This is a genomic window from Micromonospora sp. NPDC049374 (assembly GCF_040677165.1).
Taxonomy (GTDB): Bacteria; Actinomycetota; Actinomycetes; order Mycobacteriales; family Micromonosporaceae; genus Micromonospora.
Genome location: NZ_JBFAQH010000023.1, coordinates 1 through 57,671 on the forward strand (window position 1 = coordinate 1; position 57,671 = coordinate 57,671).

Genomic DNA, 57,671 nt, shown 5'->3' on the forward strand with positions numbered 1-57,671 from the left:
TTCGGCGTTGTCCGGGGGTGTAACGCCCGGGGGCCGGGGGTCATTCCGGCCGGGCCGGGGGCGGCGCTGGGAGGCGCTCGCGGTTACGCCATGTATAACCAACCGACCGGGCCCGCGATTCCGCCGGGGGCGTGGCCCCGGTCACCACAAACCACCTGATAGCGGACATGTGGTATCAGGCCGCCATCGGCTCCCGCCCGCGTGACCCCGCAGGTGGGGCGTTTTCGGGCGGGGTGACGGGGAAAGCGGCGGCGGTCAGGAGGTCATGACCGAGGGGAGAGGTCCGTGCGGCAGCAGGACCGGTCCGTCGCCATCCGGGAGCGTCTGTCGCCGGTCGCCGGGGCGCCGCTGTGGTGCGACGCGCTTGACTTCGGACTTCGGGGCGATGGGGTCACCAACGACCAACCTGCGCTGTCTGCCCTGGTCGACCGCCTGGGTGAGGGGTACGCAGCCGACAGCCGGGCGCGGGTCATCTACTGCCCGCCGGGGATCTACTCGATCCGGGACGCGGGCACGGTCTGGCGCAGCGGGGTGTCACTGATCGGTGCGGGGCCCGGAGCCACCCGGTTCGTGCTGAGCAACGAAGGTAACCGTGCCGACCCGACACCACTGGCCTTCTGGACGACCGTGCAGCACGGCGCCGACCGGGACCGGCACATCGCCGACTGCACCTTCGCCGACTTCGAGATCGACGGCTCGGGCGTGGCCATGGCCGAGTACAGCTATCTGGCCAAAGGGCTCGGTCTCCAGTACGTCGTGCGGGGTGTTTTCCGCAATCTCTACATCCACCACACCGGTGCCACCGGACTCGGCTGCGACTTTCTCCAGGACAGCCTGATCGACGGCGTGGTGGTGGTCGGCTGCGGACGCCTGGACAACGGTGAGGAGATGGGTGGCGCGGGCATCGGCATCGGCATCGGCGGCTGGGGTCCGGTGGAGCGCTGCACCATCAGCAACTGCACCACGCTCGGCAACGGCACCAACGGGATCTTCCTGGAGTTGCAGAAGCCGTACTGGACGCCGCCGCGCGGATACCGCATCATCGGCTGCCACAGCCAGGCCAACCGGTTCGGCATCTCGGACTGGGGTGCCGACGGCCTGATCGTCTCCGCCTGCACGATCACCGGAAACCTGGAAGCCGGCTTCGACGTCTCCGCCAACGGCACGGCGGGCATCGCCGGCCGAGGCGGCATCCTCACTGACTGCGTGATCGACCGCAACGTTCGCGACGGGATCAGCATGGGCAACACCCCCGGGCCTTACACGATCCGGGGCAACCGGATCAGCGGCAACGGATGGTACGGGTACCACCAGCACAGTCTGGGCAACGGCTATGAGGGCCCGGCGTCGGACGTGGTGATCGACAGCAACGAGTTCTGGGACAACGGTCTGGACGGGATCCGGGTGGACCGGCCGATGGTGGACGCGACTGTGACGAACAACCGGATCCGGAGCAACGGGCGGCAATGCGCCCCGGCGGCCACCGGCTCCGGCGAGTCGGTGCGGTACGGCCGGCGTGCCGTGTCGGACCGGTCGGCGGTGTGGACACCCGACGGGCATCGCGGAAAGCTGCTCCGGGTGGGCTCCCGACTGGCACTGGTGGTCGGCAACACCGAGATGGAGCTGGATCTGGCCGATCTGCGCCCCGATGCGGCGATCGCCTGGAACGAGGACGTGCCACCACCCGGCACGCGCTACGAGTTGCCGGCGGCGGCACCGGTACGAGCCGGATTCACGGTGAACGCCCATTTCGAGTCGGCGATGGTGCGCGGCAACCGGATCTGGGACAACCGCGACGACCCGACGCAGAGTTACGGGATGTGGATCAGTGATCGGGGCACGTGCGTCTCCTGCCGGGTCGAGGACAACGACCTCGCCGGCAACGTCGAGGGAGCGCTGCGGCTGGACAGCCAACCGGTCGGCGGCCGTTGGGACCGCAACCACGTCGAAGTGGACTGAGGACGACTCAGCCGGCCTCGTCGGCCGGGGAGGTCGAGGTGGCCTCCGCGTGCCGGTCGCGCAGCCGGGCCCGGATCTCCTCCGGGGTGTACGCGCGCCGCCGCCGTTCCGCCCGGGCGATCACCACGCCGGAGGCCGCGACACCGGCCAGACCGGCCAACCCGAGGACCTTCCACCACCGCATCCGTCGCCGCATCCGCTTAGGGTAGTCCCCTATGAGCATCAGCCTGGACGAGGCGGTGGAGCTGACCCGTACCGGCGATCTGTGGGTCTTCCGCGGTCGCAGCGTGCCCGACCGGGCCATCCAGTTGACCACCAACAGCCCGGTCAACCATGTGGGCATGGCGGTGGTGCTGGACGACATGCCACCGCTGATGTGGCACGCCGAGCTTGGTCGGTCGCTGCCGGACCTGTGGACCGGCACCCACCAACGCGGTGTGCAGCTGCACGACCTGCGGGATGCGGTCTGCATCTGGGCCAACCGGTACGGTCAGCGTGGCTGGCTGCGCCAGCTCGAGCCGCCGGCTGACGCGGAGATGGAGCGGTCGGTGCTGCGCACCATCGCCCGGCTGGACGGCACACCGTTTCCGTCCACCGCCCAACTGGCCTGGCGATGGCTGCGCGGGCGGGTACCGTCGCCGAGGTTGCCGCTGCCGGCGTCCCGGCGGCGCGTCCCGGCCGTTGGCCCGCAGCCAGATCCGCCTGCCGGAGCGGCACGGGACCTGGACCTGGAGACCGCGTACTGCGCGGAGGTCGTCGCGGTCACCTACGAGGCGATGGGTCTGCTGCCGGTCGGACGCCGACCGAACTGGTACGACCCCGGCCGGTTCTGGAGCGGGGACGACCTGGGCCTGCACGGGGGTGCCCGGCTGGGCAGTGAGATCGAGGTGCGGATTCCACCGCGTTGAGGTTTCGCCGCGGCGCGCCCCGGCAATTGCTTGCGGCGTGACTGCTTCCACCGATCTCGACCTGCTTACCGACTTCTTCGACCGGTACGGCGTGGCGTTGACCGTCGGCGACCTACCGGCGATCGCCAGCTGTTACGCCTTGCCCGGGCTGGTGGTTGCCGACACCTACAGCTTCTCGTTCAACTCCCCGGCCGCCGTCGCGCTGTCCTTCGTGGGTGCCGCGCCGGACTACACCGAGCGTGAGCTGGTCGCGGCGCACGCCGACATCGAGCAGGTGCAGCAGGTTTCCGCCCTGCTCGTGGAGGTGGCGGTGCGCTGGGAGTTCCTGGACAGCCAGGGCCGGCAGGTGCCCGGCGAACGGTACCGCTACCTGCTGCGTAGCGCCGAGGAGGGGCCGGCCATCTGCACTGTCGTGCGGACGGGCTGAGCCACCGGTACGACCTTGGCCGCCGACCGGCCAGGTGCGCTGGGTCGACGCGTCCGGTGCGTCGGCCGGGTCGGGCGGCTTCGGCACCTGCCCGTTTCGCGCCCCGGCCCGGCGTGACTAGGCTGGCCCGTCGGCGACGACGAGTGGGGACCTCAATGTCAGTGCGGCCGTCCGGTGATGCCAACGACGATGCCACCGGTGACCAGTACGGCGACGGCAACCGTGCCGGCGCCGGTGACCGGAACGACAATGTCCCCGGTGACCGGATCGATGAGGCCGCCGGTGACCGGAACAGCGGTGCCGCCGGTGACCAGAGTGGTGATTCCACCGGTGACCGGAACGGTGACGCCACCGGTGGGATGGTCGGTGGGCACGCCCTGTCCAGGATGATCGCCTCCGCGCCCTGGGTGGTGGTGCTGGTCGGCGTCGCGGTGCTGGCGGTGCTGCTGGTGGTCGCACTGTTGTCGTTCCGCGGTCCCGAACGTCCGTCGGCATGGACGCCGGGCCCCCCGATGAGTCTGCCGACAGCCGCCGGGGAGAGCCCGGAGGCAGCGCCTACGGCAGGCTCGACCACCTCTACCGACCCCTCCGCCTCGGCAACCGCGACGGCTTCGGTCAGCCCGACCGGCTCACCCACGCCGTCCGGGTCGCCGGCAGCGCCGAACGATCCATCGCGTACCGGAACGCCCGCGCGGCCGGACGCCAGCCAGTCACCGAGCGCGTCCGCCCCGGCGGCGCCGGCCGACCGGGATGGGGCGATCACCGCCAGCTACCGGGTGCTGGACAGCGGCGACGCGGATCACTTCGAGGCCCAGTTGGTGGTCAGCAACGGCACCAGCCGGTCGGACGACTGGCAGGTGGAGTTGCGTTTCAGTGGCGGAGTCACCGGGATCCGGGCCTCCAGCGGCCCCGGGGTCTCGGTGACCATCAGAGGTAGTGGCTGGTATCTGCTCAGCGGAACCGGTCAGCTCGCCGCCGAGGCCCAGCAGTCGGTGCAACTGCGGTTCACGCGTACCGGGGGCGGGGAGTATCCGACACAGTGCACGGTCAACGGCACCGGCTGCGGGATCGGTTAGGACAGTTGGTGATTCGTCGGGCACTTTCCGGCGCGGCTGAAGATCGTTACGCTTGCCGGGCTGCCCGCTGAGGAGAGACATGTCCGGTACGCGTCGCGCTCCCCGTCAGTTTCCGCCGCACGGCTCCACCGCCGTGGCCTCCTCGCCGTGGATCCTGGTGTCGATCGGGGTCGTCATCATGGTGGTGCTGCTCGTCATCGCGGTCGGTGCGTACCGGGGGCCCGGGCCGGACTTTCAGCCGGTGCCGCCGGGACCGCCACCGGTTGCCGCGGCGCCGATACCCGAGCGTGCCTCGTCGGCGGGTCGTGAGGTGCCGGCACCGCCGTCGCAGGCGGTGCCGGGGCTGTCCCCGCGCCGGACCGACCCGCCGAGCCCGACCCCCAGCGCGTCGCCCACGACGTCGCCGCCGCCGGCCGCGCCGCCATCGGTCGCACCGTCCCGTACGCCGGCACCACCGCCCGCGCCGATCGACGCGCGCTACCAGGTCTTGCACACGTTTCAGGGCGGCTTCATCGCCGAGGTGTCGATCCGCAACACCTCCCGTCGCGGTGTGGGTTGGGTGGCGCGGGTGGACTACCCGGGCGGGCGGGTGGTGACCGCCTGGCTGGAGGGAGTTCCACAGGGGACGTTCGACGGTGCGGGTGGGACGCTCACCTACCGCAGCGGGCCGGACCTGGCCGGCGGATCGTCGGTGTACCTGCGCTTCCACATTGAGTCGGCCGATTCCCGCCCCGCGAGTTGCAGCGTTTCCGGACGCTCCTGCCGCAGCCGTTAGCGGCCAACGAGGTGCGGGTGGCGACCCGTCTTGCGCAAGTGTCTGCCTTGTTGCGGGGATGTTTGCAAGGTATTGCAGAATCTTTCGGCAAGGGCTAGCGTGCGGGCCAATCAGCGACCAGAGGAAGGCCGTCGATGAAACCCCCGCCGACACCACGCACATTCCTGCTCGCCCTTGTCTTCCTGCTCACCGTCACCCTGGTCGGCACCCCCGTCGCGGTGACCCCCGCCGCCGCGGCCGGCCGGTCGGCCGGCACCGGGGCGCCGAGCGCCACCGGCGCCGTCACCTGGCACACCGAACCCTCCGCCGCGGCCCTGCTCGCCGCCGGCCGCAGCCAGGTGGAGGCCGAGCAGTTCTACTTCGTGTTACCGGACCGGTTCGCCAACGGAGACCCGCGCAACGACCGGGGCGGCCTCACCGGGGACCGGCTGCGCACCGGGTACGACCCTACGGACAAGGGGTTCTACCAGGGCGGTGACCTCAAGGGACTTACCGAGCGACTCGACTACATCGAAGGGCTTGGCACCACCGCCATCTGGCTCGCCCCGGTCTTCAAGAACCGGCCGGTGCAGGGCGAAGGCGACGACGTGTCGGCCGGCTACCACGGCTACTGGATCACCGACTTCACCCAGGTCGACCCCCACTTCGGCAGCCCCGCCGACCTGAAGAAGCTGGTCCAGCTCGCCCACCGGCGTGGCATCAAGGTCTACCTCGACGTCATCGTCAACCACACCGCCGACGTCATCAGCTACGAAGAGGACACGTACACCTACGTCGACAAGGCGACCGCGCCCTACCGCGACGCGCAGGGTCGGCCGTTCGAGGATCGCAACTACGCCGACGGCAGCCGGGACTTTCCGAAGGTCGACGGTGGCTCCTTCCCGTACACCCCGACCTTCGAGACCCGGGCCGACGCGAAGGTCAAGGTCCCGGCCTGGTTGAACGATCCCACCATGTACCACAACCGTGGTGACTCGACATTCGTCGGGGAGAACAGCGAGTACGGCGACTTCTTCGGCCTCGACGACCTGTGGACCGAGCGGCCCGAGGTGGTCCGCGGCATGACGAAGATCTACGCCGACTGGGTGCGGTCCACCGGAGTCGACGGATTCCGGCTGGACACGGTGAAGCACGTCAACATGGACTTCTGGCCGCAGTTCAGCCAGGGCGTGCAGCAGGCGGCGGCCCGCGCCGGCAAGAAGGACTTCTTCATGTTCGGCGAGGTGTACAGCGCGGACCCGGAGATCACCTCCAGCTACGTACGGCAGGGCGGCCTGCCCGCCACGCTGGACTTCGGCTTCCAGGAGGCGGCGCGCGGCTACACCGCGAACGACGGATCAGCCAAGGCCTTGGCCGACCTCTACGCCCGCGACGACCTCTACGCCGCCCGGGACACCCACGCCGGCCGGCTGACCACCTTCCTCGGCAACCACGACATGGGCCGGATCGGCTCGTTCATCGCCAACGGATCCACCGACCCGGCCACCCACCTGCGCCGGGACCAACTCGCCCACGAGCTGATGTTCCTCACCCGCGGCCAGCCGGTGATCTACTCCGGCGACGAGCAGGGCTTCACCGGGGCCGGCGGCGACAAGGACGCCCGACAGCCGATGTTCGCCTCGCGTACCGCGGACTACCTCGACGACGACCTGCTCGGCACCGACCGCACCCACGCGGTCGACCAGTTCGACCGGACACACCCGCTCTACCGCACCATCGCCGAACTGGGCCGATTGCGGCAGGCTCATCCGGCCCTGCGCGACGGTGTGCAGGTCACCCGGCACGCCGCCGACGGGCCCGGCGTTTTCGCCTTCTCCCGGTTCGACCCGGACAACCGCACCGAGTACCTGGTGGCGGTCAACAACGCCACCACCGCGCAGACTGTCACCGTGGACACCTGGTCGGCCGGCGCCACCTTCACCGGCATTCACGGCGCCACCACCCGACCGGTGGCAGCCGGCGACGGCAAGCTGACCCTGACCGTGCCGCCACTGTCGGCGGTGGTGCACCGGGCCGGTAAGGCGGTCGCGCTGCCCGACGCCAAGCCGGGCATCACCATCACCGCCCCCGACGGGTCGCCGGCCACCCGAGCCGAGGTGACCGCCCAGGTCACCGGCGACCCGCTGGCCCGGGTGACGATGGCGGCTCGGGTGGCCGGCGGGAAGTGGACGCTGCTCGGCTCCGCCCACCGCGCGCCGTACACCGTGCACCACGACCTGACCGGTCTGGCCGCCGGGACGAAGGTCGAGTACAAGGCGGTGGTCCGCGACGGTCGGGGCCGTACCGCGTCCGCCCGCTCCACCGCCGCCGTCGGTACCCCGGAAGAGTCCGGCTCGTCGCGGGACTGGCTGGTGGTCCACCACCAGCGCCCCGACGGCGACTACGACGACTGGGGGCTGTACGCCTGGGGTGACATCGACCCGGAGTACGCCACCGAGTGGCCGCAGGGGCAGCCGTTCGCGGGCACCGACGCGTACGGACGGTTTGCCTGGGTGAAACTCAAGCCCGGAGCGAAGACCGTTGGTTTCCTGGTGGTCGACGCCGACGGCAACAAGGACGTCGACAACGACCGGACCGTCGACGTGACGCAGACCGGCGAGGTCTGGGTCAAGCAGGGCGACCCGGCGACGTACCTGACCCGGGAGGAGGCCGCGGGCGAACCCGCCCCGCCGGTCGAGGAGGGTACGGCGGTCATCCACTACCACCGGCCCGACGGCGACTACGACGGCTGGGGCCTGCACCTGTGGGACGGCGCGGCCACCCCAACCGACTGGGCGAAGCCGATGCCGCCGACCCGCGTCGACTCCTTCGGTGCCGAGTTCCGGGTGCCGCTTGCCGAGGGCGCGACCGGCCTCAGCTACATCATCCACCGTGGCGACGAGAAGGATCTGCCGCAGGACCAGCGGCTCGACTTCGCCGACGCCGGCCGGGAGGTCTGGTTGCTCGCCGCCACACCGGGCCGGCTGCTGCCGGCGACGGCCACCGGCACCGGCAGGGACACCGACATCGGCAAGCAGCGGGCGCACTGGATCGACCGGTCCACCGTGGCCTGGCGCACCGGCCCCACCGACGGTCGGGCGTACGCCCTGGTGACCGCGCCGGCCGGCGGGGTACGCGTGGTCGACGGCGAACTGGTCGGGACGTACACCTCGCTGCCATTGACCGCGCAGCGCAACGGGCTCACCGAGGCCCAGCGCGCGGCCTTCCCGCACCTGTGGGACCACCGCGCGTTCACCCTCAACCGGCGGGACCTGGCCAAGGTGCCGGCCGCGCTGCGCGGGCAGCTGCTGGTGACCGAGCGGGCCGCCGACGGCACCCTGCTCGGTGCCACCGGCGTGCAGATCCCGGGTGTGCTGGACGACGTGTACGCGCCGGCCACCTCCGTCCGACTCGGTGCCACGTTCACCGGTGGCGTACCGACCCTGTCGGTCTGGGCGCCGACCGCCCGGACGGTGTCGCTGGAGCTGTACGACTCGCCGACGGCCACCGCGCGACCGGTGGCGATGCGCCGCGACGACCGCACCGGCGTGTGGTCGGTACGCGGGCAGCGGTCCTGGAGCGGCAAGTACTACCGCTACCGGGTGCAGGCGTGGCAGCCGGCGACGCAGCAACTGGTCACCGCGTCGGTCACCGACCCGTACTCGGTGGCGCTGGCGGCGGACTCCACGCACAGCCAGATCGTCGACCTGACCGACCCGAAGCTCGCTCCGGCCGGTTGGGCGCGGCTGCGCAAGCCGGCCGCGGTGCCCCCGGCCAAGGTGCAGATCTCCGAGCTGTCGGTGCGGGACTTCTCCATCGCCGACGACACCGTGCCGGCGCAGCGACGGGGCACCTTCCTCGCCTTCACCGACCCGGCCACCGCCGGCATGCGGCACCTGAAGTCGATAAGCGACGCCGGGGTGACCCACCTGCACCTGTTGCCGGCGTTCGACTTCGCCACCATCCCCGAGCGCCGGGCCGACCAGCGGCAGCCGGACTGTGACCTGGCGGCCCTGCCGCCGGACTCGGAGCGGCAGCAGGACTGCGTGGCCGCGGTGAAGGAGACCGACGGCTACAACTGGGGGTACGACCCGCTGCACTACACCGTCCCCGAGGGTGGGTACGCGGTCGACCCGGAGGGTGCCCGGTGCACCACCGAGTTCCGGCAGATGGTGGCCGGGGTCAACGACGCGGGCCTGCGGGTGGTCATGGACGTGGTCTACAACCACACCTCGGCCGCCGGCACCGACCCGAAGTCGGTGCTGGACCAGATCGTGCCCGGCTACTACCACCGGCTGCTCGACGACGGCACCGTGGCCACCTCAACCTGCTGCGCGAACAGCGCACCCGAGCACGCCATGATGGGCAAGCTGGTGGTCGACTCGCTTGTCACCTGGGCGAAGGCGTACAAGGTCGACGGTTTCCGGTTCGACCTGATGGGTCACCACCCGAAGGCGAACATCCTGGCCGTACGCAAGGCGCTGGACAAGCTGACGGTGGCCCGCGACGGCGTGGACGGAAAGAACGTCCTGCTCTACGGCGAGGGCTGGAACTTCGGCGAGGTGGCCGACGACGCCCGCTTCGTGCAGGCCACGCAGGCCAACATGGCCGGCACCGGGATCGGCACGTTCAACGACCGGCTGCGCGACGCGGTACGCGGCGGCGGCCCGTTCGACGAGAACCCGCGCCAGCAGGGCTTCGCCTCCGGGCTCTTCACCGACCCCAACGGCGACCCGATCAACGGGTCGGCCGACGAGCAGCGGGCGCGGCTGCTGCTCCAGCACGACCTGATCAAGGTGGGGCTGACCGGCAACCTGCGCGGCTACCGGTTCGTCGACTCGTCGGGGCGGGCGGTCACCGGGGCAGACGTGGACTACAACGGCTCACCGGCCGGCTACACCGACGCGCCGGGGGAGGCGGTCACCTACGTCGACGCGCACGACAACGAGATCCTGTACGACGCGCTGGCCTACAAGCTGCCGCAGGCCACCGCCGCCACCGACCGGTCCCGGATGCAGGTGCTGGCCCTGAGCACCGTGGTGATGAGCCAGGGGGCCGGGTTCGTCACCACCGGCACCGAGCGGCTGCGGTCCAAGTCGCTGGACCGCAACTCGTACAACTCGGGGGACTGGTTCAACCAGATCCGCTGGGACTGCGCCCAGGGCAACGGCTTCGGCATCGGGCTACCGCCGGCCGAGGACAACCGGGACAAGTGGCCGTACGCGAAGCCGCTGCTGGGAGATCCGAAGCTGGTGCCGGACTGCGCGGCGGTCGAGCTGACCGACGCCCGGTACGCCGAACTGCTGCGGATCCGGGCCTCGTCGCCGGTCTTCGGGCTGCCCACCGCGAAGCAGGTGCAGCAGCGGGTCGCCTTCCCGCTCTCCGGTGCGGACGAGACCCCGGGGGTGCTCACCATGACCCTCGACGCCCGTGGGCTCGGTGGGGCGTGGAAGTCGGTGACGGTGGTCTTCAACGCCACTCCGAAGACCGCCACCCAGCGGGTGACCGGGTTGCGTGGGGCCGACGTGGCGCTGCACCCGGTGCTGCGTTCCTCGGCCGACCCGGTGCTGCGTACGGCCGCCTTCGACAGGCCCAGCGGCACGTTCACCGTGCCGGCGCGCAGCGTGGCGGTGTTCGTCCAGCGGTAGGTGCGCGCGAACCGGCCCCCTCCCGCGGCTGCGGAAGGGGGCCGGTCTGCGTTGCCCACGGGTGCGGCCGGTGGCCGCCCGTCAGGCGATCAGCCGAAGCAGTTCGGGACCGGTGTGAAGGTGCCCTCGCAGTTGGTCGGCTTGTTGGCCGTGATGGCCGACTTGTCGTCCACCTCGACATCGGTGCCGAGGCTGAACACACCACCCGGACGGTTGGTGGAGAAGTTGTACGCCACCTTGGTCTTCTCGAGGTCGATCTCGCCCCCGATGGTGAAGATGCCGCCGCCGGCGGCGAACGGACCGACGGCCCGGTTGCCGTTGATGGTGCTGTTGCGGAAGGTGGCCTGGCCGAGGAAGTTGAACACCCCGCCGCCGAAGAAGCCGGCCTTGTTCTCGTCGATCTTGCTGTCGTGAACGTTGGCGATGGCGTCGAAGGCCAGTGCGATGCCGCCGCCCACACCGACCGTGGTGTTCTTGACGACCTCGACGTGCTTCAGTTCGACAGTGCTGTCGTCACCCGCCACGGCCAGCCCACCACCGGCGAGGACGGCAGTGTTGTTGGCGATCTTCGACTGCTGGACGGTGGTGTTGCCCTCGATGTCGAGCAGGCCACCGCCGAAGCCGAGGACCTCGTTGCTGACGATCTCGCTCTTCTCGACCCAGACGGTGCCACCATCGATGTCCTCGCGGAAGATGAACGCCGCGCCGTTGGCGATGCCGCCACCACCGATGATCGCGTCGTTGTTCTTCACCGTCGAGGCGGCCACCCGCAGGACGCCGGCGTTGAAGATGCCACCGCCGTAGAAGAAGGCCGTGTTGTCGGCGACCGTGGTGTGGTAGAGGCTGGCCTTGCCGAAGTTGGCCAGACCGCCGCCGACGCCACCGGCCTGGTTGGCCAGGATGTGGGTCTTCTCGAACTCGGCGGTGCCGCCCGGCTGCACGAGCACGCCCGCGCCGTCGCTCGGCTCCGGCTGTGCCAGCACCGACGCCTCACCCTTGGCCTGCGCGGCCTTGAGCGCGGCACCCTTCGGCTTGGCCTGCAACAGCGGCAGGTACGGCTTGCCCGCCTGCGCCGCCTTTGTCGCCTCGACCGAGTTGGAGAACCGTGACCATACCGCCTCCGGCGTGTCCCCGTTGGCCGGCACCTCGACGGTCTGGCCCCCCTTGATCGTCAGGCCCTTGACGGTCAAGTGTCCGCCTCGGCCGACGTTGAGGATCCGGAACTGTTCGGCCGTGGCGTCCCGAACGATCTTGGTGTCGTGGCCCTTGAGCACCACGTGCTCCTCGATCACAGGCAGGCCGTTGCCGAGGCTGTCGGAGCGGGTCAGCTTGTAGGTGCACCCCTTGGCCAACTCCAGTACGCCGCCGTGGTTCTCGTTGGCGAAAATGATCGACTGGATCAGCTTGTCGGTGTCGCAGGGCACCTCCTTCCCGTGGTCCTTTCTCTCGCCGTCCTTCTTCTGGTCGTACCGGGCGCGCTCGTCGGCGGCGTTGTCGGCCCGGTCCTCCTTCTTGCCCTTGTGTCCCTCGGGCGCGACCGCGTTCTGGTCGCCGTCCCTGCTGACCTGCTGGGCGGTGGACCAGCGCAGACCATCGGTACCAACCGCCCCGGCACCGGTGGCGACGCCTACGGCGGCAATGCTGACCACGCCGGTGAGCCCGGCGACGCCACTGGCGAGCCAGAGCTTGCGACGCCGCTTGGGCGTCGCCTCCGACTCGCTGGCGTTGTTCTTAGCTACGTAGTTGGACATCGGAGCTCTCTGCCCTCTCGTCGTACCAGACAGGGTCGTCACGCACAGGCGAGCGTCCCCTGCTACAAATCGGTTGTAGCTCCCAGAACCACCGTATGAGAAGGTTCCTCGCCTCAGGGCCTTATCCGAAATAACCCCACATTAGGTACGTCGGCGGCCAGCGACGCCCAGCCCCATGTTGATCGGCACGCCGGGGTGGCTTCCGCCCGGATCCGCTCTGACCTGCTCGGACGGCACTTGATGGGGGAGAAGCGGGAAGAAGGTGGGGCTCCTCCGTGGCGCCGAGCGGCACGGAGGAGCCCCTCTATGTGGTGGTGCTGTCCTGTTGCCTGTCGCTCGCCTCGGCGAAGGTTCAGCCGAAGCAGCGTTCGGGGATGACCGGGCTGCCGACGCAGTTGGTCGGCCGGTTACCGGTGACCGCGGACTTGTCGTCGATCTCCACCTGGTTATTGTCGGTGTAGATGCCGCCGGGCTGGTTGGTGGCCACGTTGTCGGCGACCTTGGTCCGGATCAGCGTGGTGACGCCGTCCTGGTTGGCGATGCCGCCCGCGAAGCCACCCGTACCCGACGCCTGGTTGGCCCAGAGTTCGGAATCCCGGAGGGTCACCGAAGCGCCGTCGTTGAACAGGCCGCCGGCGGCTCCGTTGGCGGCCACGTTCTCCTTGAGAGCGCTGTGGGCGATGACCGCGGTGGAGTCTTCGGCGATCCCGACACCGCCGGCGTCGTCGCTCGCGAAGTTGCGGGCGACCACCGTGTGTTCCAGGCTCAACCGGCTGTCGCCGAGGGCGACCAGGCCGCCGCCGTCGAGGCTGCTGGTGTTGTCGGCGAGCTCGCTCTGGACGGCGGTGGTGTCGCCGCCGTTGAGGAAGACGCCGCCACCGAGCACACCGGTCCGGTTGTGGCTGATCGTGCTCTTCCAGATCCAGACGGTGCCACCCGTGCCGGCGAAGCCGTTGGGCGTGGAACCGTTGGCGATGCCACCGCCCCCGGCACCCGAGTTGTTGTACACGATCTTCGACTCCTCCACCCGCAAACTGCCCGTGCTGAACACGCCGCCGCCGAAGCTGCCGGCATTGTTCTGTTCCACGGTGCTGTAGCGGATCGTGGTGGTGCCGTAGTTCGCGATGCCACCGCCGTTGCGGGTCGCCTGGTTCTGCACGATCCGGCTGTGCTCCAGGTCTGCGGTGCCGCCCCGCTGCACCAGAATTCCACCCCCGTCGACGCCGTCGGCGGCGATGCTCGGCGGAGCAACGTCCGCTCCGGCGGCCCCGGTCTTGGCCGCCGGCGACGGCTTCGCCGCCGGTGCCGCTTTGGCCCCGGCCGCTTTGGCCCCGGCAACCTTGGCTCCGGCTGCCTTGGCCGCGTCGGCCGTGGGCTTCGCCGCGGCTGCCTTGGCCTTGGCTCCGGCCGCCGGGGCGGCCCCGGCGGGCTTCACGGTGCCGACTTCCAGTCCCTTGACCGGCGCCGCGATCGTCATGCCCGGAGCGGTCTGGCCGCCCTTGACCGTCACGCCCTTCAGGGTCAGGTGACCACCTCGACCGACGTTCAGGATGCGGAACCGCTCGACGTTCGCGGCCCGAACGATCTTGCTGTCGTCGCCCTTCAAGGTGATCGGCTTGGTGATCACCGGAAGCCCGTTGCCTTCGTCGCTGCGGGTCAACTCGTACGTGCAGTGCCGGGCCAGGGCGAGTACGGCGCCGTGGTTCTGGTTGGCGTGCACGATGGCCTGGATCAGCTTGTCGGTGTCACAGGGCACCTCGTGGGCCCCGTCCTTGTCGCCAGCGCCGCCGTCCTTTCGGCCGGCGTGGTCGCCGGCCGAATCTTCCATGGCGCCGCCGTTCTCGGTCGCGTCGGCCTTCCCGGCGTCACTGACGTTCTGCCGGGCGTTGGACTGCGCGTCCGTCCTGCTCGACGGGCCGGAGCCGTCGTCGCGGGCGGCCACCCCGCCCAGGGCGGCCAGACCGACGACGCCGGTCAGACCGGCGACGCCCGCTGTCAGCCATAGTTTTCGTCGTCGAAGTCCCGGCGGTGCCGGGGGTGGTGGTGCCGGGGGCGGCCCACCGTAGGAAGTGGTCACGTCATCAGACATCAGAGCCTTCCGCCCTTTCCTGCTACCAGACTGGTCCGCACCGAGCGAATGGGTGCGAGCAGCTACAAATGGGTTGCAGCCTCTGATGACCACCGTATGAGAATGTTCCTCGCGAGAAGGATGAACCCGAAATAACTCCACATCGGCACCTGATCGGGCATCACCGGGCCAACACGCAAGATCTGGTTGAAAGCGGTTGACCAGGACAAACGCTTGATCCGCAGGACAGACGAGGGCGGACCCCGCGCCATGGAGCGATGGTCTGGTCGCTCCGGCGGGGGCCCGCCCTCCTGAAGCCGGTTTCCACAGCTCCGGGGAACTTGGGAAACGCGGCCTACGCGTGCCGCCCGATCAGTCGGGCGCTCCGGTCAGCCAGGCAGCCGTGGCCCGGCTTCGCGCTGCTCGGCCAGCCAGATTTCCACCTCGTCGGCCCGGCGCGGCAGACCCGCCGACAGGTTCACCGCGCCGGCGGTGGTGACCAGCACGTCGTCCTCGATCCGGATGCCGATGCCGCGCAGCTCCTCCGGCACCAGCTCGTCCTCCGGCTGGAAGTACAGCCCCGGCTCGACGGTGAGCACGTACCCCTCGCCCAGGGTGCCGTCGCGGTACATCTCCTTGCGGGCGTTCGAGCAGTCGTGCACGTCGATGCCGAGCATGTGCCCGAAGCCGTGCAACGTCCAGCGGCGGTAGACCATCGAGTTCTCGTCCATCGCCTCGTCCACGCTCACCGGCAGCAGCCCCAGGTCGGCCAGCCCCTCGGCGAGCACCCGCATACAGGTCAGGTGGACGTCCTTGAAGGTCACGCCCGGTTTGATGAAGTCGATGCCGGCCTGCTGCGAGGCGTACACGACGTCGTAGACCTGGCGCTGCAACGGGGTGAACCGCCCGTCGACCGGCAGCACCCGCGTCACGTCCGCCGTGTAGAGGTTGCGGCCCTCCACGCCCATGTCCATCAGCAGCAGCTCACCCGGTCGGGTGACGCCGTGGTTGTGCACCCAGTGCAGGATCGTGGCGTGCTCGCCGGCGCCGACGATGGAGCCGTAGCCGACGTCGTTGCCGTCGTGCCGGGCCCGCAGCGCGAAGATGCCCTCCAATAGCCGCTCGGAGACACCCCGGTCGGCCGGCAGCGCCCGGGCCACGTCCTCGAAGCCGCGTACGGTGGCGTCGATTGCCTCCTGGAGCTGGGCGATCTCCCACTCGTCCTTGACCAGCTTCAGCTCCGCCACGGCGATCGCCAGCTCACGGTCGCGGGCCGGCTGCCCCTCCTCACGCGGGCCGTCCCAGGGCCGCACCGCGGTGTCCACCCGGGCGTCGAAGCCGCGCAGCACCCGGGTACGCGCAGGTGCCAGCTCCGCCAGCGCCGCGTCCAGCTCGGTCAGGTCGGCGGTGGGCAGGCCCAGCTCGGTCGACTTCTCGGTCAGGGTGTGTCGCCGGCCCACCCACAGCTCGCCGTGACGGCTGCGGAAGAACTCGTCGTTCTCGCGCGAGGAGCGGGGCCGCATGTACAGCGTGGCGTCGTGACCGGAGCCGGTCGGCCGCAGCACCAGCACGCTGTCCGGGTCATGGTCCCCGGTCAGGTAGGCGAAGTCGCTACCCGGCCGGAACCGGTACTCGGTGTCGTTGGCGCGTACCTTCTCGCCGCCGGTGGGAATCACCAACGTCTCACCCGGGAAGGCCGCCGAGAGGGCGGCCCGGCGCTTGGCGTAGTTGGGTACCTCCGGCCGTGGGCCGACCGGCAGGGTGGTGTCCCGCCAGCCCTGCCGCATGAACGACAGGAACGCCTGTGGGAAATCCGGGTCGTGTGACTCGGTGCCGTCGGTCGACTCGCCGTCGGTGCGTTCCTGTTCCTCGGTCATGCCCCGCTCCCTTCGCCTCATTGCTGGTCCGACGGTACCGCGAACCCGGTCGCGGGCCGAGCCGCCGGTGGCCGTCGCGGTGAGCCCGGCAGTGCCGCGACGGCCGATCAGCACGCGTGGAAAGATGACGGACATGTGCGGACTCCTGGCTTTCTTCAGTGCGCGCGGCGATGCCGCCGCCCACCGCGACAACATCGCTGGGGCGTTGGAATGCCTGCACCACCGCGGCCCGGACGAGACCGGGGTCGAGGTGGTCGGCGACGCCTCCGGCCGGTACGCGGACGGGGTCTTCGCCCACAAGCGGTTGGCGATCATCGACGTCGCGCTCAGCCATGAGCCGCTGCCCTACGCCGACGGGCGTTACCTGCTGACCTTCAACGGCGAGATCTACAACTACATCGAGCTGCGCGAGGAACTGATCCGCGACTTCGGTGCCCGGTTCGCCACCAACGGCGACGGGGAGGTCATCGTCGCCGGTTACCACTACTGGGGTGAGCAGGTGCTCACCCGACTGCGGGGCATGTTCGCCTTCGTCATCTGGGACCGGCAGGAGCGTCGCGCGTTCGGTGCCCGCGACTACTACGGCATCAAGCCGCTGCACTACCTGGAGACCGCCGATGGGCTCTACCTCGCCTCGGAGAAGAAGGCCCTGCTGCCGTTCGCCCAGTCGGCGTACGCCGGGGACGCCGGGGTGGATCCGGCCAACCTCAGCCACTACCTGACCCTGCAGTACGTGCCGGAGCCCGGCACCCTGCACCGGGGGATCAGCCGGATCGGCTCGGGGGAGTACCTCACCTGGACCCCGGGCGGCCGGATCGACGTGCGGCGCTGGTACCGGCCGGTGTTCCGGCCCGCTCCGGTCTCCGACGAGCAGAAGCTCTACCAGGAGATCCGCGAGACGCTGCGCGAGAGCGTACGCATGCACATGCGCTCCGACGTGCCGGTCGGCTCGTTCCTGTCCAGCGGGATCGACTCCACCGCGGTGGTCGCCCTGGCGCGCGAGTTCAACCCGAACATCCTCACCTTCACCGTCGGCTACGACGTGCCGGGCTACTCCGAGATCGACGTCGCCCAGGACTCGGCCCGTCATCTCGACGTGACCACCATCCCGACCAAGATCGGTCCGCAGGACATGATCGAGGCGCTGCCGAAGATCGTGTGGCACCTGGACGACCCAGTCGCCGACCCGGCGCTGGTGCCGCTCTACTTCGTCGCGAAGAAGGCCGCCGAGCACGTCACCGTGGTGCTCTCCGGCGAGGGCGCCGACGAGTTCTTCGGCGGGTACACGATCTACCGGGAGCCGCTCTCGCTGAGCAGCGTCAACGGGCTGCCCGACGGGGTGCAGAAGGGCCTGCGGGCGGTCTCCAAGGCGATTCCGCAAGGGGTGAAGGGCAAGAGCTTCCTGGAGCGTGGCACCACGCCGATCGAGGAGCGCTACTACGGCAACGCCCGGATGTTCACCGAGGAGGAGAAGCAGCACCTGCTGCGCCGCTACGACCCGTCGGTGCGCTACACCGACGTGACCGCGCCGATCTACGCCGAGTGCACCGAGCTGGACGACGTCACCAAGATGCAGTACGTCGACCTCTACACCTGGCTGCGCGGCGACATCCTGGTCAAGGCGGACCGGATCTCCATGGCGCACTCGCTTGAGGTGCGGGTGCCCTTCCTGGACCGGGCGGTGTTCGAGGTGGCGGCGAAGATCCCGGTCGAGCTGAAGCTGCCGCCGCGCTCGGACGCCACCAAGTACGCCATGCGCCAGGCATTGCAGGGTGTGGTGCCGCCGGCCATCGTCAACCGCAAGAAGCTGGGCTTCCCGACTCCGACCCGGGTCTGGCTGCGCGGCGAGATGTACGAGTGGGCCCGGCACGTGCTCTCCACCTCCGGCGCCGGCGACCTGCTCGACCTGTCGTACGCGCTGCGCCTGCTGGAGGAGCACAAGCGGGAGGAGTTCGACCACTCCCGCAAGGTGTGGACCGTGCTGATCTTCTGCATCTGGCACGCGATCTTCGTGGCGAAGACCCTCGACCCGGGCATCCAACGCAACCAGTCGGCCCTGCTGACCAAGCCCGTCGTCGGCTCCATGGTGCGCTGACCGACAGACACGCGGACAAGCGGAAGGGGGCCCCAGCTGGGGCCCCCTTCGTGGTGCTGGTGGTTAGCTGCTGGCGCAGGTCGCCGTCGGCGTCGCGCCGCTGCCGCTGGCGAGGAAGCCGAAGCTCGTAGTGCCGTTGGCCGCGACGGAGCCGTTGTACGACACGTTGCGGGCCGTCACCGACGATCCGGACGTGGTCTGGGTCGCGTTCCACACCTGGCTGATCTGCTGGCCGCCGGGCCAGCTCCAGTTCGCGGTCCACCCGCTCAATGCCGAGCTGCCGGTGTTCCTGATCTCGACCTCACCCTGGAACCCACCGGACCAGCTGCTGGTCACCTTGACGGTGGCCGTGCAGCCACCCGGACCCGGCGGTGGGGTGGTCGGGTTCGGCGGCGGGGTGGTGGGGTTCGGCGGCGGGGTGGTCGGGTTCGGCGGCGGCGTGGTGGGGTTCGGCGGCGGCGTGGTCTGGTTGCCGCCGATGCCGGTCACCTCACCGTTGCCGCCGTCGAAGACGACGTCGGAGCAGCCGAAGAAGTTCTCCTGGCTGTCCGAGCGGACCCACCGGGAGTAGATGATGTGCCGGCCACTCTTGTTCGACGGCAGGTTGCCGGTGAAGTAGTAGTGGCCGTCGTTGGTGCCGACCGCGCCGCGCTGCGGCGGGTTGGTCACCGTCAGGAACGGCTGGGCCTCCAGGTCGCTCCAGGCCAGCGCCCGGGTCGGGCTCCAGCTGTCGCGGGTCACGTAGAAGTAGAACGTGCCCGGGTGGTGGGCCCAGTTGCTGTACTTGAACTCGATCGACCGGCCGGCGGTCAGGTGCGTCAGCGGCCAGTCGTTGCGGGCCAGGTCGTAGCCACGGAAGCCGGTGGCCCCGCCGCTGCACAGCTGGCCGTCCGGGATGAAGCCGGTGGTCCGACCGCCGGCGTCCGAACGCAGCACGCTGAACCAGTTGTAGAGCGAGTTCGTCCCGCTCTGCGCGACGGCGGCGGCGCAGGCCGGGTTGTTCGGCCTGATCTCACCGGTCTGGGTGAGGCCGTCGCGCCAGCAGAGGAAGGTACGGGCGCCCGGCGTCATCGCCGCGCCGTGCGCGGCGGCCGGGTTCGGGGTGGCGATCACGACGACCGCCCCCGCGAGAAGAGTGAAAGCCGCAGTGACGAGCGCGGCCAAACGTGGACGTTGCACGGGTTCTCCTGACTCGCGGGGCGCATTACGTGGGTGCGCCCCGCCGAACGCGCGGGGTGGCGGATTGATGCCGCCCCCGCTGTTGGGGCGGATGCGACTACGCGGCGAGCGTGCGGATGGGGACGGATGGCCCAGCCGGCACGCTGTCGCCAGCGGAGTGTCGACGCGTGAATGCCCTCGCGCGATGTGAAGCCCGGCGCCGGTGGACGCGCAGCCCCGCGCCACCCGGCATCATCATCCCACCACGCCGGGTCGCGGGATGCAATAGCCACCTCTCGATGTGTGAAACGGACCCGGTGCGCAGTGCCCAGGTCGCGCCAATACCGTGGCTTCCACGCCCCGGCACACACCCGCTGTGCCAGCCTGGGCATCACGTACGGCCAAGGGAAGGACCTGACGATGGGATACGCGGTGGTGCTCGGCGAGGCGCTCGTCGACCTGCTGGACACCGAGTGCGACGGTGCGCCGGTCTACCGGCAGGCGATCGGCGGTGGACCGCTGAACGTCGCCGTCGGGGTCGCCCGGCTCGGTGGCGCGGTGCAGTTCGTCGGGTCGCTCGGCGACGATGTGCTCGCCGACCGGATCCGTGACTTCCTCACCACCGAACAGGTGGGACTGGCCGGCGCGGTCACCGCCGCGGTACCGACCACGCTGGCGGTGGCCACCTTCTCCGGCGCAGAGCCGGACTTCCGCTTCTACGGCGAGCCGCCCTCGTACGCGCTGCTCGGTCCCGACGAACTCGACGTCGCGCTGGTCGAGGGCGCCGACGTGCTCTACTGCGGCTCGATCGTGCTGCTGGCACCGACGACGCTTGCCGCCGCCCGCCGGGCCTGGGCGGCGGCCCCGGGGCTGCGGGTGTTCGATCCGAACGTCCGTCCCCGGCTGCTGGCCGGCCCGCAGGCGCTGGCCGGGCTGCGCGAGGTGGTCGCCGAGTTCGCCGCCGGAGCGCACCTGGTCAAGCTCAGCGCCGCCGACGCGGAACTGCTCTATCCAGGTGAGCCGGTCGAGTCGGTAGCGGTCTACCTTCGCGAACTCGGCGCGGCCACGGTCGTGGTCACCCTCGGCGCCGCCGGCGCGGTGGTCGCCGCCGCAGATGCCGATCCGGTACGCGTACCCGCCCCGAAGGTCGACGCCATCGACGCCACCGGCGGAGGTGACTCGGTGATGGCCGCCCTCGTCGCCGACCTGCTGACCGACGGCGAGCCGGTCGGGCCGTCCGGCTGGCACGAGCGGGTCGGCTACGCCCTGCGCGTCGCCGGCCTGGTCTGCGAACGTCCCGGCGGCGCGGTCGCCATGCCCACCCGCGCCGAGGTGCGCCAGCGCTTCGGCGACTGACGGCCAGCGCCGGCTGGCCGGGGAATCCACCGACCGGCTGGCCGGCGGCGTCGATCGCGGGGACGAGGTCAGGCGGTGCCGTCGAGTTCGGCGTACCCACGCCGGGCGGCGCTCAGCGCGTGGCGGGCCGGGAACGGGGCGTCGGCGGCCACCCGCTCCGGCGGTGCGCCGCCGGTGTGTCCGGCCCGGATCAGCCAGGCCAGCTCCACCAGTTGGGCGTGCTGGGCCCGGACGAACTCCGCGTCGACCGGTTCGCCGTGCCCGGGCACGACCACCGTCGCCGGTGAGATCGACCGCGACAGCTCGGCCAGCGCGTCGGGCCACTGCAACGGGTACGAGTCCTCGAACGCCGGGGGACCGGCCTGCTCGACCAGATCACCGGCCACCAGCAGGTCGGCGTCGGGTACCTGCACGACGAGGTCGGCGTCGGTGTGACCCCGCCCCGGATGGCGCAGCACCACCGGTCGGCCACCGACATCGAGGACCGCCTCGGTGCGCACGGTGTGGGTGGGCGCCAGCAGCGCGGTGTCGGCCAGCTCGGCGGCGAGTTCCGGATGCCCGGGGTGCAACTCCGCGTACGCCTCCCGGCGCAGCCGGTCCGGCTCGTCGCGGATCGCCGCGGCGGCCAACTCGTGCGCCCAGACCGGGCGGGGCGGATCACCGGCGAGCGTGGCGTTACCGAAGCAGTGGTCGAAGTGGTGGTGGGTGTTCACAAGCGTCAGCGGGTCGGTGGTGACCGCGCGTACGGCGGCGGCCAGTTCGGCCGCCTGCCCGACGGTGGAGAGGGTGTCGACAAGCAGCGCCGCGCCGTCGCCAAGCACCAACGTGACGTTGACCGCGAGCACCGGCTCACGCAGCACGAGCACCCGGTCGGCGACCTCGACGAACCGACCCGTGGTCGTCATGCTGCCCCGCCGGCGCGTTGCATGAACCGGAGCCGGTCGACCAGGACCCGCTCCACGCGTCCCTCGGCGACGGTCTGCCCGCCTTCGGTGACGTCGACCTCGAACACCAGCCGACGCCTGTCGACCTCGGTCAGCCGGGCCTGCGCCGCGACCGTGCGACCTACCGGTGTCGCGGCCCGGTGCTCCAGCTCCACCCGGGTGCCCACGGTGGTCGAGCCGCTCGGCAGGTGGCGGGCGGTCGCGGCCACGGTCGCCGCCTCGGCCAGGGCGAGTACCCGTGGCGTACCGAGCACCGGAACGTCGCCGGAGCCGACCGCCTGGGCGGTGTCGGCGTCGGTGACGGTCAACTCGACCCGGGCGGTCAGACCCGGGGCCAGGGCTTGATCCGGTAGCTCCCGCATGGCCACAGCGTAGGTGCTCGGCGGAGCCCGGGCCACGCGGCCGGGCAGATGCGCCATGTCCGCCACGACGTCGCAGGTGCTCCTGCCGCCGGTCGGGCGCGGGTCGCCGCTAACCTTGTCCGCGATGTCTGCCGTGACCGACCCCCAGCCCCCAGCCTCGACCGAGCCGCCCACCCCGCGCGACGGCGGGCGCCGCCGCGTGATCGCGATGTCGGTCTGGGGCGTCGCCTTCGTGGTGGGCTGGCTCGTCATCGGCCTGCCCACCGACCCGGTGTACGCGTTCTTCTGGATCTGGGCCGGCACCATCGCCTGGTACTCCGCCCGTCCGTGGCGCAGCCACCTGCGCTTCGCCCGGGACTGGGTGCCGGTGGTCCTGCTGCTGGTGGCCTACAACCTGTCCCGTGGGTTCGCCTACCACGACGGGACCGTGCCGCACGCCTACGAGTTGATCCTGGCCGACCGGCTGATGTTCGGCTGGGCCATGGACGGTCAGGTGCCGACCGTCTGGTTGCAGCAGCACCTGTACCAGCCGGAGGTGCGCTGGTGGGACGTGCTGGTCAGCTGGGTGTACTTCTCCCACTTCGTGGCGGCGCTGGCCGCCGCGGCGGTGCTCTGGATGGTCGAGCGCAGCCGGTGGGCGGCGTTCATGCGTCGCTGGTTCTTCCTCTGCGCCACCGGCCTGATCACCTACTTCCTCTACCCGGCCGCGCCGCCGTGGTGGGCGGCGCAGAACGGGCTGATCGAGGAGGTCGCCCGGATCTCCACGCGGGGTTGGAAGGCGTTCGGCATGCACGGGGCGGGCAACCTGCTCAACGCCGGGCAGTTGGCCTCCAACCCGGTGGCCGCGATGCCGTCGCTGCACACCGCCTTCGCCCTGTTCGTGGTGCTGTTCTTCCTGCGTAACGTCCGGCGTCGCTGGTGGCCGCTGCTGCTGGCGTACCCGCTGGCGATGACCTTCACGCTGGTCTACAGCGGCGAGCACTACGTGATCGACGTGCTGGTCGGCTGGGCGTACGTCGGGATGACCTTCCTGGCGGTCGGATGGGCCGAACGCTGGTGGGCCCGCCGAAAGGCCCGTACCACCCCACCAACCCGCGCTACCCCACCAACCCGCGCCACCCCGACCAACCCCGCCACCCCACCGACCCCCGCCACCGACCCCGACCCCGCCACCCCACCGGCACCCCCCATCCCCTCCCCCCGCTGACCGCGCCCACGCCTCGCCCTTCCTCCCACGCCTCGCCGATCTTGCGGTTTCGGTCGCCGACACGACCCTTTTGTCGGGCTTGTCGAGACGAAAAGCGCAAGATCGCGGGGAGTGGGGTGGGGTGGGGGTGGGGGTGGGGTGGTCAGGCGGGGCGGCGGGCGGCCTGGCCGCGGGCGGTCAACTCCGCCGCCAACGCCCAGGCGTCGGCGAGGTCCCGGTCTGCCGCCGCCGCACCGGCCCCACCGGCGGTGTCGGCGTGTACGGTGGCCAGCCCGAGCAGCCGCTGCACCGGACCCTGCACCACCCGGACGCTCTGCAACCGGGCGTACGGCACGATCGTCAGCCGGCGGGTGAGTAGGCCGGAACGGACGACGAGCACCTGCTCGGTCAGGCCGGCACCGAGCACCTGGCGGCTCAGCGGGTTCACCCAGCGGGCCCGGGCCGGTGGCGGCCGCAGCGGCAACGACGACAACGCCACCCCGGGCAGCACCTCGGCAACGATCATCTCGCCCGTCGGCTGGTCACCGACGGGCAGCAGCCGGTCCGGCCGGTTGCGCTCGTCGGCCTCGCCGGCGGCGTAACCGGCCACCTCCAGCCGCAGCCGCAGCCAGCCCTTCATCCGCCAGAGCAACGGCCAGGTCACCCGTACGGTCTGCACCCGGTGCAACGGGACGGTCTGCGACCTGGTCTCCAGCAGGCCGTTGCGGATGCGCAGCCGGTCGTCGTCGCGGGCCAGCTGGAACCGCCAGTCGTCGAGGACCCGGCGGACGGGTTGCAGCAGGACACCGGCCATCGCGGTGAGCGTGCTCGCCACCGCGATGAAGGACCAGGACCCCTCGGACAGGAACTGCGTCGCCACGAAGGCCACCCCGAAGGGCAGCAGGAACGCCTGCGGGGTCAGCAGCTGACTGATCAGCAGGTCCCGGTTGTTCACCGCGTGCAGCGGCCGGCCGGCTGGCGGGGGTGGCTCGGCGCCCGCAGGCACCGGCTGCGCCGGGGTCGCCGGCACCGCGCCGGAGGGGTAACCGGCCAGGGCCAGTAGGCGCTGCCGCAGCGCTGCGGCCTCGGCCACACTGAGGTACGCCAGCGGTGCCTCGGTCTTGCCGCCGCCGACCACCTCCAATCGAAGCTCGGCCAGCCCGGTGAGCTGGGCGAGCAGCGGCCGGACCACCTCGACGGCCTGGAGCCGTTCCAGCGGAATCGCTCGGGTACGCCGCCAGAGCAGCCCCTCGTGAATGCGCAGTTCCCGGCCCACCACCTGGTAGCCGGTGTTGTACCAACTGACCACGGCCAGCACGCTCGCGCCGAGCGCGAGCACGATCACCATCGCGACGAACCAGCCGAACCCGACCCGGGACAGGGTCGACCAGGACAGCCCGGCGATGACCACGACCAGCGACTTGGCGCCGTGCAGCGCGGGACTCAACGGATGCAGCCGTTGCCGTGCCGACGGATCCTGCGGCGGCGGACCGGCCCACCCGGTGGGCGGCTGCGGCGGACCGGACGGCGATGACGGCCCGGCTACCTGGTACGGACCCAGCGGCGGGCCCGCCCCCGGCGGTGGTACCTCGGCGGGCACCGCTGGCACGGCGTGGCCGGGCAATGGTGTTTCGCCTGGCACGGCGTGGCCGAGTGGAGGTGTCTCGCCTGGCACGGCGTGGCCGGGTGCAGGTGTTTCGGCGGGCACCGTCGGCTCGGCGTGGTCGGCGGGCTGGCCGGAAGCTTGGCCGCCGATCGCGTCCCCGACCTGATCCCGCTCGTTCGCGGTGGGTGGGGTCCGGTCCGGACCCGGTCCGGCCGACCCGCTCACAGCCCTTCCGCCCGGTCCTCGCCGAGCGCGGTCAGGCGGTCCCGCAGCCGGGAGGCCTCCGCCGGACGCAAACCCGGCACCCGGGCATCGCTCGCCGCGGCCGCGGTGTGCAACTGCACGGTCGCCAGCTCGAATGCCCGCTCCAGCGGGCCGGCGCTCACGTCGACGAACTGCATCCGCGAGTACGGGACGATGGACAGCCGACGGACCAGCAGACCGTGCCGGACCAGCAGGTCGTCCTCACGTTCGGCGTAGCCCCAGGCCCGTACCGCCCGGACGATGGTCACCACCCGCCAGAGAGCGAACAGCCCGACGGCACCGAGCGCCAAACCGAACGGCCAGGAACCGGTAAGCGCCCAACCGACACCGAGCACCGCCGAGACGACGGCCACCCCGGCCGCCAGGCGCAGCAGTTCCACCCAGATCAGGTCCGTCGATATCGACTGCCACTGGACGGTGTCCGGCCACGGTTCGAGCGGGCTGGTCGGCGCAGCCGGCGGCCGGACCTCAGACGCGTCATCGCTCACGGTGCCGACCTTTCGTTCGCGACTGCGGGGCTCGCAAGCTCACTCCTCGCGCTCACGGTGCCGACCTTTCGTTCGCGACTGCGGGGCTCGCAAGCTCACTCCTCGCGCTCACCGGGCCGGCTTTTCGTTGTACGCGTCCACTCTTCGAGCGTAGGCGATCCCGGCAGCGGGGTGACCTCACGCAGAAAGCCTCGCGCGCCGAGGAAATCGCCGAGCGACGACCGGTGCACGTCACAGGCGAGCCAGGTCTTGCGCCGTTCCGGCGTGTGCAGGCGGGGATTGTTCCAGCGCAGTGCCCATTGGGCCGCGGCACGACATCCACGGGCCGAACAGGGCAGCGCTTCGGCGGGGCTGTCGGGGTGGGTCATCCCGCTCAGTCTAGGACGGCGGGGAAGATTGAGCGCCGGGCGGCCACGGGGGAAGCCGCCCGGCGACGGATGAATGGTACACACGCCGGGGCGGCTTTTGTCCACTGGCGATCGGCGATTCCTCCGTCCCGGAACGGCGTGGCGGAAATCGGTCGCTCCCTCCGTCGGTACTCAGTCGGGCATGCGAGGCTTGGTACCGCACACGCCGCGACGACCGATCACGCTGTGGAGGACCAGTGGCCCAGCCGACCACGCCCGACGCCCCGCCGCCGAATGGGGCGCAACCGCAGGCGACCACACCGCCGACCACCCCGGCGCAGGACGCCACCCTGCTGGAACGGGCGCTGTTCGAGATCAAGCGCGTGATCGTCGGGCAGGATCGGATGGTCGAGCGGATGTTCGTCGCGCTGCTCGCCCGCGGGCACTGTCTGCTGGAGGGCGTACCGGGGGTGGCCAAGACCCTCGCGGTGGAGACCCTCGCCAAGGTGGTCGGCGGCTCGTTCGCCCGGGTGCAGTTCACCCCGGATCTGGTGCCGGCCGACATCATGGGCACCCGGATCTACCGGCAGTCCAGCGAGAAGTTCGACGTCGAGCTGGGTCCGGTCTTCGTCAACTTCCTGCTCGCCGACGAAATCAACCGGGCGCCGGCGAAGGTCCAGTCCGCGCTGCTGGAGGTGATGAGTGAGCGGCAGGTGTCGATCGGCGGCGAGAGCCACCGGGTGCCGAACCCGTTCCTGGTGATGGCGACGCAGAACCCGATCGAGCAGGAAGGGGTGTATCCGCTGCCGGAGGCGCAGCGGGACCGCTTCCTCATGAAGATCATCGTGGGGTATCCGACCGACGCCGAGGAGCGGGAGATCGTCTACCGGATGGGCGTGGCGCCGCCCGAGCCCACCGCCGTGTTCGACACCGAGGACCTGATCGCCCTGCAACACAAGGCCGACCAGGTATTCGTGCACAACGCCCTGGTCGACTACGCGGTCCGGCTGGTGCTGGCCACTCGCACGCCGGCGGAACACGGCATGCCCGACGTCGCGCAACTGATCCAGTACGGTGCCAGCCCCCGGGCCTCGCTCGGGCTGGTCCGGGCCACCCGGGCGTTGTCCCTGCTCCGCGGCCGCGACTACGCCCTGCCGCAGGACGTACAGGACATCGCACCGGACATTCTGCGGCACCGGCTGGTGCTCAGCTACGACGCGCTCGCCGATGACGTACCGGCCGACCACGTGGTGCACCGGGTGATGTCGACCATCCCGCTGCCGTCGGTGGCACCCCGGCAGCAGGCCACCCCGCCCGCCGGAGCGGTGGCACCTACCTCAGGGTGGCCCGGGCAGCGGCCGTGACCTCAACCACCCCTCGACCCGGTGAGCCGGACCGCCTGGCGGCCACCAACCGTTCCGGTGCCGTGCTGTCCCGGCTGCAACTGCTGGTGACCCGCAAACTCGACGGCCTCCTTCAGGGTGACTACGCCGGCCTGCTGCCGGGGCCGGGCAGCGAGGCCGGCGAGTCGCGCGAGTACCGCCCCGGCGACGACGTGCGCCGGATGGACTGGCCGGTGACCGCCCGAACCACCACCCCGCACGTGCGGCGTACCGTGGCCGACCGTGAACTGGAGACGTGGCTGGCGGTGGACCTGTCGGCGAGCCTGGACTTCGGCACCGGCCGGTGGCTCAAGCGGGACGTGGTGATCGCGGCGGCCGCCGCGATCACGCACCTGACCGTGCGGGGCGGCAACCGGATCGGTGCGGTGGTCGGCAGCGGCGGCGACGTCCCGGTGCCCCGCCGTGGCCGGCGGGAGCCGCCCCCGACCGGCCCGGGGAGACTGGTCCGGTTGCCCGCCCGGTCCGGACGCAAGGAGGCCCAGGGCATGCTGCGGGCCATCGCCGGCACCGAGATCCGGCCCGGCCGCGGTGACCTCGGGGCGCTCATCGACATGCTCAACCGCCCGCCCAGGCGGCGCGGTGTCGCCGTGGTCATCTCCGATTTCCTCGCCCCGCCGGCCCAGTGGGCTCGTCCGCTGCGCAAGCTGCGGGTCCGACAGGACCTGCTCGCGATCGAGGTGGTCGATCCGCGGGAGCTGGAACTACCGGACGTCGGGGTGCTCCCGGTGATCGACCCGGAGACCGGCGAACTGCACGAGGTGCAGACCGCCGACCCGAGCCTGCGGCACCGTTACGCGGCAGCCGCCGCGGCCCAGCGGGCGGAGATTTCCGCCGCGTTGCGCGCCGCCGGCGCCGCCCACCTGCGACTGCGTACCGACCGAGACTGGCTGCTGGACATGGTGCGCTTCGTGGCCGCCCAGCGGCACGCCCGCACCCGAGGAACGACACGATGATTCGACTGCTGCAACCCTGGTGGCTGCTGGCCGTGCTGCCGGTGCTCGCCCTCGCCGCGCTCTACGTCTGGCGGCAGCTGCGCCGGCGCGACTACGCGCTGCGGTTCACCAACGTGGACCTGCTGCGTACCGTGGCGCCGAAGGGTCTCGGCTGGCGCCGGCACCTGCCGGCCACCGCGTTCCTGCTGGCCCTGCTGGTGCTGGCCGGTGCGTTGGCCCGGCCCGCGGTCGACACCCGGGAGCCGCTGGAGCGGGCCACCATCATGCTGGCCATCGACGTGTCGTTGTCCATGCAGGCGGACGACGTGCCACCGAACCGGCTGGAGGCGGCTCAGGAGGCGGCCATGCAGTTCGTGGCGGAACTGCCCGAGACGTACAACCTGGGGTTGGTCTCGTTCGCCAAGTCGGCAAACGTGCTGGTGCCGCCGACGAAGGACCGCCCGGCGGTGACCAGTGCCATCGAGGGGTTGGTGCTGGCTGAGGCGACGGCCACCGGCGAGGCGGTCTTCACCTGTCTGGAGGCGATCCGGTCGGTGCCGGCCGACGGGGCGGCCGGTATCCCGCCGGCCCGGATCGTGCTGCTCTCCGACGGCTTCCGCACGGCCGGGCGGTCGGTGGAGGAGGCGGCCGCCGCGGCGCAGGCGGCGAACGTACCGGTCTCCACCATCGCCTTCGGCACCGACTCCGGGCATGTCGACATCGGTGGTCAGTTGCAGCGGGTGCCGGTGGACCGGCTCGCCCTGGCCGAGCTGGCCGAGACCACCGAGGGCTTCTTCTACGAGGCGGCCACGGTCAACGAGCTGAAGCAGGTCTACCAGGACATGGGCAGCTCGATCGGCTTCCGCACCGAGCCGAGAGAGATCACCCAGTGGTACGCCGGCATCGCCCTGCTGCTCGCCCTCTGCGCCGGCGCATTCAGCCTCCTCTGGTCCTCCCGCATGATCTGACCACCGCCAGAGCCTAGTTGATCATGAGGTTGGCGGCACTTTTGAAGATCGAACCGACCGCTAACCTCATGATCAACGGAGGCGGTCGGGTGGGTGGGCGGTCGGGTGGGGGTGGGGTGGGGGTTAGTGGTTGGCGCTGGCCAGGACGAAGAGGACGGCCACCCAGACGGCGGCGAGGGTGAAGCCCAGCGGGGCGACGTAGCGGCTCATGACAGCTCCGACGTGGCGGCTTGGCGGCCCGGGCAGGGCGGACCGCGAGAGGGGTGGATCAGGACGCGCGCACGCGAAGTCGTGACCGGGCTGCTTTCCGGCGGCACCCGTCCGGTCGGCCGCCACGACAGCGATGCCGGGCGGTGGGACGGGTGTGCGGGGGGAGCGGGCCAGCTCAGGCGGAGCGGGGCTCAGCGTGGCTGGCTGTCGGCCCGGCCACGACTGGGAGGATCGCTATCTGGCACAGCGATCACCTCCTGGGGTCGGGTTCCGGGGCGACGCGGGCCGCCGAGCGACCCGCAAACGCGGATCATCGTACACCCGGGTTGTGCGCCCGGCCCACTCGGTCGACCGGCCGACGGACCGGGGCCGTTCATCTGTCGACGGCGGGCCGGCCGGCGTTGACGGACGCCGAGGTCAGCCGGGAATCGCGGCGCCGGACGAGGAGCATCAGCACGGCGGTGAGCACCGGCAGCCAACCGATCCGGGCCAGCAGCCAGGTCGGGTCGTCCGGGGCGGTGTGCAGCCCCGGCAGCGAGGCACCGCCGTGCGCGGCCGACACCACCACCGCGACCAGCACCGGCTGGTGCCAGAGGTAGATGCGTACCGCGTGCCGGTTGATCTCGCCGATCATCCGGCGGGGCAGCGGTCGGCACAGCAGTCGGACCAGCGCCGGTCGGGCGATCAGGCCGAGACCTGTCTGGGTGACCGCGAGCGCCACCACGAGCAGCGACGGGGGATCGAGGTTGGATCGGCCGTCGCCGGGGACCCCGACCGCGCTGACCGGGTAGCCGAAGGCGAGTACGGCGGCCAGGCCGACCGCCCCGGTGGCGGCCAGCCACCGGGCGTCACGTCGTCGGCTCAGCAGGCCGTCGGCGTGGGCCAGTCCCAGCAGATACGGCACCGCCCAGGCCGCCAGCACCGTCACCGGTGGCAACCAGGTGCCGGCCGGGAGCAGCCGCACAGCCAGGTCGGCGCCGGCCACCACGGCCGCCGCGGTGACCGCGCAGCGCGGAGCGCCCCAGCGGCGTACGGCCGCGCGCAGCGGACCGCTGAGCACCACCAGGGCCAGCAGGGGTGCCAGGAACCACAGGGGACTGATCGCCAGGGTCAGCGCCACCGACAGGGTGCCGTCGGGGACACCGGCGACGGCAGCGGCCAGCAGTACGGCTGACCCGGTGCCGAGCAGGGCGATCGCCGGCAGGAGCAGCCGCCGCAGCCGGTGCGCCAGCCAACCGGGTCCGGGATGCCGGTCAGCCGACCGGGCGGAGGCGTGGCCGGCGGTGAAGAAGAACAGCCCGAGGGTCTGCAACACCCAGCTGACCGGTGCCAGGGTCGGCATCGTGGTGAGCGGGCTGGCCAGGTCCAGCGCGCCTTCCGCGTCGAGTATCAGGCCGGTGACGAGCCAGTGACCGAGCACCACTCCGGCGACGGCGAATGCGCGCAGCCCGTCGACGAGGGGATCCCGAGCCGACCGGTGGGCGGTGTGCTGGCCGCTCATCGGGCCGGTCCCGCCGCGTGTGTATCCACGGAGTCCGAATCTCCGCCGGATGGTGGCCACGTGCACCCGGGTGAGGCTGTCGAGCTGATGGCGTCAGCGGATCGTGATTCGCTGCCCGCTACGCCGGTGCCGGAGCGGCGACCGTCGCTGGCGGTGACCGTGACGTCCGGACGGGCGTGGCCCGTGCCGGTCGCACCACACAGCACCACCTCGGCGACTGCCGCGAGGGTCGGCCCGCCGGGCAGCAGGTAACCGTCGTGGCCGGTCGAGGCGGCCGGCAGCGGCCGCGCACCGAAGGAGTCGTCGGCCGGCCGGACCCCGTGTCCCAACCCGGGCAGGCGAAGCTGGGGCACGCGTCGGATCCAGTCGTCCGGTGCCTCGGCCGCCCAGACGCGGACCGGGCCGAACTGGTCGGCGTGCTCCGCGCCGACACCCACTCCGCCGAGGGTGACCACGTCGGTGACCTGCGGCGGGGCGTCCATGGCGGCCAGCCCGACGACAAGCGCGCCGTAGCTGTGCCCCACCACGGTGATGCGGGCGGCCGGTAGCCGCCCGGCCAGTGTTCGCAGGTGGTCACCGAGCTGGTCGGCGCCCCGGCGGCCGGCGGCCGGGGTGGCTGCCGTGGTGACGCCGTCGGGCGGGTCGTAGCCGAGCCAGGCCAGCACGGCCACGCGGGCGTGCGGATCAGCGGCGCGCAGCGCGGCGTGCAGGGCTCGGGCCTGCTCGGCCGGGGCGCGCTGGGGCACGCCGCCAAGCCCTCGGTCGAAGTCGGCGAGCCGGGTACCGACGCCTGGAACCAGCACCGCGATCCGATCGGCGGTGGCCAGGTCACCGAGGACCTCGACGGCCCGGCCGTCACCGTGGGAATCGAAGGCCAGGAACTGCCGACCCTGCGCGGCCCAGCGGGCGTACGGCGCTCCGGCGGACTCCATCGCGGCGGCAGTCGACGGGTACGCCTCGACGAAGCCGGCCGGGGCGGGGTCGGGCGGGACCGTCGGTGGCCGTACCAGTCCGGTCGCCAGCATCGCCGCGAGGCACAGCCGGACCACTTCCCTGCCCACCATCACGCGCTCCCTCCACCCGGTCGTGGGGTGCAGGATGTGTCGGCGGTGTGGTGCCGGTCGTCAACCCGGGGAGCCGTTGATGACCTGGCACCGGAGGGCTACTCCCCGGCGGCGACCAGTCCGGTCTCGTACGCGAGCACGACGGCCTGGGCGCGGTCGCGCAACTGGAGCTTGGCCAGGATCCGGCCGACGTGGGTCTTGACGGTCTGCTCCGCGACGACCAGTTCGGCGGCGATCTCGGCGTTGGAGCGTCCCTGGGCGATCAGCCGCAGCACTTCGGTCTCGCGTGGGGTGAGCGCGGCGAGGACCGTGGGTCGGGGCCGCTGTCGGTGTGGCCGGGCCGCGAATTCGGCGATCAGGCGGCGGGTGACCGTCGGGGCGAGCAGCGCGTCGCCGCCGGCGACGACGCGTACCGCGTGGATCAGGTCGGCGGCGGGGGCGTCCTTGAGCAGGAAGCCGCTGGCCCCGGCGCGCAGCGCCTCGTAGACGTAGTCGTCCAGGTCGAAGGTGGTGAGGATGAGCACGCGTGGCCGGTCGCTCGGCCGGTCGCCGAGGAGTTTGCGGGTCGCGGCGAGGCCGTCGAGCACCGGCATCCGCACGTCCATCAGCACCACGTCGGGGTCGAGTCGGCGGGCCTGCGCGACCGCCTGGGCGCCGTCGGCGGCGTCGCCGACCACCAGCAGGTCCGGCTGAGCGGCCAGCAGGGCGCCGAAGCCCTGCCGGACCATCGCCTGGTCGTCGGCGATCAGCACCCGGATCGTCATGTTGGGTCCTTCGGCTCGTCGGATGGCGGCGGGTCGGCCGGCAGCAGCGCGTCGATCGTGTAGCCGTCGTCGGCGGTGGGGCAGGCGGTGAAGCTGCCGCCGAGGGCGAGGACCCGCTCGCGCATGCCGGTCAGTCCCTGTCCGCCACCGCGTGTGTCCGGGCCGGCCGGGGTCCCGCCGGCGGCGTTCTGGACGCGTACCGTCAGGGCACCGGGGCGATCGCGGACGGTGACGCGCACCTCGGCGCCGGCCGCGTGGCGGGCCGCGTTGGCCAGCCCTTCCTGAACGATCCGGTAGGCGGCCAGCCCGACCGGTGCTGGTGGCTCGGCGGCGATGTCGCTGTCCAGTTCCACGGTCATGCCGGCCCGCTGCGCGGCAGCGACCAGCGCGGGTAGTTCAGCCAGCGTCGGCTGTGGGGCGGTCCGGAGGTCCTCCGACTCGCTGCGCAGTACGCGCAGCAGCCGCCGCATGTCGGTGAGCGCCGCCCGGGCGGCCTCGGCGATGGCGCTGAATTCGGCCCGGGCCGGCTCGGGCACGGCGAGTCGGTACGGCGCGGTCTCCGCCTGCACCGCGATCAGTGACATGTGGTGCGCGACCACGTCGTGCAGTTCCCGCGCGATGCGGGTGCGCTCCTCCAGTACCGCCCGCCGGGCCTTCTCCAACTCGCTCACCTCGGCCTGCTCGGCCAGCGCCCGTCGGGTGAGCAGGTTGTGCCGCAGCAGGTCGCCGACGATGAGCAGCACCACGAACAGCAGGGTGACGCCCACCTGGTTGCCCGGCGGCACGAATATCCAGACCGGGAGCAGGCTGAACAGTCCCGTCCAGGCGAGCACGACCCGGTCGACCCGGGCCGCCACGGTGGTCAGAACGACGATGATGACCAGGATCTGTGTCGGGTTCCACGGCCAGAACTCGTACGTGGCGGGGCCGAGCACCAGGGCGTCGTCCGTCGTGCGCCGGTTGAAGGTGCCGAACAACTGCCCGATGAACATGATCCGCCAGGCCAGCAGTGGTCGGGTGGGCAGCAGGGGCAGCGGTGCGACGGTGAGCAGGGCGATGACCCATGCGGTGGCGATGGGCAGGCGCCGGGTGTCCAGCAGGAACTGCGCGGTGATCAGGGCCAGCCCGAGGAGCACCAGAAGCCCGGTCGTCCGCAGGACGGCGGCGGTGCGGGGCCGGTGTCGCAACCGGTCCAGCGGTCGGCGTCGTGCCGGATAGTCCGGTCCCACCACGGTGCGGCGCAGCCCCGCCAGGGCGGCACGGACGGTACTGCGGTCCATATCCCGGCAGGGTAGTTCGAGTGGCCGGCTCCGTCGTGCGACCAGGGAGTGATCCATCCAGTGGTACCGCGGTATGACGTGCGGCGGTTAGTGATTACCGTGCGGTAGCGCCTAGTCTCCAAGCCGCAGCGATCTTTGGGAGGGGACGCACCGTGTCGCGAACTGTGCTGGTTACCGGGGGCAACCGGGGGATCGGTCTGGCCATCGCCCAGGCCTTCGCCAAGCAGGGTGACCGGGTGGCGATCACCCACCGGGGCAGCGGGGCGCCGGAGGGATTGTTCGGCGTGCGCTGCGACATCACCGACGCCGACTCGGTGGACGCGGCCTTCGCGGCGGTCGAGGCGGAACTGGGGCCGGTGGAGGTGCTTGTCGCCAACGCGGGCATCACCGACGACACGCTGCTGCTGCGCATGTCGGAGGAGCAGTTCACCCGGGTGCTGGACACCAACCTGACCGGCGCGTACCGCTGCGCCAAGCGGGCCTCCGGGAAGATGCTGCGGGCCAGGTGGGGGCGCATGATCTTCGTCTCCTCGGTGGTCGGCCTCTCCGGTGGCGCCGGTCAGGTCAACTACGCGGCCAGCAAGGCCGGTCTGGTCGGGGTGGCCCGTTCGATCACCCGGGAGCTGGGCGGCCGGAACATCACCGCGAACGTGGTCGCGCCGGGCTTCATCGAGACCGACATGACCGCCGGGCTGACCGACCAGCGCAAGGCCGAGATCCTCAAGTCGATCCCGGCGGGTCGGATGGCCAGCCCGGACGAGGTGGCGGCGGTGGTCACCTGGCTGGCGGGCGAGGGTGCCGGGTACGTCTCCGGCGCGGTCATCCCGGTCGACGGTGGCCTGGGCATGGGTCACTGAATCCTGAGCACGGAGGAATGAGCGTAATGTCCGGACTGCTGGCCGGTAAGCGGCTGCTCGTCACCGGCGTCATCACCGACGCCTCGATCGCCTTTTCGGTGGCCAAGCTCGCCCAGGAGAACGGCGCCCAGGTCGTGCTCACCGGCTACGGCCGACTGTCACTTGTGGAGCGGATCGCCAAGCGGCTGCCCGAGCCGGCACCCGTGATCGAGCTGGACGTGACCGACCCCGAGCATCTCGCCGGACTGGCCGACAAGGTCCGCGAGCACGTCGACGGTCTCGACGGGTTGGTCCACTCGATCGGGTTCGCCCCGCAGAGCTGCCTCGGTGGCGGGTTCCTCGACGCCTCCTGGGAGGACGTGGCGACGGCGTTGCACGTCTCGACGTACTCCTACAAGTCCCTGGCCGTCGCGGCGCTGCCGTTGATGTCGCCGGGCGGCTCGGTGGTCGGCCTGACCTTCGACGCCAGCCAGGCGTGGCCGGTGTACGACTGGATGGGCGTGGCGAAGGCCGGGCTGGAGTCCGCCTCCCGCTACCTCGCCCTGCACCTGGGCAAGCAGGGTATTCGCAGCAACCTGGTGGCCGCCGGGCCGCTGCGCACCATGGCCGCGAAGTCCATCCCCGGCTTCGAGCAGTTCGAGGACGCCTGGGCCGGACGTGCCCCGCTGGGCTGGGACCTCACCGACCAGGAACCGGCCGCCCGGGCCTGTCTCGCCCTGCTGTCGGACTGGTTCCCGGCGACCACCGGCGAGATCGTGCACGTCGATGGCGGCTACCACGCGGTCGGCGCCTGACGCGGGCGGTCGCCCGGTCTGTTTACGACCGGGACCCGGGGGCGTTGCCGGGACGCCGCAGGCCACCGGCAAGAATGGGCCCATGGCGTACGACGCGGTGGTGCTGGTGTCCTTCGGTGGCCCGGAAGGGCCCGACGACGTGCTGCCGTTCCTGCAGAACGTGACCCGGGGGCGGGGCGTCCCGCCGGAGCGGCTGGCCGAGGTCGCCGAGCACTACCAGCACTTCGGCGGGGTCTCCCCGATCAACCAGCAGTGCCGGGACCTGCTGGCGGCGGTCCGCGCCGACTTCGCCGCCAACGGGCTCGACCTGCCGGTGTACTGGGGCAACCGGAACTGGGATCCGATGCTCGCCGACACGGTGGCCCAGATGCGCGACGACGGCGTACGACGGGCGTTGGCGTTCGTCACCAGCGCCTTCGGTGGGTACTCCTCGTGCCGGCAGTACCAGGAGGACATCACCGCCGCGCGGGCGGCGGTCGGCCCGGACGCGCCGGTGATCGAGAAGCTGCGCCAGTTCTGGGATCATCCCGGGTTCATCGAGCCGCACGTCGACGCGGTGCGCTCCGCGCTCGCCCAGCTCGACCCGGCGCGGCGGGACAGCACCCGACTCGTCTTCACCGCACACTCGGTGCCGATCTCGGCGGCCGACAGCGCCGGCCCGCACGGCGGTCGGTACACCGCCCAACTCGCCGAGACGGCCCGGCTGGTGCACGCGGCAGCGGCCCCGGACCTGCCGTACGACCTGGTCTGGCAGAGCCGGTCCGGCCCGCCCCACGTGCCGTGGCTGGAGCCGGACATCAACGACCACCTGGAGACGCTCGCCGAACAGGGCGTGACCGGCGTGGTGGTCAGCCCGATCGGTTTCGTCTCCGACCACCTCGAGGTGGTGTGGGACCTGGACACCGAGGCGTCGGACACGGCCAAGCGGCTCGGGGTGGACTTCGTCCGCGCCGGTACCCCCGGCACCGACCAGCGCTACGTGACCATGGTTCAGGAACTGGTGCGGGAACGGATCCACCCGGACGGCGCCGAGCTGCGCCGTCGTCTGGGTGAGCTGCCGATGTGGGACACCTGTCCCACGGTCTGCTGCGTCCCGTCCCGCCGTCCGTCCTGACCGCCGCGGCGAACCCGACGACACCCCTGGGGATGATGATCATGCAGGATCGTAAGCCCGTCGAGAGCTGGCTCAGCGACATGGACGGGGTGCTGGTGCACGAGGGCCAGCCGGTGCCGGGCGCGCCGGAGTTCGTCAAGCGGCTGCGTGCCTCCGGCAAGCCCTTCCTGGTGCTGACCAACAACTCCATCTACACCCCGCGCGACCTCCAGGCCCGGTTGGCCCGGATGGGGCTGGACGTGCCGGAGCAGGCGATCTGGTCGTCCGCTTTGGCCACCGCCCAGTTCCTGGCCGATCAGCGGCCGGGCGGCACCGCGTACGTCATCGGGGAGGCCGGGCTGACGACCGCCCTGCACGCGGTGGGCTACGTGCTCAGCGACTTCGCCCCCGACTACGTGGTGCTGGGGGAGACCCGCACCTACAGCTTCGAGGCGATCACCAAGGCGGTCCGACTGATCAACGACGGGGCTCGGTTCATCTGCACCAACCCCGACGCCACCGGGCCCTCGGTGGAGGGCGCTCTGCCGGCCGCCGGCTCGGTCGCCGCGATGATCTCCAAGGCCACCGGGGTGGAGCCGTACTTCGTCGGCAAGCCCAACCCGATGATGATGCGGTCGGCCCTGAACACGATAAACGCACACTCGGAGAGCACCGCGATGATCGGTGACCGGATGGACACCGACATCCTCTGTGGCCTGGAAGCCGGGCTGGAGACCATCCTGGTGCTGACCGGGATCAGCTCCCGGGCGGAAGCGGAGCGTTACCCGTACCGCCCCTCCCGCATCGTCAACTCGGTCGCCGACCTGATCGACGAGGTCTGAGCCGGCGCCTGGTCACTGGCGTGCCGCGTCGCGGCGAAGGAAGTCGGTGAGCACCGGGGCGAGGGTGGTGGCCGGCACACCGTGCCACTCGCCGGGCAGGCTGCGCTGCTCGGCGGCGGGCAGCAGGCCAGCCGTGGCGGCGGCCATCTCGGTCAGGTCGTCGGTGCTGCCGGCGCTGTGCAGGACGAGCGTCGGGGTGCTCACCCGGGCGAGCACCGTCGGCCCGGTGGCCTCACTGAGCAGGCTGTCGTACGCCAGAGTGTGCGCCACCGAGACCATGGCGTTCCAGTGTGGCGTGTCGCGCATCCCGGCGAGCAACTGCTCGGGTACGCCGATGGAGGTCAGGAAGAACGTCACCGCCTCGGTGCCGGTCAGTCGGCGCAGTTCGGCGGTGAAGGCCCGTTGGTCGGCTTCGTCGCCGTCGACGTTCAGCGGTGGCTCCAACAGGACCAGCCGTCGCACGTCGAGGCCGGCGGCGGCAGCGTGCAACGCGAGCAGGCAGCCCGAGGAGTACCCGTACAGCGCGGTGGGTGCGCCGGCCTCGGCGATCAGCGCGGCGAGGTCCTCGACCTCGCGCTCGGGGGCGTAGGGCGGCGTGTCGTCGCTGCCCCCACGCCCACGACGGTCGTAGCGGTAGACGGTGAAGTCGGTCGTGAGCAGGTCGGCGAGTTCACCGAGTGGGCTGTTGGCGCGGAAGTGCCCGGCGGCGTCGATGAGGATCAGCGGAGGGCCGGCACCCTCGCGCTGGTACGCGATGCGCGTGCCGTCCTGTGCGATGACCGTGGGCATGAACTGAACCGTACAGTACAGTTGCGGGGTGCGAAAGGACGTCAACCGGCGCGGGATCCTCGACGCCGCCCTGGCCGAGTTCCTCGAACACGGCTACGTGGCCGCCGGAATGGACCGGATCGCCGCCCGCGCCGGTGTGTCCAAGGTGACCGTGTATGCGCACTTCGCCGGCAAACACGGCCTCTTCGAGGCGGTGTTCACCGGCGCGATCGCCGAGGCCGAGCGGGCCGGCTCGGCGTACGTCGAAGCCCTGGCCGAATCCGACGACCTGCCGCACGACCTGCGGGCCTTCGCCCGCGAGCACATCGCCACGGTCACCGCCCCGCACCTGCTCCAGTTGCGTCGGATGCTGATCGGCGAGGCGGGCCGCTTTCCTGAACTGGCCCGGGCGTGGCACCGCGCCGCGCCGGAACGTGGCCACGCCACCCTCGCCAGGGCCATCACCCGTCTCGCCGAGCGGGGCCGGTTACGCGTGTCAGACCCGATGCTCGCGGCGCAGTACCTGAACTACCTGATCCTGTCGATCCCGCTCAACGAGGCGATGTTCGCCGTCCGCACGTCGTTCCCCGAGGCGGCGCTGCACCGCTGGGCCGACGAGGCAGTCCGGATCTTCCTCACCGCCCACACCCCCTGAACACCACCCCACCCCCACCCCCGCAGCCCCGCGATCTTGCACTTCTGGTCGCCGCAATGCGGCATTCACCCGCTCTTGTCCTGACGAAAAGTGCAAGATCGCGCGGGTGCTGGGGTGCTGGGGTGCTGGGGTGCTGGGGTGCTGGGGTGTCAGGGGCGGAGGGGGGCGTTGCAGGCGGCGACGAGGGCCTGGCGGCAGGCGGCGGTGAGCGGGCGCAGGGCGGCGTCACGCTGCTGGGCCTCGTAGTTGTTGACCGCGCCGCCGGGTGCCGCGTGCCCGGCCAGGGCGAGCACCCGGTCTAGCACGGCGGCGCGGGCGAACAGCCGGCGCGAGCGCGGGTCGAACCCGGGGGGCAGGTCGGTGGTGCCGTCGGGGCGACGCAACGCCTCCAGGGCGCCGGCCAGCTCCGGGCGCCACTGGGCCACGTCGAGGCGGGTGAGCGCGGCGGTGGTGTCGGCCAGCGCGGCGGCCAGCTCCGCCTCCGCTTCGGCGGCGCCGGGCAGGGTGAGGCAGGCTGCGGGAGCGTTCGCCGGCAGCGGATGCACCCGCCAGAGCACCGTCTCGAAGGTGTCGCCGGAGCCGGAGGTGTGTACGCGTACCTCGGGGATCAGCCCCAGTGGGCCGGCTATCACGGCTTCGCCGGCGAGCAGCGCGGCACCGGCGAAGTCACCCGGGCCGGGCAGGCCGCGCGGGTCACCCGGCGCCGGCAGCACCAGGCGGATCTCGTCCGGCGAGAGCTTGGCCAGGGTGGGTAGCGCCTCCCGCAGCGGTACGTCGGTCCAGGTGCCGGGCGCGTCGGCGACCAGGTGCTCCTCGGTGCCGGCGACGGCGTCGGCGACCTCGTCGAAGGGCACCAGCCCGGCGCGCCACGCGCGCACCCAGGCAACGAACCGGCTCGACCGGCGCGGCGCGAGGATGGCCGCACCCGCAGCGGGGGTGGACATGCCGAAAGAGTACGTGGTGACGCCCGTCCGTGTCTCGACTGCCGCGCCGCCGCCTCCCCGTCGCGCCGATCATGCAGTTGTGGTGGGTGATTGGCCGATGTTCACGGCTTTTGTCAGGTGCCACAACTGCATGATCGCGATCGGGAGGGTAGGGCGAGGTGTGTCGGGGTTGGGGCGTGGTGGTCGCGGGCTTAGCGTGACGGGATGGGGCGGCGGTACGGCGAGGACCTGTTGGCGGGGGACTGGCGGCGGCGGAAGGTGACCCCGGAGGTCGACGCCGAACCGGACCTCGTGGTCGAGGACGCCGAATCCGGCTTCTGCGGGGCGGTCGTCGGATTCGAGACCGGTGCGGTCGTGCTGGAAGACCGGCACGGCCGACGGCGCAACTTCCCGCTGTTGCCGGCGGCGTTCCTGCTCGACGGCCGCCCGGTCACCCTGCGCCGGCCAACCCGGCCGTCGGTGCCGGCGGCGCGGCGGCGTACCGCGTCGGGCTCGGTCGCGGTGGACGGGGTACGCGCCCGGGTCGCCCGGGCCAGCCGGATCTGGGTCGAGGGCGTGCACGACGCCGCCCTCGTCGAGCGGATCTGGGGTGACGACCTGCGCATCGAGGGTGTGGTGGTGCAACCGCTGTCCGGCATCGACGCCCTCGACGCCGAGGTACGCGACTTCGGCCCCGGCCCGGGCCGCCGGCTCGGTGTGCTGGTCGACCACCTCGTGCCCGGCTCCAAGGAGAGCCGCATCGTGGCCCGGGTCAACTCGCCGCACGTCCTGGTCACCGGTCACCCCTACGTCGACGTCTGGCAGGCGGTGAAACCCGCCGCGCTGGGCATCGCGGCGTGGCCGGTGGTGCCACCGGGACGGCCCTGGAAGGAAGGCGTCTGCACCGCGCTCGGTGTCGCCGAACCGGCCGACATGTGGCGGCGCATCCTGTCCCGGGTGAACAGCTTCGCCGACGTGGAAACGCCGCTGATCAACGCGATGGAGCGGCTGATCGACTTCGTGACCGAACCGGACTGACCCGCCGGCCCCACCGGCGCGGTCGTCGACCGCTACCGTGAACGGCCTGGTCCCTACCACCCCGGGGGTACGCACGTGAGCCGGTTAGGGCAGCTGCGACAGCGGTTGCGTCAGGCGTACGCGACGGGACGCGAGTCGGTGCGTGCGGCCCGTGAGCGGGAGAACGCGCGGCGCGCCGAGCGGGCGGCCGAGCGGGATCGGCTGATTCCGGAACTGGTTGTGCCGGCGGACGACGCGGCGGTGTCCACGACGAGCCGCGACGACGCGGACGTGCCGAGGGGTCTGCGCATCGCCGCCGCCTGGTCGTGGCGGCTCATCGTCATCGGGATCGTCGGCTGGGCGTTGCTGCGGGTCTTCGGCGCCATCCGCGTCGTCATCGTCCCGTTGCTTGTGGCGTTGCTGCTCGCCGCCCTGCTGGCGCCGGCCGTCGGCTGGCTGCTGCGCGCCCGGTTCCCGCGTACGCTGGCCACCGCCGTGGTGCTCATCGGCGGGTTGGCCGCGGTGGTCGGCACGCTGACCCTGGTGGTCAACGAGTTCATCGCGGGCCTGCCGGAGTTGAGCGCCAGCGCCGCGGCCGGCATCGGGCAGATCCAGGACTGGCTGCGCGACGGCCCGCTGAATCTCTCCGACGGGCAGCTCGACCGGTACATCGAGGCCGGGCAGAACTGGATCAATGAGAACTCGCAGGCGTTGACCAGCAATGCGATCGCGACCGCCGGCACCGTGGTCGAGGTGTTCACCGGCGCGCTGCTGGTGCTGTTCGCCACCTTCTTCTTCCTCCGGGACGGCGACCGGATCTGGCGGTTCCTGGTCGGGATGTTCCCGGTCGCCGCGCGCTGGCGGGTCAACGAAGCCGGGCGTGCCTCCTGGCGGACCCTGGTCGCCTACGTACGCGCCACGGTGCTGGTGGCGTTCATCGACGCGGTGGGCATCGGGATCGCCCTGGTGCTGTTCGACGTGCCGTTCGCCTTCCCGCTGACGGCGTTGGTGTTCCTCGGCGCGTTCATTCCGATCGTCGGCGCGACGCTGTCCGGCGCGGTCGCGGTCCTGGTGGCCCTGGTCGACGCCGGCTGGGTCACCGCACTGATCATTTTCGGTGCGGTGATCGTGGTGCAGCAGGTGGAGGGCAACGTCCTGCAACCGTGGATCATGGGTCGGGCGGTGGCGCTGCATCCGTTGCCCGTGGTGCTGGCGGTGACCGCCGGAGTGGTGCTGGAGGGCATCGTCGGCGCGCTCGTCGCCGTGCCGCTGATCGCGGTGCTCAACACCGCGGTGCGTCGGCTGTCCCGGCAGCGGCCGACGCCGCCGCCACCGGCGCCGGAGGCGGTGGTGGTCCGCTCCACCCCGGCGTGACGGTCTCGACGCCAGCGTGGCCACCCGCTCGCCCGCCTTCAGCCCCGGCCGGTCCGGGCGCGGCGGGACGCTCAGGGTTCGTCGTCCGGGGTACGGGTGAAGACGAAGGTGGCGATGTCCAGTGCGACCGGGCGGCCCGCCTCGTCGCGCCGCACCGTCAGCACCTCGCCGTGCTCGACGCCGCTGACGCCGCGCCACCGGTCAGGGCCCTCCCGGGCGTAGCGGCTGATCCGGTCGCCGCGCAGCTCGCCGACCAGTTCCCCGGTCGCCCGGTCCCAGCTGACGTCGAGCGCGGTTCCCATCCACCACCAGCGGCCGGTCAGCGGGGCCAGGTCGGCCGGCGGTGGGGCCTCGGCCGGCGTCCACGGCCGGACCGGTACCGGCTCGACATCGAGCACGTGGGTGAGGACCCGGTGACCGAGTGGCCCGATCGCGCCGGTGCGGAAGCCGTACGAGTTGGCGAAGCCGACGACGCCGGTGCGGCTGGGGCGGTGCACGGCCAGCGTGGCGACGTAACCGGGCATCGAGCCGCCGTGCCCGACGTGGACCCGGTCGCCGTCGCGGGTGAGCTGGATGCCGAGGCCGTATCCGCCGCGCCAGGCGTCCAGGTCGCTGAGGATCACCGGTGCGCACATCTCGTCGAGAGTGGCGGGGCTGAGCACGGCCGGATCCGGGTCGGCGAGGAAGGCCGCCCAGCGGGCGAGATCGGTGACGGTGGACCAGAGCTGACCGGCCGGTGCCATCGCCCGACTGTCGGTTCGTGGCTCCTCCCGCAGCGTGTGGTGCCAGGGATGCAGCACGTAGCCCCGGGCGAACGGTTCGGTGGCCGCGTAGGTGGTGCGGTGTAGTCCGAGCGGCTCCAGGATCCGCTCCTGCGCCAGTTGCGCCCAGGGCGTACCGGTGATCCGCTCCAGCACCCCGCCGAGCAGCCCGTACGCCAGGTTGGAGTAGTGCCAGACGCGGTGCGGCGGGTGCGCGACCTTCGCGGCGGTGAACCCGGACAGCAGGGCGCTCAGGTCGACGCCTTCGCGGCGTTCCCACCACGGACCGTCGGGTTCGCGTTGCAGACCGCCGGCATGCCCGAGCAACTGCCGTAGGGTGACCGCGTCGGCTGCGGCGGCCTCGGGCAGGTGCCGGCGCAGCGGGTCGTCCAGGGCCAGCCGGCCGGCGTCGCGTTCCTGCATGACCAGCACGGCGGTCATGGTCTTGGTGATCGAGCCGATGCGGTATTGGAGATCGACGTCGGGGTGCGGCTGTGTGCCGGCGGTGGCCAGATGGGCCAGCGTGCCGTCGCGGACCACGCCGATGATCAGCGAAGGTACGTGGCCGGCGGACTGCGCGTCGGCCACCAGAGCGTCGACGTGCCGGGCGGTTTCGGGACGCAGGGGCACGAAGTCTCCCTCGGTGTCGGGTGGAATCGCTCTAAGATCATGACAGTTCGATGACACGTGCACGGACATGTCACGATCGTTACGTGGATGCCGTGCTGTGGATCGTGCTGGGTGTGGTGCTGGCGGTCGCTGAGATCTTCACGGCGACCCTGTTCTTGATCATGTTCGCGGTCGGCGCGTTCGCCGCTGCGGGTGCCGCCGCGCTGGGTGCGCCGGTGGCCGTGCAGGCGGTGGTCTTCGCGGTGGTCTCCGCGCTGACCGTGTTCGCCGCGCGACCGGTCATCCAACGACACAAACAGACCAGCTCCGACAGCGGCGACGCGACCTTCGGGGTCGAGGCCATCGAGGGCTCCACCGCCCTGGTACTTGAGCACGTGGACGCTGACCGGGGCATGGTGAAGATCGACGGCGAGGTGTGGAGCGCTCGCGCCTACGACGCCACCCAGGTTTTCGCACCCGGCGAGCGGGTGCAGGTTATCCAGGTCAAGGGAGCGGTAGCCCTGGTCTGGCGGGACGTCACCACTCCCGGTGAGCTACCCGAAGCGGAAAGGTGAACGGATGGAGTTCGTAGTTCCCGCCCTATTGATAGCAGTGGCGCTGATCGCGGTGGTCACCCTGGCCAAGTCGGTGCGGATCGTGCCGCAGCAGCGTCAGGACGTCGTCGAGCGGCTCGGCCGGTACAAGCGCACGCTGAACCCTGGCCTCAACATCCTCGTGCCGTTCGTCGACGCGGTGCGTACCAAGGTCGACATGCGCGAGCAGGTGGTCAGCTTCCCGCCGCAGCCGGTGATCACCTCGGACAACCTGGTCGTGTCGATCGACACCGTCCTCTACTTCAAGGTGGTGGACTCCGTCCGGGCCACCTACGAGATCTCCAACTTCCTCCAGGCGATCGAGCAGCTGACCGTCACCACGCTGCGTAACGTGATCGGCTCGCTGGACCTGGAGCGGGCGCTGACCAGCCGGGAGGAGATCAACCGGCACCTCTCCGGTGTGCTGGACGAGACCACCGGCCGTTGGGGCATCAAGGTGACCCGGGTGGAGATCAAGGCGATCGAGCCGCCGCCGAGCATCCGCGACTCCATGGAGAAGCAGATGCGCGCCGAGCGGGACCGCCGGGCCGCCATCCTGAACGCCGAGGGTCACAAGCAGTCGCAGATCCTCTCGGCCGAGGGTGAGAAGCAGGCGGCGGTGCTGCGCGCCGACGGTGACCGGCAGGCCCGGATCCTGCAGGCCGAAGGTCAGGCGAAGGCGATCCGTACCGTGTTCGACGCCATCCACCAGGCCAACCCGAGCCAGAAGGTGCTCGCCTACCAGTACCTCCAGGCCCTGCCGCAGATCGCCAACGGCACGGCCAACAAGGTGTGGATCGTGCCGACCGAGCTGACCAAGGCCCTGGAGGGCATGGGCGGCGCACTCGGCGGCCTGGGCCAGATGGTTGGTGACGCGCCGAGCAAGGAGGCCTCCGACGACGCCAGCGCCGTCGAGCGGGAGGCGGCGGAGGCCGCCCAGGCCGCCGCCGCGGCGGCCCAGGAGATCCACAACGAGGTACGCGTGGCCGAGGCGCAGGCCACCGGCGGCAACAGCCCGCAGGGGCTGCCCGCGCCGGAGCCGGTCTCTCCGGCCGCTCTGCTCAACGACACCTCGGATCAGCGCGAGCGCGGCTGACCCGATCCGGTGCCCGGCCCGAACCGCTCCGGCGGTTCGGGCCGGTTTGCGTCCTGACTCCGGGTTCGCGGTCTCCGCCGCCGCCAGCCAGCCCGGGATGCGGCAAGGTGCGGTCTGCGCGTGGCTGGTGGGCGCGGGATGCCGCAGCTCGCGGTCTTCGCGTGGCTGATCGGCCCGGGATGCCGCAACTCGGGCACCCTGCCGGCGGGGCCCCGGCGGGATGTCTGACCGGTGGTCTCGCGCGGTGTCGGGACCGGGTTCCGCCGGCCGGGCTCGAACCTGACGACAAATGCGAGAAAGGCTCATGAGGCGACCCGGTGCCTGCCACCATCGGTCCTAGTGCGGGTGGTGACCAGGCATCGGGGCGCCTCGGCGTGTCCCGGCACCGTCCGCAGGTGAGCGAGGTGACGCATGGAGCCGGTGCGGCGGCTGTGGTCCACGCCGGAGGTGCCCGGAGCCCACGACCCGAAGGGGCCGGTCGGCACCCGGCGTACCGGCGGCGGGTTCGGCGTCCTTCCCTTCATCGACGAGCCGGCACCACCCGGACCCGCCACCAACGCCAGCTGGGCCTGGTCGCTGCGGCGGCTGGCCCGGGCCGCGGTCTGGCTGCTGCCGGCGTACGCGATCCTCTACGGCGCGGTGGCGATGGCCAGCGACGGCGGGGTGGGCAACGACCCGTACCCGGCCGACGGCCGGGCGCTGTACCTGATCGGTTGGGTGGCCGCGGTCTGGCTCGGCCTGCTGGCCCTGCTCGGGCTGACCGGGCTGCTCGCCGCCACCCGCAGCCGGCACGCCGCGGTGGCCGGCCTGCTGGTCAGCATCGCCGGGACGGTGCTCATGCTGCCCTTCGCGGGGTTGTCCGAGCAGACCCCGGTCTTCGGCGCCACCGCCCGGTCGCTGGTGCTGGTCGGCGCCACCTGCTACAGCGCCGGCTGGCTGCTCACCGGATGGGCGGTGGCCCGCTCGGGGATGTTCAGTATCGGAGACGGGGTGATGCTGATGATCGCGAGCCCGCTGCTCGGCCTCGGTGGTGCGTTGATCGGCTCGTTGCAGACCTTCGGGGCGATCTTCGTGTTGATCTCCGGCATCGGCATCTGCTACCGCTCGGGTCGGCTGCTGCCTCGGGAGATTCTCCGGGACGCCACCAGCGCCAGCGTCGCCACCGTCGGTCCGTCCGGCCCGCTCGGCCCGGGCGGCACCGGCCCGCTCGGCGCGGCCTGACCGCGTCGACCGGAGAGGAAATGACGGTGGCCGGGGACTGGATTCGACGGTAACCCGACGCGCAAAACTGTCGGATTCCGGACCCACGGCTATTCGTATCGGCGGGCGTCGCCCTTCTTCGGGCGGGAACGGAAACGTTTGATCGGGCTACCGGGCAGTTCGGTGGTCGCAGGGGCCGTTCGGCTGTTGTCGACGGACATTTCCCCGAGGTGTTCCCGTTCATCGCCATGGCACCATGGGTGCTCATTTCCCGCTGGTGAGATATTCATGGAGCCGATGCTGTGCCTGCGTTGTCTCGACTGACCGTGCTGTTGTGCGACTCCGTTCCCGCCGTCCGGCAGCTCTACCAGGAGTTGACCAACAGCCCCCTGGTGGAGCGGGTGGTGGTGGAGGAGAGCCTCGACGAGGCCGAACGCGCCGTCGCGAACGACAGCTTCGACGTGGTGATCGTCGATCCGCTGGCGACCGGGCTGACCCGTACCGGCGACCTGGCGCTCGGCTGGTCGGCGGCCGGTATCGCCGTCGTGCTGCACGTCGACCTGGCGACGGTGGAGGACCACGCGGCCACGTTCTACCGGGGGGCGCGGAGCGGGCTGAAGGAGATGTACGCCCTGGACAAGCGGACCCCGGCGCAGATGCTGGCGGCGGAGACCGAGGCGATGCTGGTCAAGTGCCGGGATTTTCGGCTACTGGCCACCGGCACCTCGCGCACCGGTCGGTTGCTCGACCGGGTCAGGGACATCGCGGCCGACACCGGCGACGACACTCTGGAACAACTGATCGAGGACGTCGACGAGACCCGCAGCCTGGAGGCAGCGCGCTCGGACCTGGTGCGGCCGACCAGCACACCCGCGAGCGTCTTTCTGTCGTACCGCTTCGCCGAGGAGGACGGCTACGTGCGAGGGCTGTCCGGCCTGCTGGAAGATCGGGGATTCACCGTTGTCACCGGCCGCCGGGCCGACGGGTACGTGGGAGCGGCGGTGCTCAACCGGATCCGCGAGTGCGAGTTCTTCGTGTCGCTGATGACGAGGGCCCGGCGGTTCGCCGGAGACGAGGAGAAGTACGCCACGAGCGCCTGGCTGATCGAGGAGAAGGGTGCCGCGCTCGCGTACCGCAAGTACATGGTGCTGCTGGTGGAGGAGGGTGTCGACGACATCGGTGGGCTCCAGGGGGACTGGCAGCGACACGTGTTCACGCCGACCACCTTCACGGCTGCGGCTCGTGACGCGGTCGCCCAGCTGCTCGAACGCTGTGGGCGCGGAGATGCGCCGGAAGGCGCGGGCCAACCGCGGTGATATCAACCATCCTCCGTTCGGCCGAAAACCGCTCAACCGATCGATGGATCTCATTGCAGCATTATCGTGTTAGATAGTTCCTTGGTCGGCGTACGGATTGCAGATTGCGAAATGAGGCGCCAGAAAGGGTGCGTGAGGTTGCGGCTCACGCTTATTGTCGGGTAATCGGCGGTTGGCTCTGACCTCGTCGGAGGACGTTGTGGCAGAGGCGAGATGCGCGCATGGTGTGACCGGTGACGCCGGGACGCTTCGTTCATCGTCGTTCGCGGGACGCCGGCTCTTTTCTCCGACCCGCTCCGCGCCGCCCTATTTCGAGCGCGAGCCGCATCGCGTGGCCGTGGTGCGGGCCATTCGGGTCGGCCAGGTGCCACTCAAGTTCGCCTACGCCGGCAGCGCCGCACACACCCACGACGCGTACGCCCGATCCGCCGACTACCTCAGCATGCTGACCTCGGCCCGGCACGAGGCGGACGCCCTGGTCGCCACCGGCGTGGTGGCTGCCGGGGCGCTCGCGCTGGCCGAGATCGGGCCGGGCAACGGCGGCCGCAGCCGGGCCTTCCTCGACCGGCTGGCCGACCGGGGACTGCCCTGCCAGCGATATCTGGCACTCGACTTCAGCGAGACCCTGCTCGGGCTCGCCTGCGCCCGGCTCGCCCGCTTCGCGGGCGACCGGATGAGCGTTGACTCACACGTGTGGGACATTGAGCACGGCACCTCCGGCAGCGTGGAGCGGTGGCGAGTCGGACCGGGCCCCGTGGTGGGCTGCCTGCTGGGGCACACCCTCGGCAACGTCGAGAGCCCCGTCGAGGTACTCGCGAACATCCACGACGCGTTGCGTACCGGTGACGTGTTGCTGCTCAGCGTCGCTCTCGGTGCGGCGGGCTGTCCGGCGCCGGACACGGCCCTCGCCCCGTACCGGTCTCCGGAGTTCCGCGACGCCGCACTGCAACCGCTGCTGGCCGCCGGCCTCGCCGAGGCCGATCTGGAGTTCGCGCTGAGCTGGCGTGACGACGTGGTGGTGGGCGAGGCGGTGCTACGTCGGTCGGTGTGTCTGGACGGCGTGCCGCTGCCCGCCGGGCACCGCATTCGCTGTTTCCAGTCCCGCAGGTTCCGTACCCGTGACGTCATCGTTGCCGTCGGGGAGGCAGGTTGGCAGGTCCGCGACGCTGTCCAGGCACCGGGTGGGACCCACCTGGTCGTGACAGCGTCGTGGCGGTGAGGGAGGGGCCGGGATGACCGAGCCTGGAAATGCCACGGCACAGGTGTCGCCCGCCGATCTGATCGAGCGGGCCCGTCGAGCGAACGTGTTCTTCCGGGCGTCCTACGAGGGCACCGACCCGCAGAGCGTACGGCTGCCCGGCGCCGCGGTCGACGAACTGATCCAGGGCCTGGCTTCCGGCGTGCACCGGGAGCTGTGCCAGATCGTGCCCTACTCCGCGGTCGGTCGGCCGGCCGACCTGTTCTCCCGGGCGGTGTTCGGGCAGCTGGCGCGGCGCGCCACGATCCGCCGGATGTACCTCGTGCCCGGCGAGGACGTGGGTAGCGCCGAGGTCGACCGCCAGGTGGACGAGGACCGCCAGCATCACCTGCACCCGGTGAAGGTCGCGGTGCGCATCGGTGGTGAGGCCACCCAGGTCCCGATGACCGGCATGTGGCTGATCGACCGCCAGGTGGTGGTGCGTCAGGAACTGGGCCGCGACGGTATGACGTCCTGGGTGGTCAGCCGGCACTCCGAGGACGTGGAACGGGCCAGCCTGCTCTGGGAGGCCCTGATGCGCCGGGTTCCGGCGAACCGGGAGGAGCAGCCCGCGCCCGGACCGGAACTCACCGGCTCCCTGCTCCAGTCGGCCAAGATGCTCTACGCGATGGCACCAATGTCGTGCGGCCCCTCGCACCAGGACAGCGCCAACTGTTCCTGGTACCACTCGGCCTGGCAGTATCTGCGGCTCTTCGACATGGTGAGCAGCCCGCAGTGGCACGCGGAGTTCTACAGCCGACGGCTGATCGAGGCCGTACGCGGTGGTGCCCGGCGGGTGCTGATCAGCGGCACGGCCGACTACACGACGCTCGCCTTCGTGCTGGACGCGATCCGGTCGGCGACCGGTGCGCTGCCGGGCCAGTTGGACGTACACGTGGTGGACAAGTGCCAGACTCCGCTGCTGGCCTGCCAGTGGTACGCCAGACAACTGGGTACCGAGATCCACGGACACAAGGCCGACATCACCTGCCCGGAGGCGGTGCGTCAGCTGACGGCGGACGGAAAGTACGATCTGGTGGTCGCCGACGCCTTTCTGACCCGCTTCGACCGGACCACGGCGGCTACCGTGATCGACAGTTGGTCGGCGTTGCTGCGCCCCGGGGGCACGGTGGTCACCACTGTGCGGCTGCACCCCGGCAACGAGTGGCCCAGCGCCGACGAGCTGGACAACCGGCACCAGGTGACCGACCTGGTCGATGACTTCGAGTTGCGGTTCCGTGAGCGTGCCGCCAGTTGGCGCGGGCTGCTCCAGGTGCAGTTGGAGGAGTTGTCCGTGGCGGTGCGTCGGTACGCCACCCGGATGGTGAGTCACGATCTGGGCGACGCCGACGACGTTCGTGCGGCGTTCGGCCATCGGGGCTTCACCCTCGCCGAGACCGACGTCGGCGAGGTCGACGGCGAGTTGGTACGCACCAAGTACCTCCGGCTCTGCGCCGCGCTGTCCCATGACGACAGTGCCCGACTCGGCGGTTAGCATCGAAAGTGTCCCGGTGACCGCCGGTTGACCGAGGGTGAGCCGCCGGAGGAGGGGGTACGCCGGTGACGACGGTCGAACCACCCGCCGGCTGGAAAGCGGTGAGCGCCCTCGGCTCGGACGCCACCATCCTCGAACTTCTCGATGCCGCGCGGCTGGATCTGCTCGCGCAGACGGCGCTGCCGAACGGCAGGCGCGCGGCGCTGCACGTCTCCACTGAGGTGACCAGGCAGTTCGTCAACGGTGTGCATGGCCTGATGGTGCGGGTCGAGACTCCGGGTGAGCCGTTGCAGGTGTGGCTTCCCGAAGCGGCGGTCCGGGTCGCCGCCGTGTCGGTCGGCGTCTCCCCGCTGGTGCTGCTGAGCTACGCCCTGGTCGAGTGGGGAGAGACGCTCGGCGACTGGTGGCAGCCCAAGCGGGTCGGGCACGCACAGCTTCCGAACCAGACCACAATGGACTATTATGCCCGTCTGCATCGGATCACCCCCAGCTCGATCAAGGTCGACGAGATGCTGGAGGCGGGGCAGGACGTGGTCGTGGTCGGTGACCACGGTTGTGGCAAGTCGGCGCTGGTGGCCAATGTCGTCGAGCAGCGGTTGGCCCAGGGCGACGGGGTGGTGTGGCTGAATCTCAGCGACCCGGCGGACGGGCCGGCGTCGATCGTGCTGGCGATGCTGGAGCAGGAGCGCAGCAGGACCGGCACGTACCTCGTGGTGATGGAAAATCTGCACGCGAACCTGCCGGTGCGCAACGAGCTGTTCGACTGCGTGGAGCGGCTGCGCAGCGATTTCGGTCTGCGCCTGCAGGTGCTGGCCACGAGCTGGAAATCCGCCGCCGAGATCCTGCGTCGGGGCGAGCCGGCCCGAGCCCTCACACCGGTGCTGGCGGAGGGACGGCAACTGGTCAACCAACTCCTGGTGGACAGCGGCATCGATGAACAGCGCTGGCCGAGGATCCGTTCCCTGGCCCGCGAGGACGCCCACATCGCGCTCACCGCGATCGAGTTGTCCGACGCTCTGGGCCGGGTACCGACGGAATCGGACCTGGAGGAGTACTACACCCGCGAGGTGACCGGGACGGGACGGCAGGAGGCGCTGTACCGGTTGGCCTGCCTGGGCATGCTGGAGTTGCAGATGGCGGTCCGCGAGGCGGGGCACCTGCGGGAGCCGTTGCAGCAGCTGCGGGACGCCGGGCTGGTGTTCCAGATCGACGGCGCGTACCAGATCGGTTCGCGGCGACGAGCACAACTGGTCATGAACCGGGCCCGCAACCAGTGGGACGCCGACCGGCGGTGGAGTCGTCCGGAGCGGATCGTCTGGCTGCACCTGCAACGCGGCGGCGACCGGCTGATGAAGGCCACGTTGAGTCGGCTGGACAGTCTCATCTCGCCCGACGAGGTCCGCCGGGACAGCCTCTACCTGGTGACCACCTGGGACACGCTGACCCGGCTCGGCCGTTCGTTGAGCCAGCGCAGCGCCGAGGACTCGACCTGGAGCGACAACCTGGGGGCTGGGGTCTTCGCCGCCAGCGCCCTGCATCAGCTCAGTCACGACGAGGCGTGGCAGGCGATCGCCGACTGGGTGCGGGAGCGGTGGAGCTACCACGACCCGGGCTGTGCGCTTCCCGAACCGGTGGGGGCGGTGACTGCCGACTTCGCCGACTTCGAGGAGATCCAGCGGTCGATGGCCCAGGAGGACGCGCTGCTGGGCGGGGCGCCGCACCTGGCCGGCATGACCGCTGACGAGCTGGACCCCGACCGGATGTACCGCAACTGGGTGCTCGGTCTGCTGCTCGGCTTCGAGGGCTCCGCGCCGGCCCGCTTTCGCAAGCAGGACCGGATCGACCAACTCGTGGAGGTGGCGGCCCGGGCGCAGGAGGCCGACGGCAACTTCTACCCGGCCCGGGTGCCCTGGGTGACTGCCCGCGTGGTCCTCGGTCTGTGCCAGGCCAACCTGCGCGTCGACCATCCGGTGGTGCGCGACGCCTGCAACTGGCTGCTGCGCCGGGTGGCCGAGGGCGGGCCGTTCGACAACTGGTGGCGCAGCGGCACGGGCACCTGGAACCGCGACGAGGCCACCACCGCGATGTGCCTCAGCGCCCTGGTCCGCGCGGGCACGCCGATGCACCAGGCGATGGAGACCGCACACACCTGGCTGATGGGTCGGGAGCAGGAGTGGACCGTGGCCGGTCGCGAGATCGACCTGTCGCAGGTGCTGGAGGCGAACCTGCTCTGCACGGAAGCCGCCGCCGGCACCCGCGACCACCTCCAGACCCTGTTCCAGCGGGTGCTGCGGGCGATGCGGACCCCGACCCTGCTGCCGACCGCCCCGGAGGAGCGGCTGCGGATCCCGTTCGTGGCCGCGCAACTGGCCGACATCGTCTGGCGGATCGTGCAGATGGAGAGCCTCAAGCTCATCGGCGAGGTGCTCAACCACGGGCGGCCCGACCCGGCTGAGCCCCGGACGCAACCCGTCCTGCCCGAGACTGTCCTGACGCCGACCGGTGTACCGCTGACCACCCAGCAACTGCGTGCCTGGCGGCGTGGCGTCGAACAGATCGAAGGCACCATCCGCGAGCAGATCGCCAAGCGGGACGGGACGGTGCAGACGCCGGCGGTACAGGAGAAGCTCCGTGAACTGCTGGGTTACCGGGCAGAGCTAACCGCCCTCGCCACCGAGCTCGACAACAACGTCAGCGTGGACCTCCTGGAACGCATCGAGGCACTGGGCAAGCGGATCTGCGGCACGGCCTGGCCCGACCTGCCCTGGCCCGAAGCGCCGTCGGAGGCGGGCCGGTGAGCGTCGCGATCCCGGCCCCGTCGACCCTGAACTTCCTCGCCGGGCTCTTCGCCGGAGCGGGGATCAACATGCTGACGTCGGTGTCGACGGGGCCACCGGACCCGCAGGTGTCCACCGCGAAGGTGGCGCTGGACGCGGCGCTCTGGGTGGTTGCCGCGGCCTTCACCACCTGGGCGGCGCACCTGTTCCAGGCGGCGGAGCGGGAGGCGGACCTCTACATCGACCGTGACTTCAGTGAGGCAGAGAAACAGGAGATTCGGCAGGAGTATCTGAGCCGCGCGTTGCGTCGTGCCCGGTTGCCGCTGGTCTCGACCGTGCTGTCCCTGGTGGGCGCGGTGCTCCTGCTGCCGGGTTTGATCAGCTGGCATCGGGTCTTCGGGGGCTGAGCAGCACAGCGGTGGCTGGCAAATAGCGGTGAATTGCCTGACAACTGGCCGATTGTGGTGGCCGGAAGGTGGCTTTCGCGGCAATCCTGGGGACCATGGCCACCCCTACGCCGCTGTCGCGGCTGTTCACCGTCGTGCTGGCCGGCGTGCTCGCCGGCCTGGTCCTGGCGGTCGCCGCGCTGCCGGGCAACCTGCTGCTCGGGTTCGCCGCGAAGGCGGCACTCGGCAACTACGCCGCGTTGCCCGACGCGTTGCGGACCCCGGCCACCCCGCAGCGGTCCTACCTCTACGCCAACGACGGCAAGACGTTGATCACCACGTTCTACGACGTCAACCGGACCGACGTGGCGCTGACGGAGATCGCGCCGGTGATGCGCCAGGCGATCGTGGCCGCCGAGGACCGGCGGTTCTACGACCACGGCGGGGTCGACCTGCGCGGCATGCTCCGGGCGGTGGTCAGCAACGTCACCGAGGGCACCGGGCAGGGCGGCTCGACGCTGACCATGCAGTACGTCCGCAACGTGCTCAAGACCGACCCGAGCCGCACCGCGGAAGAGCGGGCCGCGGCCACCGAACCGACCATCGGGCGCAAGCTCCAGGAGATCCGGTACGCCAACGCGTTGGAGCAGCGCCTCGGCAAGGACGAGATCCTCAACCGCTACCTCAACATCGCGTACTTCGGCTCCGGGGCGTACGGGGTGGCCGCCGCGAGCCAGCGCTACTTCTCCAAGGCACCGGCCGACCTGACCCTCGCCGAGGCGGCCCTGCTCGCCGGCCTGGTGCAGTCGCCGGAGGCGTACAGCCCGATCGACGGCGACGTCGACGCGGCGTTGGAGCGTCGGGGGTACGTGCTGGACTCCATGGTCGAGACCGGGGCGATCACCGCCGATCAGGCCGCCGAGGCCCGGGCCGAGAAGTTGACGCTGGACCCGAGCGAGCAGGCCAACGGCTGCGCCGCCACCACCAGCGGGCGTGACGGCTGGGGCTTCTTCTGCGACTACCTGCGCCGCTGGTGGGTCGCCCAGCCGGAGTTCGGCGACACCGTGGAGGAGCGGGAGCAGGCACTACGACGCGGCGGCTACCGCGTGGTCACCACGCTGGACCCGCAGACCCAGGCCACCGCGCAGCGCCAGGCCACCGGCATCTACGGCTACGACAACCCGCGGGCCGTGCCGATCGCCGCCGTCGAGCCGGGCACCGGTCGCGTCCTGGCGATGGCGGTCAACCGGCACTACAGCCTCGACAGCAACCCTGACGGGCAGGTCAACTACCCGAACACCGTCAACCCGTTGATCTCCGGTGGTGCTGGTGTCGCCGGCTACCAGGCCGGCTCCACGTTCAAGTTGTTCACCATGCTCGCCGCGCTGGAGTCCGGCCGGACCCTGTCCACCGGCTTCGACGCGCCCAGCCGGCTGCCCACCCGGTACGCCGCCGAGGGGGAGGGCAGCTGCGACGGCCGCTGGTGCCCGGCCAACGCCAACCCGGAGTGGATGGACGGCTACCGGATGATGTGGGACGGCTTCGGCCGTTCGGTCAACACCTACTTCGTCTGGCTGGCCGAGCAGGTCGGACCGGAGAAGGTGGTCGAGATGGCCCAGCGGCTGGGCATCACCTTCCGCGCCGAGTCCGACGCCGACTTCGCCGAGAACGACGCGGCCGACTGGGGCGCGTTCACCCTAGGAGTGGCCGCCACCACCCCACTCGACCTGGCCAACGCGTACGCCACGGTGGCGGCCGAGGGGACGTACTGCTCGCCGCTGCCGGTGGTGTCGGTGACCGCGCCGGACGGTCAGCGGCTGCCCGTCGGCGAGCCGAACTGTCGCGAGGTGCTCGACCCCGACGTGGCCCGCGCCGCCACCGATGCGGCGCGCTGCCCGGTGGGTCAGCAGTCCGCCTTCGGGCAGTGCAACGGCGGCACGGCAACCGCCGTGAACCGGATCCTCGACGGCCGCCCGGTGGCCGGCAAGACCGGCAGCTCCGACCAGGCCGCCACGGAGAGCTTCGTCGGCTACACCCCGCAGGTCGCGATCGCCGGTATCGCCGCCAACCCGGACGATCCGACCGACTCCGTCGGCGCCGCCGTGCAGGCCCGGGTGATCGACGCGGTAGCCCGGATCATCGGCACGGCGGTCGAGGGCCAGCCGGCACAGGCGTTCACCCCGCCCAGCCGCGAACTCGTCGGCACCCCGCGCCGCCCGGTCGAACGCGACCCGCTCCCCGACCCCCGCCGCACCCCCGACAACCCCCTCTCCGACTTCCGCCGCTGGCTCCAAAACCGCGGCTAACCCACCCACCCCGATGACCCCACCCCGATGACCCCACCCCGATGACCCCACCCCGATGACCCCACCCCGATGACCCCACCCCGATGACCCCCCGTTGATCATGAGGTTGGCGGCAAGTTCGATCTCTGTGAGTGCCGCTAACCTCATGATCAACGGAGCGAAGTGGGCGGGGTGGGGGGTCAGGGGCGGCGGGGGCGGTAGGTGGTGACGACGCTGGGGATGCCGCGGCGGATGATGCCGGCCCAGTCGGTGTCGCCGCGCAGCATCGCGGCGGCGGTCTTGCGGGCCTGTTCGGCGGTGAAGTGTGGGGGCATCATCAGCTCGGCGGGGTCGACCAGCGCGTTGATCACCGTGGGGCGATCGGCGCGCAGGGCCCGGTCCCAGACGTCGGCCACCTGGTCCGGGTGGTCGACCAACTCGCCGCGCAGCCCCAGCACCTCACCCCAGCGGTGGTACGCGATGTCGGGCAGTTGCTGACTGTCCGGGAACATCGGGGTGCCCTCGGTGGAGCGCTGCTCCCAGCTGACGAAGGCCAGATCCCGGTTGTTGAGCACCAGCACCACGAACCGGGGATCGGCCCAACCCTGCCAGTACTTCGCCACCGTGATCAGCTCGTTGACCCCGTTCATCTGCATTGCGCCGTCGCCGATCAGGGCCACCAGCGGGCGGTCCGGGTGGGCGAACTTGGCCGCCAGGGCGTACGGCATGGCACCGCCCATGGACAGCAGGGTGCCCGACAGGCTGGCCAGCATTCCCGGACGCACCTTGATGTGCCGGGCGTACCAGGCGGTGGTCGTGCCGCAGTCGACGGCGATCATCACGTCGTCGGGCAGGCGTTCGCTGAGCCTGGCGAAGAGCAACTGCGGGTTGACCGGTTGGGCGTCCTGCTCGGCCAGTTCCCGCTGTGACTGCCGCCATGCGGCGGTGGCCCCGGCGATGGTCTCCCGCCAGCGGGTTGGCCCCGGTCCCGGGCCGAGTGCGGCCAGCAGCGCCCGCAGAGTCGGTGCGGCATCACCGGTGAGGTTCACCTCCGTCGGGTAGCGAAGACCGAGCTGGGTGCCGTCATGGTCGATCTGCACCGCCCGCGCCTGCCCGGGTGGCGGGTAGAACTCCGAGTACGGCATGTTGCTGCCGACGATGAGCAGCCGGTCGCACTGGTTCATCAACTGCCAACTG

Annotated in this window: 47 protein-coding genes (1 of these 47 running past the window's edge); 28 read left to right on the forward strand and 19 right to left on the reverse strand. The window is 71.1% G+C overall.

The annotated features are described in order from the left end of the window. Window positions 1–285: 285 nt before the first annotated feature. The gene (locus AB0J93_RS27505) at window positions 286–1,959 is read left to right on the forward strand and encodes a right-handed parallel beta-helix repeat-containing protein (protein ID WP_363925216.1); all 1,674 of its coding nucleotides are present in this window, start codon (window positions 286–288) and stop codon (window positions 1,957–1,959) included. Window positions 1,960–1,966: 7 nt separating this feature from the next. On the opposite strand, the gene AB0J93_RS27510 is transcribed toward AB0J93_RS27505, so the two are convergent. Then, a complete protein-coding gene (locus AB0J93_RS27510) occupies window positions 1,967–2,155 on the reverse strand; it encodes a hypothetical protein (protein ID WP_363925269.1) in 189 nt (62 codons plus the stop codon). A 19-nt stretch (window positions 2,156–2,174) separates the two neighbouring features. On the opposite strand from AB0J93_RS27510, the gene AB0J93_RS27515 reads away from it, so the two are divergent. The 5 genes from AB0J93_RS27515 to pulA all read left to right on the forward strand — a co-directional run bounded on the left by AB0J93_RS27515 (window position 2,175) and on the right by pulA (window position 10,772). Beyond that, window positions 2,175–2,867, forward strand: a complete 693-nt coding sequence (locus AB0J93_RS27515) for a hypothetical protein (RefSeq protein WP_363925217.1) — start codon at window positions 2,175–2,177, stop codon at window positions 2,865–2,867. A 37-nt stretch (window positions 2,868–2,904) separates the two neighbouring features. Beyond that, window positions 2,905–3,294: a hypothetical protein gene (locus AB0J93_RS27520; RefSeq protein WP_363925218.1), complete on the forward strand. Its 390-nt coding sequence runs from the start codon at window positions 2,905–2,907 to the stop codon at window positions 3,292–3,294. 155 nt (window positions 3,295–3,449) lie between these two features. Next, window positions 3,450–4,370, forward strand: coding sequence for a hypothetical protein (locus AB0J93_RS27525; RefSeq protein ID WP_363925219.1), 921 nt, complete (start codon window positions 3,450–3,452; stop codon window positions 4,368–4,370). Window positions 4,371–4,449: 79 nt separating this feature from the next. Beyond that, a complete protein-coding gene (locus tag AB0J93_RS27530; RefSeq protein ID WP_363925220.1) occupies window positions 4,450–5,145 on the forward strand; it encodes a cellulose binding domain-containing protein in 696 nt (231 codons plus the stop codon). Window positions 5,146–5,279: 134 nt separating this feature from the next. After that, window positions 5,280–10,772, forward strand: coding sequence for a pullulanase-type alpha-1,6-glucosidase (gene pulA, locus AB0J93_RS27535; RefSeq protein ID WP_363925221.1), 5,493 nt, complete (start codon window positions 5,280–5,282; stop codon window positions 10,770–10,772). An 89-nt stretch (window positions 10,773–10,861) separates the two neighbouring features. Here the strand turns inward: pulA and AB0J93_RS27540 are convergent, their stop codons facing one another. From AB0J93_RS27540 to AB0J93_RS27550, 3 genes are all read right to left on the reverse strand, one after another. Continuing rightward, complete coding sequence (locus AB0J93_RS27540) at window positions 10,862–12,523, reverse strand: hypothetical protein (RefSeq protein ID WP_363925222.1); 1,662 nt, start codon at window positions 12,521–12,523, stop codon at window positions 10,862–10,864. 352 nt (window positions 12,524–12,875) lie between these two features. Continuing rightward, complete coding sequence (locus AB0J93_RS27545) at window positions 12,876–14,612, reverse strand: right-handed parallel beta-helix repeat-containing protein (RefSeq protein WP_363925223.1); 1,737 nt, start codon at window positions 14,610–14,612, stop codon at window positions 12,876–12,878. A 368-nt stretch (window positions 14,613–14,980) separates the two neighbouring features. Then, on the reverse strand, window positions 14,981–16,468 hold the full coding sequence (locus AB0J93_RS27550; RefSeq protein ID WP_363925224.1) for an aminopeptidase P family protein: 1,488 nt from the start codon (window positions 16,466–16,468) through the stop codon (window positions 14,981–14,983). A 133-nt stretch (window positions 16,469–16,601) separates the two neighbouring features. Here AB0J93_RS27550 and asnB point away from each other — a divergent pair, with 133 nt between their 5' ends. After that, window positions 16,602–18,563: an asparagine synthase (glutamine-hydrolyzing) gene (gene asnB / locus AB0J93_RS27555; RefSeq protein WP_363925225.1), complete on the forward strand. Its 1,962-nt coding sequence runs from the start codon at window positions 16,602–16,604 to the stop codon at window positions 18,561–18,563. Window positions 18,564–18,626: 63 nt separating this feature from the next. On the opposite strand, the gene AB0J93_RS27560 is transcribed toward asnB, so the two are convergent. Continuing rightward, on the reverse strand, window positions 18,627–19,742 hold the full coding sequence (locus tag AB0J93_RS27560) for a lytic polysaccharide monooxygenase (protein ID WP_363925226.1): 1,116 nt from the start codon (window positions 19,740–19,742) through the stop codon (window positions 18,627–18,629). 399 nt (window positions 19,743–20,141) lie between these two features. On the opposite strand from AB0J93_RS27560, the gene AB0J93_RS27565 reads away from it, so the two are divergent. Continuing rightward, window positions 20,142–21,077 carry a PfkB family carbohydrate kinase gene (locus AB0J93_RS27565; protein ID WP_363925227.1) on the forward strand — a complete coding sequence of 312 codons (936 nt, stop codon included), beginning with the start codon at window positions 20,142–20,144 and terminating at the stop codon, window positions 21,075–21,077. Between the two features lie 68 nt (window positions 21,078–21,145). Here AB0J93_RS27565 and AB0J93_RS27570 read toward each other — a convergent pair whose 3' ends face one another. Both AB0J93_RS27570 and AB0J93_RS27575 read right to left on the reverse strand, forming a co-directional pair. Then, window positions 21,146–21,982, reverse strand: coding sequence for an MBL fold metallo-hydrolase (locus tag AB0J93_RS27570; protein WP_363925228.1), 837 nt, complete (start codon window positions 21,980–21,982; stop codon window positions 21,146–21,148). Then, on the reverse strand, window positions 21,979–22,383 hold the full coding sequence (locus AB0J93_RS27575) for a hotdog domain-containing protein (RefSeq protein ID WP_363925229.1): 405 nt from the start codon (window positions 22,381–22,383) through the stop codon (window positions 21,979–21,981). Before AB0J93_RS27575 ends, AB0J93_RS27570 begins: the two co-directional genes overlap by 4 nt. 124 nt (window positions 22,384–22,507) lie before the next feature. On the opposite strand from AB0J93_RS27575, the gene AB0J93_RS27580 reads away from it, so the two are divergent. Then, on the forward strand, window positions 22,508–23,590 hold the full coding sequence (locus tag AB0J93_RS27580) for a phosphatase PAP2 family protein (protein ID WP_363925230.1): 1,083 nt from the start codon (window positions 22,508–22,510) through the stop codon (window positions 23,588–23,590). A 142-nt stretch (window positions 23,591–23,732) separates the two neighbouring features. On the opposite strand, the gene AB0J93_RS27585 is transcribed toward AB0J93_RS27580, so the two are convergent. The 3 genes from AB0J93_RS27585 to AB0J93_RS27595 all read right to left on the reverse strand — a co-directional run bounded on the left by AB0J93_RS27585 (window position 23,733) and on the right by AB0J93_RS27595 (window position 26,295). Then, the gene (locus AB0J93_RS27585; protein WP_363925266.1) at window positions 23,733–25,025 is read right to left on the reverse strand and encodes a PH domain-containing protein; all 1,293 of its coding nucleotides are present in this window, start codon (window positions 25,023–25,025) and stop codon (window positions 23,733–23,735) included. A 371-nt stretch (window positions 25,026–25,396) separates the two neighbouring features. Further along, on the reverse strand, window positions 25,397–25,927 hold the full coding sequence (locus AB0J93_RS27590) for a PH domain-containing protein (RefSeq protein ID WP_363925231.1): 531 nt from the start codon (window positions 25,925–25,927) through the stop codon (window positions 25,397–25,399). Window positions 25,928–26,022: 95 nt separating this feature from the next. Beyond that, complete coding sequence (locus AB0J93_RS27595; protein ID WP_363925232.1) at window positions 26,023–26,295, reverse strand: hypothetical protein; 273 nt, start codon at window positions 26,293–26,295, stop codon at window positions 26,023–26,025. A 236-nt stretch (window positions 26,296–26,531) separates the two neighbouring features. Between AB0J93_RS27595 and AB0J93_RS27600 the strand changes: the two genes are divergently transcribed. The 3 genes from AB0J93_RS27600 to AB0J93_RS27610 are packed head-to-tail and all read left to right on the forward strand — an operon-like array spanning window position 26,532 to window position 29,577. After that, window positions 26,532–27,638, forward strand: coding sequence for a MoxR family ATPase (locus AB0J93_RS27600; protein ID WP_363925233.1), 1,107 nt, complete (start codon window positions 26,532–26,534; stop codon window positions 27,636–27,638). Further along, window positions 27,617–28,630, forward strand: coding sequence for a DUF58 domain-containing protein (locus tag AB0J93_RS27605; RefSeq protein WP_363925234.1), 1,014 nt, complete (start codon window positions 27,617–27,619; stop codon window positions 28,628–28,630). Before AB0J93_RS27600 ends, AB0J93_RS27605 begins: the two co-directional genes overlap by 22 nt. Beyond that, entirely contained in the window at window positions 28,627–29,577 is a 951-nt protein-coding gene (locus AB0J93_RS27610) for a VWA domain-containing protein (RefSeq protein WP_093407400.1), read from the forward strand. Before AB0J93_RS27605 ends, AB0J93_RS27610 begins: the two co-directional genes overlap by 4 nt. Window positions 29,578–29,700: 123 nt before the next feature. Here AB0J93_RS27610 and AB0J93_RS27615 read toward each other — a convergent pair whose 3' ends face one another. From AB0J93_RS27615 to AB0J93_RS27635, 5 genes are all read right to left on the reverse strand, one after another. Then, window positions 29,701–29,913, reverse strand: a complete 213-nt coding sequence (locus AB0J93_RS27615; protein ID WP_363925235.1) for a hypothetical protein — start codon at window positions 29,911–29,913, stop codon at window positions 29,701–29,703. 247 nt (window positions 29,914–30,160) lie between these two features. Next, window positions 30,161–31,288: an acyltransferase family protein gene (locus AB0J93_RS27620; protein ID WP_363925236.1), complete on the reverse strand. Its 1,128-nt coding sequence runs from the start codon at window positions 31,286–31,288 to the stop codon at window positions 30,161–30,163. Further along, window positions 31,285–32,352: an alpha/beta hydrolase gene (locus AB0J93_RS27625; RefSeq protein ID WP_363925237.1), complete on the reverse strand. Its 1,068-nt coding sequence runs from the start codon at window positions 32,350–32,352 to the stop codon at window positions 31,285–31,287. The genes AB0J93_RS27620 and AB0J93_RS27625 overlap by 4 nt, the downstream gene beginning before the upstream one ends. A 98-nt stretch (window positions 32,353–32,450) precedes the next feature. Next, on the reverse strand, window positions 32,451–33,116 hold the full coding sequence (locus AB0J93_RS27630; protein WP_204026917.1) for a response regulator transcription factor: 666 nt from the start codon (window positions 33,114–33,116) through the stop codon (window positions 32,451–32,453). After that, window positions 33,113–34,396, reverse strand: a complete 1,284-nt coding sequence (locus AB0J93_RS27635; protein WP_363925238.1) for a histidine kinase — start codon at window positions 34,394–34,396, stop codon at window positions 33,113–33,115. The genes AB0J93_RS27630 and AB0J93_RS27635 overlap by 4 nt, the downstream gene beginning before the upstream one ends. Window positions 34,397–34,548: 152 nt before the next feature. On the opposite strand from AB0J93_RS27635, the gene fabG reads away from it, so the two are divergent. The 4 genes from fabG to AB0J93_RS27655 all read left to right on the forward strand — a co-directional run bounded on the left by fabG (window position 34,549) and on the right by AB0J93_RS27655 (window position 37,982). Further along, window positions 34,549–35,253 carry a 3-oxoacyl-ACP reductase FabG gene (gene fabG / locus AB0J93_RS27640; RefSeq protein WP_363925239.1) on the forward strand — a complete coding sequence of 235 codons (705 nt, stop codon included), beginning with the start codon at window positions 34,549–34,551 and terminating at the stop codon, window positions 35,251–35,253. 26 nt (window positions 35,254–35,279) lie between these two features. Beyond that, window positions 35,280–36,047: an enoyl-ACP reductase FabI gene (gene fabI / locus AB0J93_RS27645; RefSeq protein ID WP_363925267.1), complete on the forward strand. Its 768-nt coding sequence runs from the start codon at window positions 35,280–35,282 to the stop codon at window positions 36,045–36,047. A gap of 82 nt (window positions 36,048–36,129) precedes the next feature. Continuing rightward, window positions 36,130–37,161 (forward strand): ferrochelatase, encoded by a 1,032-nt coding sequence (locus tag AB0J93_RS27650; protein ID WP_363925240.1) that lies wholly within the window; start codon window positions 36,130–36,132, stop codon window positions 37,159–37,161. Further along, the gene (locus AB0J93_RS27655; protein WP_363925241.1) at window positions 37,110–37,982 is read left to right on the forward strand and encodes an HAD-IIA family hydrolase; all 873 of its coding nucleotides are present in this window, start codon (window positions 37,110–37,112) and stop codon (window positions 37,980–37,982) included. Before AB0J93_RS27650 ends, AB0J93_RS27655 begins: the two co-directional genes overlap by 52 nt. A gap of 12 nt (window positions 37,983–37,994) precedes the next feature. Here the strand turns inward: AB0J93_RS27655 and AB0J93_RS27660 are convergent, their stop codons facing one another. Continuing rightward, the gene (locus tag AB0J93_RS27660; RefSeq protein WP_363925242.1) at window positions 37,995–38,771 is read right to left on the reverse strand and encodes an alpha/beta hydrolase; all 777 of its coding nucleotides are present in this window, start codon (window positions 38,769–38,771) and stop codon (window positions 37,995–37,997) included. 28 nt (window positions 38,772–38,799) lie between these two features. Between AB0J93_RS27660 and AB0J93_RS27665 the strand changes: the two genes are divergently transcribed. After that, window positions 38,800–39,405 carry a TetR/AcrR family transcriptional regulator gene (locus tag AB0J93_RS27665; RefSeq protein ID WP_363925243.1) on the forward strand — a complete coding sequence of 202 codons (606 nt, stop codon included), beginning with the start codon at window positions 38,800–38,802 and terminating at the stop codon, window positions 39,403–39,405. Window positions 39,406–39,554: 149 nt separating this feature from the next. On the opposite strand, the gene AB0J93_RS27670 is transcribed toward AB0J93_RS27665, so the two are convergent. Then, window positions 39,555–40,349 (reverse strand): hypothetical protein, encoded by a 795-nt coding sequence (locus tag AB0J93_RS27670; RefSeq protein ID WP_363925244.1) that lies wholly within the window; start codon window positions 40,347–40,349, stop codon window positions 39,555–39,557. Window positions 40,350–40,553: 204 nt separating this feature from the next. Between AB0J93_RS27670 and AB0J93_RS27675 the strand changes: the two genes are divergently transcribed. Beyond that, window positions 40,554–41,366, forward strand: coding sequence for a DUF3097 domain-containing protein (locus AB0J93_RS27675; RefSeq protein ID WP_363925245.1), 813 nt, complete (start codon window positions 40,554–40,556; stop codon window positions 41,364–41,366). Between the two features lie 75 nt (window positions 41,367–41,441). Continuing rightward, window positions 41,442–42,719 carry an AI-2E family transporter gene (locus AB0J93_RS27680; protein ID WP_363925246.1) on the forward strand — a complete coding sequence of 426 codons (1,278 nt, stop codon included), beginning with the start codon at window positions 41,442–41,444 and terminating at the stop codon, window positions 42,717–42,719. Between the two features lie 71 nt (window positions 42,720–42,790). Here AB0J93_RS27680 and AB0J93_RS27685 read toward each other — a convergent pair whose 3' ends face one another. Next, window positions 42,791–44,110, reverse strand: a complete 1,320-nt coding sequence (locus AB0J93_RS27685) for a serine hydrolase domain-containing protein (RefSeq protein ID WP_363925247.1) — start codon at window positions 44,108–44,110, stop codon at window positions 42,791–42,793. An 83-nt stretch (window positions 44,111–44,193) separates the two neighbouring features. Between AB0J93_RS27685 and AB0J93_RS27690 the strand changes: the two genes are divergently transcribed. The 9 genes from AB0J93_RS27690 to AB0J93_RS27730 all read left to right on the forward strand — a co-directional run bounded on the left by AB0J93_RS27690 (window position 44,194) and on the right by AB0J93_RS27730 (window position 56,495). Continuing rightward, entirely contained in the window at window positions 44,194–44,664 is a 471-nt protein-coding gene (locus AB0J93_RS27690) for an NfeD family protein (protein WP_363925248.1), read from the forward strand. Window positions 44,665–44,668: 4 nt separating this feature from the next. Further along, on the forward strand, window positions 44,669–45,778 hold the full coding sequence (locus AB0J93_RS27695; protein WP_363925249.1) for an SPFH domain-containing protein: 1,110 nt from the start codon (window positions 44,669–44,671) through the stop codon (window positions 45,776–45,778). Between the two features lie 411 nt (window positions 45,779–46,189). After that, window positions 46,190–46,999 (forward strand): hypothetical protein, encoded by an 810-nt coding sequence (locus tag AB0J93_RS27700; RefSeq protein ID WP_363925250.1) that lies wholly within the window; start codon window positions 46,190–46,192, stop codon window positions 46,997–46,999. 281 nt (window positions 47,000–47,280) lie between these two features. After that, window positions 47,281–48,294 (forward strand): hypothetical protein, encoded by a 1,014-nt coding sequence (locus AB0J93_RS27705; protein WP_363925251.1) that lies wholly within the window; start codon window positions 47,281–47,283, stop codon window positions 48,292–48,294. Between the two features lie 340 nt (window positions 48,295–48,634). Continuing rightward, entirely contained in the window at window positions 48,635–49,513 is an 879-nt protein-coding gene (locus tag AB0J93_RS27710; protein ID WP_363925252.1) for an L-histidine N(alpha)-methyltransferase, read from the forward strand. 13 nt (window positions 49,514–49,526) lie between these two features. Beyond that, complete coding sequence (locus tag AB0J93_RS27715; RefSeq protein WP_363925253.1) at window positions 49,527–51,026, forward strand: class I SAM-dependent methyltransferase; 1,500 nt, start codon at window positions 49,527–49,529, stop codon at window positions 51,024–51,026. Window positions 51,027–51,091: 65 nt separating this feature from the next. After that, entirely contained in the window at window positions 51,092–53,824 is a 2,733-nt protein-coding gene (locus AB0J93_RS27720) for a hypothetical protein (RefSeq protein WP_363925254.1), read from the forward strand. Then, window positions 53,821–54,210 (forward strand): hypothetical protein, encoded by a 390-nt coding sequence (locus AB0J93_RS27725; RefSeq protein ID WP_363925255.1) that lies wholly within the window; start codon window positions 53,821–53,823, stop codon window positions 54,208–54,210. The genes AB0J93_RS27720 and AB0J93_RS27725 overlap by 4 nt, the downstream gene beginning before the upstream one ends. A 95-nt stretch (window positions 54,211–54,305) precedes the next feature. Beyond that, a complete protein-coding gene (locus tag AB0J93_RS27730) occupies window positions 54,306–56,495 on the forward strand; it encodes a transglycosylase domain-containing protein (RefSeq protein ID WP_363925256.1) in 2,190 nt (729 codons plus the stop codon). A 179-nt stretch (window positions 56,496–56,674) separates the two neighbouring features. Here the strand turns inward: AB0J93_RS27730 and AB0J93_RS27735 are convergent, their stop codons facing one another. Further along, on the reverse strand, window positions 56,675–57,671 hold the 3' portion of the coding sequence (locus tag AB0J93_RS27735) for a thiamine pyrophosphate-requiring protein (RefSeq protein ID WP_363925257.1). It continues 854 nt past the right edge of the window; the window shows 997 of its 1,851 coding nt (coding positions 855–1,851); its start codon lies off the right edge, out of view; its stop codon occupies window positions 56,675–56,677.

Coding starts and splice junctions, on each gene's coding strand:
- AB0J93_RS27580 (WP_363925230.1), top strand. CDS start 22,508: ATGTCTGCCGTGACCGACCCCCAGCCCCCAGCCTCGACCGAGCCGCCC.
- AB0J93_RS27575 (WP_363925229.1), bottom strand. CDS start 22,383: ATGCGGGAGCTACCGGATCAAGCCCTGGCCCCGGGTCTGACCGCCCGG.
- AB0J93_RS27530 (WP_363925220.1), top strand. CDS start 4,450: ATGTCCGGTACGCGTCGCGCTCCCCGTCAGTTTCCGCCGCACGGCTCC.
- AB0J93_RS27550 (WP_363925224.1), bottom strand. CDS start 16,468: ATGACCGAGGAACAGGAACGCACCGACGGCGAGTCGACCGACGGCACC.
- AB0J93_RS27610 (WP_093407400.1), top strand. CDS start 28,627: ATGATTCGACTGCTGCAACCCTGGTGGCTGCTGGCCGTGCTGCCGGTG.
- AB0J93_RS27700 (WP_363925250.1), top strand. CDS start 46,190: ATGGAGCCGGTGCGGCGGCTGTGGTCCACGCCGGAGGTGCCCGGAGCC.
- AB0J93_RS27675 (WP_363925245.1), top strand. CDS start 40,554: ATGGGGCGGCGGTACGGCGAGGACCTGTTGGCGGGGGACTGGCGGCGG.
- AB0J93_RS27695 (WP_363925249.1), top strand. CDS start 44,669: ATGGAGTTCGTAGTTCCCGCCCTATTGATAGCAGTGGCGCTGATCGCG.
- AB0J93_RS27630 (WP_204026917.1), bottom strand. CDS start 33,116: ATGACGATCCGGGTGCTGATCGCCGACGACCAGGCGATGGTCCGGCAG.
- AB0J93_RS27565 (WP_363925227.1), top strand. CDS start 20,142: ATGGGATACGCGGTGGTGCTCGGCGAGGCGCTCGTCGACCTGCTGGAC.
- AB0J93_RS27670 (WP_363925244.1), bottom strand. CDS start 40,349: ATGTCCACCCCCGCTGCGGGTGCGGCCATCCTCGCGCCGCGCCGGTCG.
- AB0J93_RS27540 (WP_363925222.1), bottom strand. CDS start 12,523: ATGTCCAACTACGTAGCTAAGAACAACGCCAGCGAGTCGGAGGCGACG.
- AB0J93_RS27730 (WP_363925256.1), top strand. CDS start 54,306: ATGGCCACCCCTACGCCGCTGTCGCGGCTGTTCACCGTCGTGCTGGCC.
- AB0J93_RS27510 (WP_363925269.1), bottom strand. CDS start 2,155: ATGCGGCGACGGATGCGGTGGTGGAAGGTCCTCGGGTTGGCCGGTCTG.
- AB0J93_RS27570 (WP_363925228.1), bottom strand. CDS start 21,982: ATGACGACCACGGGTCGGTTCGTCGAGGTCGCCGACCGGGTGCTCGTG.
- AB0J93_RS27620 (WP_363925236.1), bottom strand. CDS start 31,288: ATGAGCGGCCAGCACACCGCCCACCGGTCGGCTCGGGATCCCCTCGTC.
- pulA (WP_363925221.1), top strand. CDS start 5,280: ATGAAACCCCCGCCGACACCACGCACATTCCTGCTCGCCCTTGTCTTC.
- AB0J93_RS27545 (WP_363925223.1), bottom strand. CDS start 14,612: ATGTCTGATGACGTGACCACTTCCTACGGTGGGCCGCCCCCGGCACCA.
- AB0J93_RS27515 (WP_363925217.1), top strand. CDS start 2,175: ATGAGCATCAGCCTGGACGAGGCGGTGGAGCTGACCCGTACCGGCGAT.
- AB0J93_RS27650 (WP_363925240.1), top strand. CDS start 36,130: ATGGCGTACGACGCGGTGGTGCTGGTGTCCTTCGGTGGCCCGGAAGGG.
- AB0J93_RS27715 (WP_363925253.1), top strand. CDS start 49,527: ATGACCGAGCCTGGAAATGCCACGGCACAGGTGTCGCCCGCCGATCTG.
- fabI (WP_363925267.1), top strand. CDS start 35,280: ATGTCCGGACTGCTGGCCGGTAAGCGGCTGCTCGTCACCGGCGTCATC.
- asnB (WP_363925225.1), top strand. CDS start 16,602: ATGTGCGGACTCCTGGCTTTCTTCAGTGCGCGCGGCGATGCCGCCGCC.
- AB0J93_RS27595 (WP_363925232.1), bottom strand. CDS start 26,295: ATGACCCACCCCGACAGCCCCGCCGAAGCGCTGCCCTGTTCGGCCCGT.
- AB0J93_RS27525 (WP_363925219.1), top strand. CDS start 3,450: ATGTCAGTGCGGCCGTCCGGTGATGCCAACGACGATGCCACCGGTGAC.
- AB0J93_RS27625 (WP_363925237.1), bottom strand. CDS start 32,352: ATGGTGGGCAGGGAAGTGGTCCGGCTGTGCCTCGCGGCGATGCTGGCG.
- AB0J93_RS27660 (WP_363925242.1), bottom strand. CDS start 38,771: ATGCCCACGGTCATCGCACAGGACGGCACGCGCATCGCGTACCAGCGC.
- AB0J93_RS27635 (WP_363925238.1), bottom strand. CDS start 34,396: ATGGACCGCAGTACCGTCCGTGCCGCCCTGGCGGGGCTGCGCCGCACC.